The sequence below is a fragment of the Microcoleus sp. S13_B4 genome, from assembly GCF_036700885.1.
Taxonomy (GTDB): domain Bacteria; phylum Cyanobacteriota; class Cyanobacteriia; order Cyanobacteriales; family Microcoleaceae; genus Microcoleus.
This window is the reverse complement of record NZ_JAUBPU010000047.1, coordinates 1-46484: the sequence shown is the minus strand read 5'-3', so window position 1 is coordinate 46484 and position 46484 is coordinate 1. Positions and strand designations below refer to the sequence as shown.

Annotated in this window: 22 protein-coding genes and 2 pseudogenes; 14 read left to right on the top strand and 10 right to left on the bottom strand. The window is 45.2% G+C overall.

Features of this window, described 5'->3' with window-relative positions:
• Positions 1-170, bottom strand: a pseudogene (locus QT994_RS20625) (IS4 family transposase); the annotation flags it as partial.
• A 186-nt stretch (positions 171-356) separates the two neighbouring features.
• Positions 357-1062, bottom strand: a pseudogene (locus QT994_RS20620) (IS1 family transposase).
• A gap of 78 nt (positions 1063-1140) precedes the next feature.
• Between QT994_RS20620 and QT994_RS20615 the strand changes: the two are divergent.
• Complete coding sequence (locus QT994_RS20615; RefSeq protein ID WP_333177657.1) at positions 1141-2220, top strand: glycosyltransferase family 4 protein; 1080 nt, start codon at positions 1141-1143, stop codon at positions 2218-2220.
• 167 nt (positions 2221-2387) lie between these two features.
• On the opposite strand, the gene QT994_RS20610 is transcribed toward QT994_RS20615, so the two are convergent.
• From QT994_RS20610 to QT994_RS20600, 3 genes are all read right to left on the bottom strand, one after another.
• Positions 2388-2741, bottom strand: coding sequence for a DUF1257 domain-containing protein (locus QT994_RS20610; RefSeq protein ID WP_006635781.1), 354 nt, complete (start codon positions 2739-2741; stop codon positions 2388-2390).
• Positions 2742-2871: 130 nt separating this feature from the next.
• Positions 2872-4392, bottom strand: a complete 1521-nt coding sequence (gene ycf46, locus QT994_RS20605; protein WP_333177654.1) for a stress-responsive protein Ycf46 — start codon at positions 4390-4392, stop codon at positions 2872-2874.
• A gap of 107 nt (positions 4393-4499) precedes the next feature.
• Complete coding sequence (locus tag QT994_RS20600) at positions 4500-4850, bottom strand: hypothetical protein (protein WP_006635783.1); 351 nt, start codon at positions 4848-4850, stop codon at positions 4500-4502.
• A 977-nt stretch (positions 4851-5827) separates the two neighbouring features.
• Between QT994_RS20600 and QT994_RS20595 the strand changes: the two genes are divergently transcribed.
• Positions 5828-6292: a hypothetical protein gene (locus tag QT994_RS20595; RefSeq protein ID WP_333177651.1), complete on the top strand. Its 465-nt coding sequence runs from the start codon at positions 5828-5830 to the stop codon at positions 6290-6292.
• Between the two features lie 83 nt (positions 6293-6375).
• Here QT994_RS20595 and sds read toward each other — a convergent pair whose 3' ends face one another.
• Positions 6376-7347 carry a solanesyl diphosphate synthase gene (gene sds, locus QT994_RS20590; protein ID WP_333177649.1) on the bottom strand — a complete coding sequence of 324 codons (972 nt, stop codon included), beginning with the start codon at positions 7345-7347 and terminating at the stop codon, positions 6376-6378.
• A 1951-nt stretch (positions 7348-9298) separates the two neighbouring features.
• Between sds and QT994_RS20585 the strand changes: the two genes are divergently transcribed.
• The 8 genes from QT994_RS20585 (at position 9299) to QT994_RS20550 (ending at position 22325) form a co-directional block, all read left to right on the top strand.
• Positions 9299-11836, top strand: a complete 2538-nt coding sequence (locus QT994_RS20585; RefSeq protein ID WP_333177647.1) for a CBS domain-containing protein — start codon at positions 9299-9301, stop codon at positions 11834-11836.
• 68 nt (positions 11837-11904) lie between these two features.
• Positions 11905-12303 carry a response regulator gene (locus QT994_RS20580; RefSeq protein WP_333048485.1) on the top strand — a complete coding sequence of 133 codons (399 nt, stop codon included), beginning with the start codon at positions 11905-11907 and terminating at the stop codon, positions 12301-12303.
• On the top strand, positions 12300-15458 hold the full coding sequence (locus tag QT994_RS20575; RefSeq protein ID WP_333177645.1) for a PAS domain S-box protein: 3159 nt from the start codon (positions 12300-12302) through the stop codon (positions 15456-15458). The genes QT994_RS20580 and QT994_RS20575 overlap by 4 nt, the downstream gene beginning before the upstream one ends.
• Positions 15459-15744: 286 nt before the next feature.
• A complete protein-coding gene (locus QT994_RS20570; RefSeq protein ID WP_333177643.1) occupies positions 15745-17688 on the top strand; it encodes a response regulator in 1944 nt (647 codons plus the stop codon).
• Positions 17689-19596 carry a PAS domain S-box protein gene (locus QT994_RS20565; RefSeq protein WP_333177641.1) on the top strand — a complete coding sequence of 636 codons (1908 nt, stop codon included), beginning with the start codon at positions 17689-17691 and terminating at the stop codon, positions 19594-19596.
• A 319-nt stretch (positions 19597-19915) separates the two neighbouring features.
• The gene (locus tag QT994_RS20560) at positions 19916-20086 is read left to right on the top strand and encodes a hypothetical protein (RefSeq protein ID WP_333048489.1); all 171 of its coding nucleotides are present in this window, start codon (positions 19916-19918) and stop codon (positions 20084-20086) included.
• Complete coding sequence (locus QT994_RS20555; protein ID WP_333048490.1) at positions 20083-20535, top strand: response regulator; 453 nt, start codon at positions 20083-20085, stop codon at positions 20533-20535. The genes QT994_RS20560 and QT994_RS20555 overlap by 4 nt, the downstream gene beginning before the upstream one ends.
• Positions 20536-20573: 38 nt before the next feature.
• Positions 20574-22325, top strand: a complete 1752-nt coding sequence (locus QT994_RS20550; protein WP_333177638.1) for a diguanylate cyclase domain-containing protein — start codon at positions 20574-20576, stop codon at positions 22323-22325.
• A gap of 233 nt (positions 22326-22558) precedes the next feature.
• On the opposite strand, the gene QT994_RS20545 is transcribed toward QT994_RS20550, so the two are convergent.
• From QT994_RS20545 to QT994_RS20530, 4 genes are all read right to left on the bottom strand, one after another.
• Positions 22559-27580, bottom strand: coding sequence for a PAS domain S-box protein (locus tag QT994_RS20545; protein WP_333177635.1), 5022 nt, complete (start codon positions 27578-27580; stop codon positions 22559-22561).
• Between the two features lie 680 nt (positions 27581-28260).
• The gene (locus QT994_RS20540) at positions 28261-29466 is read right to left on the bottom strand and encodes a hybrid sensor histidine kinase/response regulator (protein ID WP_333048492.1); all 1206 of its coding nucleotides are present in this window, start codon (positions 29464-29466) and stop codon (positions 28261-28263) included.
• A gap of 266 nt (positions 29467-29732) precedes the next feature.
• A complete protein-coding gene (locus tag QT994_RS20535; protein WP_333177632.1) occupies positions 29733-36227 on the bottom strand; it encodes a PAS domain S-box protein in 6495 nt (2164 codons plus the stop codon).
• Between the two features lie 344 nt (positions 36228-36571).
• Positions 36572-36727, bottom strand: a complete 156-nt coding sequence (locus QT994_RS20530; protein ID WP_333177629.1) for a hypothetical protein — start codon at positions 36725-36727, stop codon at positions 36572-36574.
• Between the two features lie 269 nt (positions 36728-36996).
• Here QT994_RS20530 and ppsA point away from each other — a divergent pair, with 269 nt between their 5' ends.
• The 4 genes from ppsA to QT994_RS20510 form a co-directional block, all read left to right on the top strand.
• Entirely contained in the window at positions 36997-39474 is a 2478-nt protein-coding gene (gene ppsA, locus QT994_RS20525; protein ID WP_333177628.1) for a phosphoenolpyruvate synthase, read from the top strand.
• 450 nt (positions 39475-39924) lie between these two features.
• Entirely contained in the window at positions 39925-40245 is a 321-nt protein-coding gene (locus QT994_RS20520) for a DUF6464 family protein (RefSeq protein ID WP_333177625.1), read from the top strand.
• A gap of 1166 nt (positions 40246-41411) precedes the next feature.
• The gene (locus tag QT994_RS20515; RefSeq protein WP_333177622.1) at positions 41412-42572 is read left to right on the top strand and encodes a hypothetical protein; all 1161 of its coding nucleotides are present in this window, start codon (positions 41412-41414) and stop codon (positions 42570-42572) included.
• 638 nt (positions 42573-43210) lie between these two features.
• Positions 43211-46484: DUF4347 domain-containing protein (locus tag QT994_RS20510; protein WP_333177620.1), on the top strand; the 3274-nt coding region annotated here is incomplete at its 3' end.

The following is a 46484-nucleotide window of genomic DNA, read 5'->3' as shown; positions in this document are numbered from 1 at the left end:
TCTCGACTGTTTAAACGGGAAAATAGCGAACGCATAGTATCCAGACTTTGGTCAAAACTAAACCCTAGCCAGCAGGATACAAATGTGAAGCTATCTAAAACAGGATAATCATCTTTGGGGAAATGGGCGAGATACCGTCTGACAATTTTGGGGAAGTTAGAAAATAGCATTTCAGTTGATTATTAATAATTTATAACTCTGCAATTATACATTGCTCGCCAAATTTTAGCAATCTTTTCCTATCATTCAACACTTCTGCTAAATATCATCATATTATACTATGCAATATGCGTTTTAGATGCTGAACAGCTTAGCAGCAGTAGAAGTGTGGGGAATGGATGAGTGGCGTTGCTGAATCAAGGTATGAATGCCCCAGGAATGGGAATATCGTGAAATTTCAAGTAATGTATTAATAACTTAATAGAATGCTGGAGCATTTTTTCACACTTAGAATAACAAAGAGTCTTCCGATGTAGTCTGGCTATCCGGATGTCTTAGTCTTGTATTTTCTCCTTCTAAGGAGTGTCATATAAGTCTTACGGATAATCTGATCCTCATCAGGAATAAACATGGGATATACAGACCATCCATCAGTTACATAAAAGTAGCATTTCCATGCACTTACTTGGTTCCATAATGGTTCAAATATCTTAGCACGCTAGATCCCCTAATACCCACCCTAAAATTCCTGGTCGAAAGTGGTCAACCGCTCTCCACAACCAGATTTTATCTGTTTTTTTTTACATAAGTTTGTAATTCATCGAGTTCACCAACTTCTGGAATGACTTCAGGGTCATAAACCTCTGGTAACAGTTTTCCGACTTGTTTTACCCAATTTATTACTGTGGTATGATGAACTCCCTTAACTCGTTCTATCGCCCGTAAACCCATACCATTGACGTACATTTTTAGGGAATCACGTTTGATGCTCTCGCTATAACCTCGATGGGATTCATACTGATTAATGAATTGACGACCACATTGGGCACAAATGTGATTCTGTTTTCCTTTCTTCTTGCCGTTTTTACGGATATGGGTTGATTTACATTCTGGGCATTGCATAAATTATTCCTCCTATTCATACTCTAACTCAGCAACGCCGCAGAACTCACAGCACTGTTTCCAGAAGAGCGCGATCGAATGTACTTTGTACCCGACACTTGGCTGCACCGGCTGCTTTATAATTACGGGCGATTTATCCCTGCAAGAGTGAATGAATTTACTTTTGGACTGCTCAGTCACCTGTACACCCAAGTGTTACAGCGTCGCATTGTCCGGAGGCTCGTGAGCGAACACGAGATTGATATTGTACACGAACCGACACCAGTCTCGGCAACAGTTCCTTCGTTGATGTTCGGATTGGGAGTGCCTGTAGTTATAGGGCCAATGAACACGTCGGTTAAATTTCCTCTGGCTTTTCGCTCGCGCCAAAATCCTACCATTGATATTTTAATCGAGCTCGGTCACAAGTGCGTCGATTTCTTCAATCGCCTTTTTCCAGGTAAAATCAAAGCCGAGACGCTGTTAGTGGCCAACGATCGTACGAAGCAGGCACTTGCATCTGGGGTCCAGGGTAAAATTATTGAACTTGTGGAAAACGGCGTCGATTTCTCGGTGTGGCGATCGGACTGTAGCTTATCAAGAGCAGCGACCGGGCAGGTTCATTTTATTTTTTTAGGCCGGCTGATCGACTGGAAAGCTGTAGATTTGCTGCTGGAAGCCTTCGCGCCCGTCGCTGCTCAAACCGATGCAGTCTTGGAAATCATCGGTGATGGGCACATCCGAGGGGAACTTGAAGCTCAAACAGCTCGTTTAGGCATCGACAGCAGCGTTGTATTTAGTGGCTGGCTGTCTCAGGAGGAGTGCGCTATCAAACTGAAACAAGCTGATGCAATGGTTTTCCCCAGTTTGCGGGAATGCGGCGGGGCAGTGGTGATGGAGGCAATGGCAATGGGCTTGCCCGTCATAGCAACGAACTGGGGCGGTCCAGCGGATTATCTGAATTCCAGTTGCGGTATTTTAGTAGAACCAGCTTCTAAAGAAGGCTTTGTCAAGGGACTGACAGATGCGATACTCAAGCTAGCCCAGTCGCCTGAATTGCGGCAGAGTATGGGTTCTGCGGGGCGGGAGCGCGTTCGGGAGCATTTTGACTGGGAACGGAAAGTCGATCGAATACTTGAAATTTATCAACAAACGATCGACGATTGCCCGAAGCATTAGGTAGCCGACCATTAAAGCATAAAGCAGCTTTCAACCTGAAAGCTGTTGCTTGGGGGTGCTAAAAAAGTATGTGGCTGTCCAAAGACCCCCCTCTACATCCTAGCGATCGAAAAACGGGTTAACCCGTTTGTTTGGTTAACCCGCGAGCTTGGAAACCTGCAGATCAATTAGTTTTGCACTACCAGCTTAACGTTGGCATTTTGCAAACCGCGCTGCTTGACTGCGGCCAAGGTCTTGTTAACTGCGTACTTCTGGTTAATGGAATTGATTAACTCAGTTTGATTGTGTTTTTTGGCGACGCCCCAGAGGTCGGCAATCAGGTCAAAGGAACCATCGCTATTGCGAGACCAACCTAGGTCATATTCGCCTTCGAGAATCGCTACGATGTCGGAGCGAACGCGCTGACCGTTATAGCCACGAACATCAGCTTCTGACTTGACTGAAATGCCCAAGTCGCGCAGTGAAGCTTTCAGGATTTCGGCATCGGTGATTTTGGTACGCAGAGTGCTAAAGTGAGACATTGGATTTCCTCCTAATAAAACTGAGAGAGAAACAACAACGGTCTGGATTTAACGGTGCCGCTGGGCGGCTCTTCAATCGAACTGCTAGCTGTTGCTAGCCTTTGCTCCTGTTTGGACCAGGAGAAAGCTTTTAGAATTCCATTCGCTGGTATTCAGCGACGGAAGACGCAGCGGGCCGTGCACGCTGTCTCGCCCAATCTCGGAGGGCGGTGACCTGTTCGGTCATTGTTTTAGACAGTGGCATTGTGGATTTAATGGCCGCTATGATGTCGAGCTGCGTAAACTCTCGATCTTGAGCGAAGGCTTCGTACATTGCTGCTACTAGCGCTTGCTCAATCTCTGCACCTGAAAAGCCGTCGGAAACATTGGAAAGTTGCTCTAAATCGAAGCGAGTGATTTCCCGACGCCGCTTTGAGAGGTGAATCTTAAAAATATCTTGGCGTTCTTCTTTGGTAGGCAGATCAACAAAGAAGAGTTCGTCGAATCGGCCTTTCCTCAAGAATTCTCCCGGCAACCGCTCGATTCGGTTGGCTGTTGCCATTACGAAGACTGGGGAAGTCTTTTCTTGCATCCAAGTGAGGAATGAACCGAAAATCCGGCTGGAGGTGCCTCCGTCTGAGTCGGCCGAACCAGTGCCTCCTGCAAAGGCTTTGTCTAGTTCGTCGATAAAGAGGAGGGCTGGAGAGATGGATTCTGCGGTTTTGAGGGCATTGCGGAGGTTGGCTTCCGATCGACCCACCATCGAGCCGTCGTAGACTCTACCCATATCTAGCCTCAGCAGGGGCAGTCCCCAGAGGCGGGAGGTGGTCTTGGCAATCAGCGATTTTCCGCATCCTGGTACGCCGAGAATTAACATCCCTTTTGGTTGGGGCAGACCGTATTCTCTCGCTCTTTCTGTAAAGGCGTTGGAACGCTGTCTCAGCCACCGCTTCAGCTCTTCTAAACCGCCGACTGCATCCAGGGTTTCGTCTTCTTCAATGAACTCTAGAATGCCGTTGCGCCGAATTAATTGCTTTTTCTCCGAAAGAACTATGTCTACTTCTTCTTCTGTGAGGCGCCCAGTCGAAACTTGGGCTTTGCGATAAACTTTTTCAGCTTCGTCCTTGGTCAATCCCAAGGCTGCTTTTAAAAGTTTTTCTCGCGCTTCTGTGGTAATGCGTCGCGATTTCGTTTGCTCCAACTGACCAGACAATACTTGGTTTAGTTCCTTCATGTCCGGCAACGCGAAGTCTAATACCACTACTTCCTTTTCTAGCTCGATCGGAATTTGCTGCAAAGGAGACATCAGTATAATTGTCTTTTGCGTTCCTTTGAAGTGGGCGATCGCATCGCGCAACCACCTCGTTACCGGAGGAGAATCTATAAAAGGATGCAGATCTTTGAAAATGTAGATGCTAGCGTTACTGTTGGGTTCTCGCTGCCTGATCACCCATTCAATTGCTGCCTCTGGCGAGACGGTGTTGTGTTGGGTGGTGGTGCGGGGTTGACCATACTCCACAATGCCGTGAGTTACAGTCCAGATAAATACTCGTCGCTGTGGTTTTGCTTGAGCTATTGTCGAAATTGCTTGCTCACACCGCTCTTCCTCGGATGTCACGAGGTAGATCAGAGGATATTGAGCTTGGATTAGAATACTGATCTCTTCTTGCATAGTCCTCGACCCACTAGAGACGGTGCTATCTTTGCTGAATCTCAATGCTGCCCTTCGCCCTCTTACTGAAAATGTCAGTTTTAGCTTTTTGGGGAAGCAAGGCATTCTTAGCAGGGAACCAATTCTTCCTCTCCCGGTTTGGCTGTGCTGGCACTGACGCCCGACACCTGCTTTACTGGAAGATCCTGTTCAGCCAATACGCTCGGCTGACTTGTTACGGATGCCAGTTCTCCATCTCGCATTACTACTGAACCCGTGCATTCTGGACAGTTGTATACCCTATGGGTTTGTCCGTAGGAGGCTTCTACTTCGTCAACCAGTTCGGGATTTCCTAGGTAGAAGACAATTGCCCTTTCTGCAATTGATGACATCGGTTCAGTTTCGACTGCGGCTCGGATTTTGAGCTGGCGATGCAGTTCTGGTGGAAGATACAATGTAACTTTTTGCTTTTCTTGCATATGACAGTGAATTGACTTACCCGGGTATGTATATCAGATTAGCCGCTTACTTCTTTGCTGTCAAGCCTCTATGCTGCTTTAGCGTCATCTTGTAATATTTCGTTACATTGTAAGTGACTCTGGGGCAGTTAACAACGAAAAAGTTAGGGGTGTAGCTGATGAGTCTGAGGTGTACGGCAGGTATGGGTAGCGTCAAGGACGATCGACCAACTATAAATATGAACAATAGATATATAGGAGTAGGGCCAACAAATTCTTTGAGTCGCTATCTGGGGTAAGGTGCGCCATCAGCACCCAGCCCGCTCATGAGTGGTGAAGAAGTCCCCCAAACCCTTGAAATGTCATAGCGGGCGATCAATAAATCTTCTTCATAAGATAGACTACCGGCAAAAAATAATATCTATTGCCCATACCCAACGGCTACAATGACGCAAACACGTTGACTGCATTCATGAGGGGGCTGGGTGCTGATGGTCAGCCCGCTGTTGAGTGGCTCAAACGCTTGCGCTAAAAGTCCCTCAAACGTTTGAAATGTAGTTTGTAGGGGGCTAGGCGGCACAATGGTTGAGTTTGTAGAGTGGGCCGTAAGCACCGGTGGACTCAGTAAGCAACGAGGTTACTAACTTGGGGCGTTTTTATTTTGAAATCAAACTCCCCCAAACAGTTTTTATAGCTTTAAGTGTGCAAAATCCGAACGTGAAATAACCGTTTTTGGGTTTTCATCTGGCTCAGATTTCACACACTTGGACAGAGTTAGCGATAAGCACCCCACGGTGAGACTTTGGGGATGACATTGTGTAAGCTGTGACGCACTTAATTTTTTTGCCCAAATGCTCGCTACAAGGACTCTAGGCTGCAAAATATTAAATTTAGATGGGTGTCAGCTTATCTTTAATAGGGCAGTGCTGGGTAATATATACTTGGATGCGGACCTGCTAACCTGAAATTTTTAATTTTAGATATCCAAGAACTGACTGATGGATTTAGACCAACAGATTCAAGCATTGATCGAAAAAGCTCCGCCCGACGGTTCGACGCCACAAATCTTAAAGGCGATCGCCCCGGCCCTGGTGTTAATTGCCCAACAGCTACAGCACCTCGAATACTCGATCCTGCAAGCGGTAGACCAAAGTTGGGCGATCGTGGTTTTGAGCAATCTCAAGCAACCGGGACGGGAGAAGAGGGTGATTTATGCTTGGACGAGTATTAAAGATGCGTCGCAGGCTGCGGCTGCTGGCGGCGATCGCCTCAGACCAGTGCTTTTGCCTGTCACTCACATTTTATTTCAAATGATAGCTCTGGAAGGTCTTGACAGCATTGTTTTTTTTGAAAGTCCCGGAAATCAGGAAGTCGGGACGGAAATCCCTCGTGAGCAAGTACAGAGTTTAATTAATGTTTACTTGCAACAGTATCGATCGCCTCCACCGCCGGATATTGCCTAAACAACTCAATTTTCTCTTAATTGGTAACAGGGAATTGGTAATGGGGAATTACCCATTACCAATAAAATGTAACTTTTTAACCTCTAATAAAGTCTACTTAAAACGTATTCAGCCAAATCAATCAAAGCTTGACGGGACTCTGAATGGGGCAGCGCAGCTAAGTATTCGACGGCTTTTTGTGCGTGATTTGTGGCTAGTTCTCGCGATCGCTCTATGCCTCTAGAATCTTCTACAAGTGCCAGGGCCTGCTCTATATCTCCTTCTTGGGCAAATTCGCGTTCTATGAGAACTTCCAAGTAAGGCTTTTCTTCTAGGGCGAATAGTGCTGGTGCTGTCAGATTACCGCTTCTGAGATCCGAGCCTGCAGGTTTCCCCAAAGTTTCCGTTGAAGCGGTGAAATCTAATATATCATCTACTATTTGGAATGCCAAACCAATGTTCCGACCGTAGTTGTACAAATCGTCTGCTATTTCTGCTGAAACCTCGCTCAAACAGCCCGCTGCTTTGGAACTGTTGGCAATTAAAGACGCTGTTTTGTAATAACTTTTTTCGAGGTACGCTTCGATCGACAAGCTGGTGTCAAATCCATTGAGTCCCTGTTGAATTTCCCCCTCAGCTAAATCCATAATCACTTCTGAAAGCAGTTTGACTACTGGCAGGTTGTCGAGATTTGCCAAATGCCAGGAAGATTGAGCAAACAGAAAATCTCCCGCCAATACTGCGACTCGGTTGTTAAACCGACTGTGAACAGTCGGCACTCCCCGCCGCAGATCCGACTCGTCCACCACGTCGTCGTGGACTAGACTAGCTGTGTGGATCATTTCCGTGATTTCAGCGAGGCGGCGGTGTTTTTCCGTGATTTCCTGATCGGGCATAGTCGCCTTGGCCATCAACAGAACGATTGCGGGTCTCACTCGTTTTCCCTTTGTGCCGAATAAGTATTCTGCAGCCGCGTACAAGATGGGATGACGGGCACCCACTAACTGTTTTAAGTTTTCTGTCAACAGTCGCAGGTCTTCTTCAACCGAGGAAAATAGGAGAGTGCTAGAGATCATGGATACGCCGACTCAAGCCGTAAAGTAACAAAATTTTACAAATCATATCTTTATTTTAAGGTAATTCTCTGCAATAGAAAAGAAAAATCTAGGCGATCGGCAGCTATTTGTCATCGGCCGCCCGATGGGAGTCACCCGCCTGCCAGAGGCGAGTAGCCGGCTGCCAGAGGGGTTGCCCCTATTGTATCGAATTGTTAAGGGTACGGCCAAAAAATCTCTAAATCCCAGAAACCCTGTGTTATTATGGGTATTAAGGATTTAAACAATTCTATACATTAAGTACAGCCAGACTGGCAGGTAGCTTTTAGGTGCCTGTAAAAGTTTCGTAGAGCCAGCCTTGTTAGTCGATCGCAGCCCAAATTTCTGGGACAGATTTTTAGTTCCTCGCGGCTAAAAGTTTTCAGAAGTTAAGAGTAGCGCATCTTATGTGCACGGTAGCTCAAAGCAGCTAAAGTGGATGGTTTTAGGCTGTTTAAGCATCTGTAAAGCAGTAAATCATTATTGATGACCGGGAACGCCTAAATGTTCCCGCAGGCTTGATATGGAAAAACAGCCTTCAGAACCAAGGCATGGTCTTGCGTGCTGACTTAATGTAGTAGGTCTTGAACTTGTCCTGCTCCTCCTCGTCCTTGACTTTTGGTTCTAATTATGATTTATCGCGATATTCCTCTAATTATTCCCATTCTGGCCGCCGGCTATGTAATGACTATTTATGTACTGCTGATGTTGGCCCAACGCAGCGCTAAAATCACTCGATTGGGCGAGTAGTGCGCTGCTGGGCAGCCGAAGTCGGCAGCAGCGCCCTCGCTTCACAGTTGAGAATTCGGAATACTCAATAATAACCCTGCCTTGAATGCTTGCGCGCAAAGGCAGGGTTATTATTTACAATTGCCGGCACCGTGATTTTCTGGGCTGCTAGTTACTGCAACACATAGCTACAGTTATCGATGTTCAATGCCCACAGCCTCTGAGGCAGGATATTATATTTAGTAGCAGCTTGTATCGCTCACAGCAAGTTTCATGTCAGGGGAACCAGGCCAATGTTCCGAGAAAGCTATTAAAGTGTTCTCCAAAACGCTGAGTTTGAAGTTGTAGATAATTGTGCCAAAACTCTCAATATGCCTATTTGGTAGATCAAGAACTTACAGAAAAAAAACGTGAAATTTCTGAATCTAGCAACCTACTTGCTAAACTGAAGGAATCTATAAACTTGCACTGCAATCAAATATTTCATTAAAGGGTGCTTAATTTGCTGAGTCAGGAAAAGAGTCTCTGCCATTTATTCACAGCTTACCAAGAAGATATGTTGCTAGAGAGAGCGACACAAGTAAAATTTTTATTTCTAAAACTTTTTATAATGTAGGAAAAAAATAATTACCAATATTACTGACAATTAAAATTCTATTAATTTTTGATTAAAATAACTAAAACAAAGAGTAGAAGTGGTCAGAAATTCTCAAGCTCCACTGCCTAAATTGTTGTCCGAGCCAGACCAACTAAAACAATTTTTGATAAGTCTGATGCACAATGCTTTACAAGCGATAGACAATTGCCGAGTTTTAAAAGTAGAGGTGAGAGCCGACAATCAGAGCCTGCTCGTCAGTGGCAAGTGAATTACTCGGGAATTTGGCCACGAATATTTGATCCGTTCTTTACTACAAAACCCGAGGAAGGCAGGGGGTTGGATCGGGAGATTGTTAAAAAAAGTGTGGAAAAACATTTGGGTAAAATAGAAGTAACATCAGTTATCGGTCAAAGGACGTGTATTGTGTCAATTCCGATCGCCGTTTAGCGCGATCACACTAAAAATTATACCAATGCGCGACTAAAAATGCAACTCTAGACCGATGTCAAACCTGGATTGCGGTTAGCGGATTGCGACTGTAAAATCGGCAATCTAAAATGGTATTAAGTGCCGCTTCCGCCTGCATCTATCCCCCTTGATTTGCCCATGTCAACAACAGTTTCTAATACCCACAGCTTGCTAGAACAGGCGATCGACCCCAAACCGCCGGTGCTGCCTCCAGACACACCCTTGAAAGTCGCAATTGCTGCCATGAGTCAGGCGAGTGCCAGTTGCATTTTAATCGCGTTTGAGCAGCAATTGCTCGGAATTTTGACAGAGCGCGATGTTGTGAAAATAACTGCTAGCGAAATACCGCTAGCAGGGGTGGCAATTTCTGAGGTGATGACTGAAAACCCGATCGCCATTTCCCTCGATAAAGCGGGGAATATCTTCAAGGTATTGAGCATATTGCGATCGAAAACAATGCGTCATTTACCCCTCACAGACGAAGGTGGCAAGTTGCTAGGCGCTATCACCTGCGAAAGCATCCGTCAAATCCTCAAGCCGACCGACTTGCTGAAAACGTGGCGGGTTCAAGAAATTATGACTACACAAGTAATAGTTACCTCAAGCAGCGCCTCAGTTTTAGAAGTCGCAAAACAGATGAGAACCCAGCGGAAAAGCTGCATAGTCATTTGCAGTGAAAGTGACAACAAAAATCAAAAACCTGTGGGCATAATTACAGAACGCGACATTGTTAAATTCCAAGCTTCTGGGCTCGATTTCGCCAGCACTCCAGTCACCGCCGCGATGAGTTTTCCGCTGATAGCGTTGCAGGTAAAAGCCACCTTGTGGCAGGCTCACCAGTTAATGCAGCAGCACCGCATCCGCCGCTTGGTGGTGGTGGACGAGGAAGGATATTTAGCCGGAATTGTGACTGAAATTAGCCTGCTGCAAGCCTTAGATCCGGTAGAAATGCACGCAAATGTCGAGCTTTTGCAGGAAACAGTTGCCGACAAAATTCAGGAGTTGAACAAAATGAACGAAGAATTGCAAAAAGAAGCGTTGCGGAGAACAGAAGTAGAGGAAAAATTGCGAATTTTAAATGATAATTTGGAAGAACAAATCAAGCAGCGAACTTTACAATTAATTAATGCCAACAGTCAATTAAAAAAGGAAATACAAGACCGCAGCACCGCTGAAGCTGAAGTTCGCCGCCTCAACACCGAACTCGAACAGCGAGTTCTAGACCGCACAGTTCAACTAGCAGCCAGTAACGAAGAATTGCAGCAACAAATTAGCAGTAGAAAATTGCTCGAAGAAAAATTGCACTTTTCTGAAAGGAAAGTCCGCGCCGTTTTTGAAGCTATGACCGACATCGTTCTCGTGCTAGACCATCAGCGGAACATAGAAGTTTTGCCAACGAATGTGGCAGCGGCTTCTGAGCCTGATTGTGATATAGTCAGCTTGACCATAGAACATTTTTTTGACGAGGAAAACCCAGATGATTGGTGGGTGTTAGTTCAGCAAGTGTTAGAAACACAACAAACTCTCAATTTTGACTACAGCTTAACAGTTTGTGGTCGCGAAATTTGGTTTTCCGCCTGCATTTCTCTGTTCTCAAAAGATGCAGTCATTTGGGTTGCCCGCAACATCAACGCCCGCAAAATAGCCGAGTCAGCGCTGTGCCAAAAAAATGCAGAATTATCTCATACCTTAGAAGAACTGAAGCGGACTCAAAAAGAACTCATTCAATCAGAAAAAATGGCCGCCCTTGGACAGTTAATTGCCGGAGTTGCTCATGAAATCAATTCTCCTTTAGGGGCGATTCGCTCTTCTGTGCAGAACATCGCCGACTTCTGGACGGAACAATTGCAGCAGTTGCCGATATTTTTTCAACAACTATCCCCGGAACGGCGGCAGGATTTCTTTGCTTTGCTACACAAGTCCAGCCAAGAAACAGATACATTATCTAGTAAAGAAAAACGTCAGTTAAAAAAAATTTTGCAGGGGCAATTAGAATCAGAAAATATTGACGACGCCGCCAGTCTTGCCTGTACTTTATTAGATATCGGTATCGGCAATAATCTAGAAGGTTTTTTGCCTTTGTTGAAAGACAGCCAAAGTCGAAATATTGTTGTACAAACAGCCTACCAATTTGCTACGGTTCAAAAAAGCACTAAAAATATTGCTACTGCCACAGATAGGGCAGCCAAAATCGTTTTTGCTTTGAAAAGCTACTCTCGTTACGACCAGTCGGGTTCCAAAGTAATCGCTAATATTACCGACGGTATTGATACTGTTTTAACGCTTTACCACTACCAAATCAAACACGGTGTGGAAGTAGTCAGAAACTATGGTACTAATTTGCCCTCTGTGCTATGCTATCCTGATGAACTTAATCAAGTTTGGACAAATTTGGTTCACAATGCTTTACAAGCGATGGGCAACAAAGGAGTGTTAAAAATTGATGTCAAACACCAAGCGAACGCAATATCAGTCAGTATTACCGACAGTGGTCCAGGCATTGCCCCAGAGATTATGCCGAGAATTTTTGAGCCGTTTTTCACAACTAAACCTCCAGGGGAAGGCAGTGGTTTGGGATTAGATATAGTTCAAAAAATTCTGGAAAAACACCAAGGTGAACTGCAAGTAGAAAGCGTGCCTGGTCAAACAAAGTTCACTGTATCCTTGCCCATTTAAATCTCTGAGTGAAATTAAAAACCTTAGATAAAACGCCCCCATTTAAAAAATTAAATAGAGGAAATACTATGCCCAAACCAGTAATTTTGTGCGTTGACGATGAAGTTGTGGTATTAAATAGTTTAAAAATTCAACTAAAAAAAGAATTTGGCGATGCTTACCTCTATGAAGTAGCAGAAAATGCAGATGAAGCTCTGGAAATAATCGAAGAAATTCAAAAAGAAGATGAAAGTAATATTTTGGTCATAGTATCTGACTGCTTAATGCCTGGTATTAAAGGAGAGGAGTTTTTGATTGTAGTTCACCAAAAATATCCCAATATTGTGAAAATCATGCTGACCGGGCAAGCCGACGACTTAGCAATAGCACGGGTGAAAGAGCAAGCCAACTTGCACAGTTGTTTGTACAAGCCATGGGATCGAAAAGAATTAGTAGAAACTATAAAATCGGGTTTGGCAAAAATATGAATAATAAACCTGTGATTATTTGCGTGGATGACGAACCGATAATTCTTGAAAGTTTAAAAATAGAGTTAAAAAAAGCCCTGGGAGAAGAACACTTATTAGAAACCGCTGAAGGTGGCGAAGATGCTTTAGAGTTAATGGAGGAATTACTGGCGGAGGGCTGCGAAATTGTGGCAGTAATTTCTGACTATTTGATGCCCAATATCAAAGGGGACGAATTGCTGAAGCAGATTCACATAATCTCGCCAAAAACTATCAAAATTATGCTAACTGGGCAAGCAGACCTCGAAGCCGTGGCAAATACTATTAAATATGCTAAATTGTACCGATACATATCCAAGCCTTGGCAGTCCGAAGATTTGAAGTTGACGGTAAAAGAAGCGATCAACAGCTATTTTAGGGATAAGCAATTAGCGGAACAAAATGCTCAACTCCAAAAGCTGAATCAAGAATTGGAAAGTTTAGTCGAGGAGCGGACTGCACAACTGCGCTTGTCTGAGGAAAAGTTTGCTAAAGCTTTTCGTTCTTCTCCTAACCCAATTACTATTACCCGACTTAATGACGGTCGTTATTTAGAAGTTAATGAGGCTTTTTGCCAGACAATCGGTTATTCGGCAGCAGAAATTCTCGATTGCACGGCGCTGGAGTTGAATTTTTGGGAAAATATACAAGCCCGCGTCGAGTTGTTTAAAATTTTAGACGAAAAAAAAATTGTTCTCAACTACGAATTTGATTTTCGCACTAAAACTGGGGAGCTCAGAACTGGGCTACTGTCAGCAGAAATCATTGACATTCATGGCGAAACCTGCGTGATTTCTGTGATTCAAGATATTAGCGATCGCAAATTAGCTGAAGAAAAACTCCGAGCTGTAGCGGCTTCTTTAGCAGCAGCGCAAAGAATCGCCCGCGTCGGCAATTGGGAATACGATTTCTCGGCCAACACAACTACTTGGTCGGAAGAGTTATCTCGGATTTTTGGGTTCGATCCAACCCAGCCTGCGCCAACACTAACTGAGTTTTCGCAATACGTGCATCCCGGCGATCGACAAAAGTGGCAAACAACGATCGACGCTGCTATTGCTAGCGGGCAATCCTACAGTTTGGAATACCGCATCCTGCGGGCGGAACCGACAATTGGTGCCGATAATTGCCGGTCAAAAACAAGTGAAGGCGGCTTCATCCGCTACATCGAAGCCAGAGGAGAAGCAGTTGTCAACCAACAAGGGCAAGTGACAAAACTCTTCACAACTTTGATGGACATTACCCCTCGTAAACTTGCAGAAATAGCCCTAGCAGAGAGCGAAGAAAAATACCGGCATTTAGTTGAAACTTCTCAAGATATTATCTGGTCTTGCGATGCTGAAGGACACATTACTTTTGTGAACCAAGCAGTGAAACAAATCTACGGTTACGACCCTGAAGAAATGATTGGGTGTTCTTTTAGCGATTTTTTAGCGCCCGCACAAATAGACCGGAACAGGGAACTTCAGCAGCGCTTACTGACGCCAGATGCGGTGTTTCAGTACGAAAGTATAGTTTTAGGAAAAGACGGCAGACCAATTGATGTAAATACAAAGGTAATCGCGCGTTTGGACGCTGAAGGAAACATCATCGGCACAACAGGCACAGCTAGCGATATTACCGAGCGCAAACAAGCAGAAATAGCCCTGAAAAAAGCAAAAGAAGAAGCCGACAGAGCCAACAGGGCGAAAAGCGAATTCCTCTCGAATATGAGCCACGAATTGCGAACTCCCCTCAACGCAATTCTAGGTTTCAGCCAACTGCTGGCTCGCGACCCAGCCCTCGGTGCCGACCAACAGCAATACTTAGGAATTATTAGCCAGAGCGGGGAACATTTACTCGTCCTGATCAACAATATTCTACAAATGTCAAAAATTGAAGTCGGACTGCTGACGCTTAATAACAGCACCTTCGACTTGCACAAAATGCTAAAAAATATTGAAAATATGTTGAAGATCCAAGCCGAAAAAAAAGGGTTGCAGTTAATTTTTGATTTCCCCCCCGACCTACCTCAATATGTAGAAACAGACGAAAGCAAATTGCGCCAAGTGTTGCTCAATATAGTCGGAAATGCTATTAAATTTACTGGGGAAGGTGGTGTTAATTTGAGAATCAAACATGAGCTGTTAAAAAATCCACGTCACGCCGAGATGCCGCTAAGTGACAATGGCTGTTTGCTATTTGAAGTGGAAGACACGGGTTCGGGAATTTCTCCGGAAGAAATGGACAATTTATTTAAACCTTTTGCGCAAACAGAAAGCGGAAAAAAAGCTCAAGAAGGAACAGGTTTAGGCTTGCCAATTAGCAAACAATTTGTCCAGTTAATGGGAGGGAAGATGACGGTAACAAGCACCATCGGTCGCGGCAGTATTTTTAGATTTGATGTTAAAGTTTCGCTCCCTAATGCAGTGGAAATTCAGGTGGTTCAAACAGCTCGCCGCGTTGTGGGTCTCGAACCCGGACAGCCAGAATACCGGATTTTAGCTGTTGACGATCGCCTGGAAAGCCGATTGCTGTTGGTCAGAATGCTGAAATCCCTTGGCTTTGCGGTGCAGGAGGCTGAAAATGGCGTTCAAGCTGTGGAAATGTGGTCGAGTTGGGAACCTCATTTGATTTGGATGGATATGCGGATGCCGGTGATGGACGGTTACGAAGCTACTAAACAGATTAAAGCGCATTTGAAAGGTCAAGCAACGGTGATTATTGCTCTGACTGCAAGTGCTTTTGATGAGGAGCGATCGCTGATTTTGTCTGCTGGTTGCGATGATTTTGTAGCGAAGCCTTTTCGGGAGCAAGTGATTCTGGAAAAAATGGCTAAGTATTTGGGAGTCCACTATGTTTACGATCGAGAAGCTTCGCTAAGTTCTGATGCGGTGGCGTCCAGCGAGGTTCCCACGGCAAATGAAACGGCTGATTTGGCTTTTACGCTCAATGCTTCATTTTTTGAAGCTATGCCTGCTGAATGGATTAATGAATTGTATTTTGCGGCGGATGCAGTTGATAACGAGCGGATTTTTCGCCTGCTGTTGTCGATTCCTCCTATTAATGCTAGTTTCCGCAGCGCGATCGCCGATTTGGCGAATAACTTCCGGTGCGATCGGATTATCGATTTGATTGAGGAGTTTAGAAATTGTTGAAGGAAGAAGGAAGAACGGAGAGTAGCAAGTTTAGGATTATTGATGATTTAGCTTGAGCGCCTATTTGTAGAGTAGCCCGCAGGCGATCGGCTAATGTACTTGTAGCCAAGCTGCACACCCTGGTAATCATCAGTCATTCCCAATTCTTTAATCTCAAATTTTAAATCTCAACTAAGATAAGTTCTGTAAATATAAAAGGACTTGCTCCCGGAGGGAGTGCTATAATTAATATTTAAGCCGTTTTCCTAATTTCAACTATTCTTAAATTAACAAAAAATAGAGATAGATGACCAGCACTCAAACAAAACAGAATAAAGGCAACATATTAATTGTTGACGATACTCCAGAAAATTTGCAAGTTTTATCAGCAACGCTGTCAGATCGGGGCTACACAGTCCGAGGCGTAATTAACGGCAAAATGGCAATCAGAGCCGCGCGATCGGGTCCTCCAGATTTAATTTTGCTCGACATCAAAATGCCAGAAATGGACGGCTACGAAGTCTGTATGCAGCTCAAGGCAGATCCGCAAACATCAGAAATTCCCGTTATTTTTATTAGCGCTTTAGATGAAGTATTGGACAAACTAACCGCCTTTAAGGTGGGAGGAGTAGATTTTATTACAAAACCCTTTCATGTAGCAGAAGTTTTAGCGCGAATTGAACACCAACTGACTATCCAAAGACTGAAACAACAATTGATTGAGCGCAACAAAGAACTGCAAGAAGAAATAATAGAACGCAAAAAAGCCGAAGAACTAGCGGCTGCTGCATCCCTCGCAAAAAGTCAATTTGTTGCCAACATGAGCCACGAATTGCGGACTCCCCTGAACGCCATCCTCGGTTTTACCCAAGTCATGAGCCGCGACTCTTTACTCAACCAAGAAAATCTCGAAAATCTCCGCATTATTAACCGCAGCGGTCAACATTTGCTGGAACTAATTAACGATGTTTTAGACTTGTCGAAAATAGAAGCAGGGATAATTGGCTTAGATGAACGAAGCTTTGACCTTTATCAGCTCCTCGACACTCTCGAAGAAATGTTTCATGTCAAAGCTGAAACCAAAAAATTGCAACTGAAATTTTCCGTGGATGCGAATGTTCCCCAATATATAAAAACTGACGAAAAAAAGCTGCGCGTCTGCTTAATTAACCTGCTGGGAAATGCCATAAAGTTTACTCTCGACGGCGGCAGCATTTGGCTGCGCGCGAGCTTGGCAGACAAGCAACCACAGCCCGCCGCAGCATCGGAGATTTATCCTAACTCTACCTCGGCCCAGGAAAGTTTAATTTGGTTTGAAGTTGAAGATACGGGAGTTGGCATAGCAGCAGCAGAAATTGATACTTTATTTGATGCTTTCGTGCAGACACAAGCGGGGAGAAAAGCGGCTGAGGGTACGGGATTGGGTTTGACAATTACTAAAAAATACGTGCAGATAATGGGGGGAGATATTGGGGTAGTCAGTGTGTTAGGTGAGGGAACGAGTTTTAAATTTAATATCCGAGTATTTCCCGCTACTTCGTCTGAAATAACAGTCGCGACATTGCAGCGGGTGATCGGACTAGAAACAAACCAACCAGTTTATCGGATTTTAGCAGTTGATGACAATCAAGAAAATCGTCGGCTGCTGGTTAAAATGTTGCAACCAATTGGTTTTGAAGTCCGAGAAGCGGAAAATGGCTACCAAGCTGTTGAACTTTGGGAAAGTTGGCAGCCTCATTTAATTTGGCTGGATACGCGAATGCCAGTAATGGACGGTTTTGAAACTGTCAGACAAATTAGAACTAAAGAGAAACAAACTCAGCGACGAACTGTAATTATTGCTCTGACTGCTAGCACTTTTGAGGAAAGAAAAGGCGAAATTATCGCCGCAGGTTGCGACGATTTTGTGCGAAAACCTTTTCAAGAACAAATTCTCTTTGATAAGATGGCTTGCTACTTGAGAGTGCGCTATCTTTATCAAGAGTTGCCCCGGCTTCCTGTCGGGGCTTTACGGCGTTATTGTGTGAGCGAAAAACCCGATTCATTTTTCCGAGGGCTGCTGGCTCAGATGCCTCAAAGTTGGGTGCAGGAACTCTACGACGCGGCTAATGATGTTAATGAAGAGCTGGCGATTCAAATTGTCGATCGCATCTGGGAAAGTCATCCAACTTTAGCTGATGCTTTAAAAGATTTGCTTGCCGATTACCGACTCGACAAGATCATGGATTTAACTCAATCGAGTTTAAAATAAATGGATAATAGCGAAATTAAAGTATTGGTGGTTGATGACCAACCAAGCAATCTGCGGTTCTTATCCAAGCTGCTAATATCTCAGGGGTATCAAGTTTACCGAGCTATTTGCGGTCAACTGGCGTTGAATGTTGCGATCACCCATTGCCCGGATTTAATTTTGCTCGACATTAGAATGCCGGAAATGAACGGTTATGAAGTTTGTCGGAGACTGAAAGCGAAAGCTGAAACTGAACAAATTCCGGTGATATTTTTAAGCGTATTAGATGAAATGAGCGATAAATTACAAGCTTTTCGTGTTGGAGGTGCCGACTATATTACTAAACCATTTCAAGTAGAAGAAGTTTTAGCGCGCATCGACAAGCAAGTCGGTTTGCAAAAACTGCAACAGCAATTAAAAGAGCAAAATTATCAACTGCAACAGTCGCAGTCGCTGCTTGCTAGCATATTAAATAGTTCCTTAGACTGTGTGGTGGCTTATTCTGCCGTCCGCAACAGTGAGGGAAATATTGTAGATTTCGAGTGGCTGTTGATCAACCCAGCCGCCGAAAAATTTTATGGTCGGCGATTAAACGACATAGTTGGCAAGAATTTGTTGGCGGAAATTTCCCAAGTTAGCAATAACGGGTTATTTAATTTGTATGTTTCTGTAGTAGAAACAGGAGAAACTGTAGACCAAGAATTTTATTACGAACACGAGCCAGATACAAGAGCTTGGCTGCACCTTGTTGCGGTGAAATTAAACGACGGTCTGGCAGTCACCTTTCGCAACATTACCGAGCGCAAACGAGCCGAAATTGCCCTGCGAGAGAGCGAAGAACGCTTCCGCGCGATATTCGAGCAAGCGGCAGTCGGCATAGCTAAAACCGCGCTTGGCGGTCAATTTATGCGGGTAAATCCTGGCTTTTGCCAGATTGTCCGCTATGCAGAATCGGAATTGCTACAGCAAAATTGGGAGGCAATTACTCACCCAGATGATAGAGAAGCGGACAGAGAATACCTGCGATCGCTGTTATCCGGAAAGATTCAAACTTTTTCTGTGGAAAAGCGTTTGCTGTGCAAAGATGAGGCAGTGCGCTGGGCGAATGTTACTGTTTCGGCAATGCGTGATGTCAAGGGGACACTGCAATATTTGATTTGTGCGATCGAGGATATTTCTGAACGCAAGCTGGTACAAGAACTGCTGCAAGCTAGTTTAGACACTCAAACCCGCTACGCTCAAGAATTAACTCGTTCTAATGCCGAACTAGAACAGTTTGCCTACGTGGCTTCTCACGATTTGCAAGCGCCTTTGAGCACGATTTCCGGCTACGCTCAACTATTAGAAAAACGCTCTTCCAACCAACTTGATGCCCAAGGGAATAAATTTATCCGCAATATTGTTAATTCTTGCGAGCGGATGCAGGCGCTGATTGATGACTTGCTGGAGTATTCGCGGGTCGGTCGCAGTCAGAAACCTTTTGAGATCATAGATTGCAATCGGGTTTTTGAGGATGCTTGTGCTAATTTGCAGTTGGCCATCCGCGAGAATCAAGCTTCTGTTACTAGGGGCAATTTGCCAAGGGTAACAGGTGACTGTTTTCAACTGCTCCAACTGTTTCAAAATTTAATTGGTAACGCTATTAAGTACCGCAGCAGTGAGGCGCCGGTGGTGCAGGTGGGCGCTTCGCGTCAGGGGGATAGCTGGGTGTTTTCAGTGCAGGACAACGGTATTGGGATTGCCGAAGAGTACCATCCGAGAATTTTTCAGATTTTTCAGCGCTTGCACACCCAAAAACATTATTCGGGAACTGGTATCGGTTTAGCTATTTGTCAAAGAATTGTCGATCGACACGGCGGCAGCATTTGGGTAAAATCAGAACCGGATCGAGGCTCGACTTTTTATTTTTCTATTCCTCTACCAAAATGAAGTCAGCAGTCCGGCAGAAGCACTTACCTGCCCTTTACTTAAGCTTGAAATCTCTTTATCTTTTCTTTACAAAAATGCTTCTAAAGTGTAGCATATTCACTGATGACATCGAGCTAAAAATATATAAATATAAATATATTAGCTCGATCCTTATACAACTTAGAAATCAGCGGTGCGCGCAAGACTTGTGAGTTTTTTTCAACTTTATCCAGAGCATCTTGCTTTGGGATGCAGTAGTTTCCCTAGTAGTTCCCGAATCAAGATTTGTGATGTGTTTGCAGTTTGTAGGTTCTCGGACAGACTGCAAAGTGAAACAAGCATGATTCCCCAACCTTTGCAAATCAACGAAAACGGTAAATTGCTGCAACACAAATTCAGTGTTCTCAGCCAGATTTACCGGATGATCGCAACAGATGCTGTGCAGGTACTCAGACACGGCTCAAAGTCCAGCAACCTCACAAAAGCCGTTGGTAGTGAGGCAAAGCCGTGAATTATAAAAAGAAAAAATTTACTCTTTTAATAGCAAACGATGACGAGGATACGCGCTTTTTGATGGAGGAAGCACTGCGAGAAGTTCGATTAGCAATTACGAGCGAATTTGTGGAAAATGGAGAACAAGTGCTAGACTACTTGTACCGTCGTGGTCAATATTTTGCTAGCAGCAATTTGCCTCAGCCAGACTTGATACTTTTGGATCTGAATATGCCGAGACTGGACGGACGAGAAACACTAATTTCAATCAGATCTGACCCCCATTTGCAACAAATTCCGGTTGTAATGCTCACAACTTCGCACCGCAGAGGAGATATCTTGCTTTGCTACCGCTTGGGAGCCAATTCTTTCATATCCAAACCAGTCACTTTTGAAGGATTGTTAGAAGTAATGAAGACTTTATGTGAGTATTGGTTTGAAGTCGTTTCACTCCCGCCGGATATGTAAACTTTAATGGAGGGCTAAATCCATAGTTTGAGTGTATAGTGAATTTGATAAGCCGAAATATTTGCCGATCGCAAGTATCGCTCTCAAAACAAAAAAGTCGCCTTCGACCCGATCCCAACGCTATAGTTGTGTTAACACGTAAGCAATGTTTGAAAATTTTGTTGGTTGAGGATGACCTCGCAGCTCCGACAATGATCGAAGATCTTTTAGGGTCATTCACCGACTCTCTATTTCTCGTTCAAACTGTTAAGTCTCTGGAGATAGGAGCCGGATATCTGGAAGTAGAAAAGTTTGACGCCGTACTATTAGATTTGTCAGGGTCAGACAGCTTGAGAGGAAGCGAGGAGATCGCAGTTTTGAAAACGCGATGGCCCACATTGCCAATTGTGGTGCTGACAGATATCAACGATGAAAATAGGGCGCTGTCGATATTGCGCTGGGGCGCTCAAGATTGTTTGGTAAAGGGAAGATTTCACAGAACTCTGCTGGTGCGGGCAATCCATTACGCGATCGAACGCCAGCAAATCGAAGAACAATTGCGGCAGCAGGCTCTCCGACAGCGGCTGTTGGGCAAAATGATCGAAAATATTCGATCGTCAATAGATCCAGCAAGCATTCTCCAAAGTACCGTTGCAGAAGTGCGCCAATTTCTCCAAACAGACCGCGTTTTAATTTATCGCTGTCAGGAGTGGGTGTCTCAATTGGACGGGGAAGAGCAAAAAGGTGCGATCGTCGCAGGTGACGGTTTGCCAGAAGGTTATATTGAAAACCAAAATATTAGTGCTGCTTTGGCGGTGTCATGCTTTGTTTTAGTCGAATCACAGTCGGTACAAGCAATAGCAGATGTCAGCACTGCCCCCTTGGCTGGCAGTTGCAAAGAATTGCTGGCAGATTGTGAAATTGCAGCAGTTATCAGCGTGCCAATTTGGCAATCAGGCGATTGGGAAACGGCAAAAGAAACACAAGAAGCTACTGTTTGGGAAGTCGAGAAAAATCAAGAGGCAGCGGAAAATTATATCTGGAACCAGGCGAGTGGCAAACCGCAGGCGCACAGTAAAAATTTGCCGGATTCGATCGCAGAAAATGGCAATAGTTTGTGGGGAATGCTGACAGCATACAATTGCAGCGGTGTCAGGGAATGGCAGCAGTGGGAAATAGATTTTTTACAGCACTTGGCAAATCAAGTGGCGATCGCGATCGAACAATCTCAACTTTACCGCAAGCTAGCAATAGCGAATCAAAAATTGCAGCAACTGGCAACTACTGACGGACTGACTGGCATTGCCAATCGCCGCCAGTTTGATCGCGTTTTGAGCTTAGAGTGGCGCAGATTGGCCAGAGAAGAACTGCCGCTGTCTTTAATTATGTTTGACATCGATTTTTTTAAACTTTACAACGAGTTTTATGGGCATCTCGGCGGGGACGATTGTTTGCGCCAAGTTGCCGGGGCGATCGCCAGAGGAAGCAACCGGGCTGGGGATTTGACTGCCCGCTACGGTGGCGAAGAATTTGCCCTAGTGCTGCCCAACACTAGCGCCGAAGGGGCAAACGCTGTCGCCCGGAAAATTTGCGACGGCATAGCCAGCTTGAAACTGCCCCACGCGCGATCGTCGATCGGCCCCTACGTTACCCTCAGTTGTGGCATTGCGACAGCGATTCCTTCTGCCCAGGAATCTCCCAACACCCTAATTCGCAGCGCTGACAGCGCCCTTTATCAAGCCAAAACCGAAGGCAAAAATTGCATTTGTCACGCCCGCAGTAACTCGGAATCTTCCCCGATTTTTATGTAAAATTTGAAGGTAATTGGTAATTAGTAAGATGGTGTTTGATTTTTCACTCACAACTCATAACTCATATTGTTGACGTTAGCATCGGAATAATAATTTTTTGAGTGCAGTGTCAGCGGGATGCGATCGAGTGACCCGGAGCAAAGATAATGCTCGCTTGCAGGGTATAATTCCGATGTTACAGTATTTAATATTAGCCATTTCCGCTTCCTAATTTCCAATTACTAATTGCTAATTTATTGCCCCAAATTTGAATTCCTACCTGTTAAATTCGGTCGTACTGGAATTTCAATCAAAAACTCCGCTCCCTCACCTGGTGTCGAAGTACAACTCAATCTGCCGCCGTGGCGATCGACTATAATCGAGTGAGAAATCGACAATCCCAAACCCGTGCCCTTGCCCACAGGTTTAGTCGTGAAAAACGGGTCAAACAGCCTCGATCGCACCGACTCCGGTATCCCCCGCCCGTTATCCGCAATAGATACTGCTACGAAGCCCGCACCAGCCTGATAACTGCGAATAGCGATCGTGCTGGGATGTCGATCGCACTCCTCGATCGGACGCTGCTTGTCCCGTTCTTCCAAAGCATCGATCGCATTAATTAAAATATTCATAAATACCTGATTCAACTCGCCCGGAAAACATTCAATTTGTGGCAATATTTGGTAATCTTTAACTATCTGAATTTCTCCATGACTGCTGTGAGATTTTAACCGATTTTGCAAAATCATTAAAGTGCTATCAATTCCCTCGTGAATGTTGACAGACTTCCCAGCGGACTCGTCCAATCGCGAAAAGTTACGCAATGATTTCACGATCTCGACAATTCGCTCGGTTCCTACTTGCATCGAATTAAACAATCTGGGGAAATCCTCAGCAATATAATCCAAGTCTATTTCATTAATTTTATCCAAGACTGGGGCCGGAGGATTAGAACAGTAATGCTGGTACACTTTAATCAACTCCAGCAAATCTAAAGTGTAATTGCGAGCCGGAGTGAGATTGCAGTGAATAAAGCTAACAGGGTTATTAATTTCGTGAGCAACACCAGCAACTAACTGACCCAAACTCACCATTTTTTCATTTTGAACGAGCTGAGCTTGAGTAGTTCTGAGTTTGTTAATAGCTGCTTCTAACTCTAAGGCTTTTGAACGTTCTCGTGCTTCTGATTCCTGCAAAGCTGACTCGGCTTGTTTGCGATCGGCAATTTCAATTTGTGCTTGCTCAAACAGCATCGATTGCTGGATAGCGATCGCCAACTGCACGCTAATTTGTTTGAGACACTCGACCTCAATTTCCAGCCAGTGGCGGGGGCCCGCGCACTCGTGGGCAATCAATAGCCCCCACAACTTGTCGCTTTGCAAAATTGGCACTACCAAATTAGCTCGCACCTGAAATTGACTTAATAAATTAATGTAGCACTCGGAAAAATTAGCTTGGTAAATATCATCGACAGCTACAGCACGACCGTGTTCGTAAGCAGAAGCATAGCTGTCTTCAAAGCAGGAATCGTTAATAGTTATTCCCTGAATAGCCAGCCAATTTATCCCCACCGACTCGACATTTACAAAACCGCTCCAATCGGGATTAAACTGATAAATAACTGTCCGATCTGTTTGCAAAAATTGCCGTACTTCAGCAACAGTTTTTGTCAAGATTTCTTCTAAATTTAGAGAAGAGCGAATGCGTTCCAGCATCGCTACCACCAGGCGTTCCCGCTTTAATTGCTGGCGCAAGATAGCTTCGGCAAGTTGGCGAGTGCTAATATCTTCAATCACAGCAATTACATAGCTAGGTTCCCCAAACCCATCCCGCACTAATGATACAGTCATATTAGTCCAAACAAATGAACCTTCTTTGCGAATAAAGCGTTTTTCAAGGGAATAATTAAAAATTTCCCCAGCTAACAGTCTGTCGCGCGACTCGACATCGGCTGCTACATCTTCGGGGTGAGAAATATCTCCAACATTTCGCGCTTTCAGTTCCAATTCGGAGTATCCGACAATATTGCAAAAGCCTTGATTTGCATTCAAAAATTGACCGTCTGGCCACACTTTAACAATGCCGATCGCCGCTTGTTCAAATACAGCTCGAAATCGCTGTTCACTTTCTTGCAAAGCAGTTTCGGCTTTTTTGCGATGGGTAATGTCCATTGCCGTGCCAAACAGCCTCACCACCTGACCCAACTCATTTTTAACAGATTGTCCTTTAGCGTTAACGTGCCTGATTTCTCCTGATGGAACATAGATGCGGTGGTCGATGTCGTAAGCTGTCCCTTCAGTCACTGCCTTTTGCACAACTTGTGAAAACCTTTCTTTGTCATCGGGATGAATTTGCTCTAAAAGTTCTTCCATTGTGGGCGGCCGATTCAATTCTCGACCGTAAACTCGAAACAGTTCTTCCGACCAAGTAATAATTCCTGTCTCCCTATCGGATTCCCAATTGCCGATGCGGGCTATTTTTTGCGCTGCTTGCAACTGTTCGGCCAGTTGTTGCAGAGATGCGATCAACTGCGTTTTTTCGGCTTCTGCTGCAACGCGGGCGCTGATATCTTTATGAGTGCCTGTTATCCGCAACGGCGCACCCCATTCATCGTACTCGACTACCTTGCCCATCGCCAGAATCCACTGCCAATTGCCCGCTTTGTTGAGCATCCGAAATTCAACTTCATAGATATCAGTCTCACCTTCCAAATAGGAATTTAAACATTCCATTACCTTCACTCGGTCTTCTGGATGCAGCAACCTTTCCCAACCTTTGAGGTTATTTTCAATTTCGGTTTCTGCATAGCCTAGCATTGATTTCCAATAAAAGTCGAAATAAGTTTCGCCCGTAGCTATATTCCAATCCCACAGCCCCAAAGAGCTGCCTGAAACCGCCAACTGCAATCGCTCTTGACTGAGTTTTAATGCCGATTCGGTGCGTTTTATTTCTGTGAGGTCGGCAATTATGGCTATCATTCCTATCGGTTGAATAGCGCTATCTTTAATGCAGTTAGCTCGCAAAAAAGTTTCTCTAATGTCGCCATTTTTACTCTTAATTTCTATTTCACTTTCCCAGGAAAAACCTTTCCGCATCACCCTAAATAACTTTCTCAAATCTTGAGATTTTGGGTACATTACTGCTGGGCCACCGGCATTATTTAGTTCCTCAACTGTATAGCCGTAGCGCTGAATAAATGCTTGATTGTGATAAACGGAATAACCGTCCAAATCTGCGATCGCGATCGCATCACTAGCGCTGTCTACAGCTTGAGTTACCAGGCACAGAGTCAGTTCGGCTTGTTTGCGATCGGTAATATCAAAAATCGCTCTGTCGAGCCACAAAACTAGCCCTTCTAGATTGTAAGTTGGTCTACCTCTTTCCGACATCCACCGCACCGCGCCGTCAGCGCAAACAATCCGGTATTCTAGATTATACGGCTGTTTCGACTCTACTGCTGCCCTGATTTGTCGATCGACCATTTCGTGGTCTGCCTCATGGATAATGCTAGTAAAATTCCAGCGGTTTTTGCCAATAAAATCCTCGGCAGGATAACCACTAATTGCCTCAATTTCATCGCTAATAAATACCATCGTCCCATCAGCATCATACAAGCTGCGGCAGATAGCGCCGGGGATATTCTCAACGAGCGAGCGAAATCTGGCTTCACTCTCCCGTAAAGCTGCTTCGGTCTGTTTTAAATCAGTAATATCCAGCACCATGCCTTCCCAAACTATATCGCCTTCCTGCCCTATTTCTGTGGGATCATCAACTCGTTCCGGTCTCGAAACCCCTTGCAGCCACTTAATTTTTCCCGACGGCACAATCGCGCGCCATTCCTGCTGCCAGGGCTGCATATTCGCCGCAGAAACAGCAATAGATTCTTCAAATCTTTGGCGATCGTCTGGATGAATACAACTAAAAAATAGTTGGGGATTTTGCTGAATATTTTCAGGTTCCAATTCATATAAATCGCGGCTGCCCGAAGAAATGTAAGGAAAACTTTTTTGACCGTCGCTTGAGAGACGAAATTGATAAATTATTCCCGGCAAATTGGCAGCAAGTTGTCGCAGTCTAGCTTCGCTTTCTTGCTGCGCTAATTGTTTGCGCCTATCCTCAGTGATATCTCGAATTATTCCCACGAGAATTTTACTGCCCTCGGTATTTTCAAAGACAGCTTTTTTAGTAGACAGAATGTGCTTTGTACCGTGGGCGTCCGTAAATATTTCCTCACTCTCGTTTCCTTGCCCCGTCCTAAACACTTGTTGGTCAGTATGCCAAAAAATCTCAGCTTCTTGTTTTGGGAAAAAGTCATAATCCGATTTGCCTAGTAGTGCCTCGCGCTGCTTCCCGATCAGCTTGCAAAAAGCATCATTTAACAGTATCCAACGGTGCTGTTCATCCTTGACAAAAAGTGGGTCTGCAACTGCATCGATTGTATAATTCAAAAACTTTTTACTAGCTTCTAGTTCGGAAAGTGCTAAAACTTTATCTGTAATATCATTGATAGTTCCTGTCGTCCCCTGCGCCTCGCCGTTCCAGCCAAAAATAAAAAATTCTTGCACTTCCACCCAGCGAATTTCCCCATTTTTGGTAATATACCGACTTTCGTAACAACAGGATATTTCTTGATTTGGTCTCCGGCCTCTAAACAAATTTAAATATTGGTCTTGATCCTCAGAATGAATGTAACTCAAACAGGAAGTTCCTAAGCTTTCATCAACGGTAAATCCGGTAACTTCCGTCCAAGCCGGATTGAGAAAAGTCCAATTGCCAGCAGTATTTGTTTCAAAAACGACTTCTTTGATATTGCCAACAACCTGCTGGTATTTTTCTTGACTTTTTTGCCATTCTGCTTGCCGTTTCTGGCGGGCGATCGCGCACCTGAGCGTCCGCAACAGCAGCCGACTGTCTACTTGTCTTTTCACCAAATAATCTTGAGCGCCCGCAGCAATTAACTCGACGGCTAGTTCTTCGTCCTCGGCGGCTGTCAGAATGACGATCGGAATATTTATACCGCAATCTTGAAGTCGGAAAAAAGTATTAAATTTTAGGCTGTCAGGAAGTGAAAGATCTAATAAAATCACATCAAAAATTTTGTCGCTTAAAATTTCTATAGCTTCCCGGAGGCGAACTACATTGGTCAGATCAATTGATTTTCCTCGTTGGGGCTCAGACAGCAGTTCTTGAATGAGTTCTGCATCTTCTGCACAGTCTTCTACTAAAAGAATTTTCAAACAAGCAGGCGTTAAAGTTGACTCAAAAACAGATGTCATACCATTTTATATTTTATATTTTTGATTTGAGATTTGGAATGACTGATGACTATCGCCGTTTGGTTCTTGCGTACAGTGGCATTTTTTTTACTGCTATCCTTTTGCTATTTTTTAGTAATTATAAAATCTCAGCAGCGGATGCAGCTACCTAGCTCATGATTGGGGAACTTGAACCGCACGCTTGAGAGTGCGCTGTGTGCTTGCAGACCCCGCAGATTTATTTGTAGAATTGAGTTGTTCGCTGCAAGTTTTCCGCCTCGCCCCAAACCTAGTGGCCCAAAACTATCATACTCTTACCAATATTGCAACTCAACTCTGTTTTAATTTACAACCTTTGGCAGGGGAATAGCAAGAGGCAAGTCAAAAGAGCGGGGAGTAATCAAGATTGGCATTAGTGATAGCCTGTGAAATTTTAGATGATAAATTGCCGTTTAAAGCTTGCCTAAAGTGGCATTTTTTTTCAAAAGGGTATCACTACTAAACTACGAGAATTACCGTTTATTTACAAAATCCGCTCTGAGATTGTCTTCGGTTAATGACCCGGAATTAGCGCCTATTTGTATTGAGCAATGTAAGTCCTCTCTTGAGTGAGGAACCAAGACTTGCATTCCTTGCTACAAATTTAATTACAAACTTAAGTATGGTTGTCTACCCGACACAATTTAACTCAGTTGACTCGCTCAATTTTTCTGCGGTTTGGGCAGCACAACTGTAAACACGCTGCCTTGACCCACATTGCTGCTAATAGCAATCTCACCGTTAAAAGGTTTTAAAAGTTCAATACAAGTATAAAGTCCTAGACCTGTTCCTGTCGGTTCGCCTTCGGTTTTTTCCTCGCCTTTAGGGGGCTTGGAAGTGTAAAAAGGGTCAAAAATTTTTGACAAATCTTCAGATGATATGCCGCATCCCGTATCTGCAATATCCATGTATATGTTCGAGTCGTCTTGCCGAGTCACGATAGTTATTTCTCTACTTTTCTTTTCCCACATAGCATCCATTGCATTATTAATTAAATTATAAAATACTTGAGAAACATAGGAATAAATTAATGGAATACTGGCAATTTCTTCGTCATAAAAGTATTTTTTTCTAATCTTATTTTTAAAATACAGGTTCCCTTCCAATAGCTGAATTTCTCTCTGCACTAAATCATTGATATTCACCGGGTGCAAATCTTGCTTTTGCTCGTTTCGGCTTTTCATCATCAGAGTATCCATGATCTGATTGATTTTTGTGACAGCTTGAAAAATATACTTAGTATAATTAAACAGAGAGTCTTCTTGAATTTGTGTGGCTTTTGTTTCAATCAAATCGACGCTAGTCTGGATCACTTGCAGGGGACTTTTGAGGTTGTGAACCATTCCCTGGGTCAAACGTCCGATGATGGCTGTTTTTTCCTGGTTTATTAATTGCTTGGTTTTTTGTTCAACAAGTCTTTCCAGGTTTTGGTTGAGGTGGGCAAGTTCGAGGTTTTTTTCTTCGAGTTTTTTTTGCAAGCTGCGGATTGTCAAGTGGGTTTGAATCCGGCTCAAAACTTCTTCGTGCTGGAAAGGCTTAGTGATGTAGTCAACAGCTCCTGTCTGAAAGCCTTTTACTTTATCAGGCGTATCGGAAAGGGCGCTCATGAATATGATGGGAATATCTTGCGTTGAGGGGTCTGCTTTCAAACGGCGGCAAGTTTCAAAACCGTCAATTCCTGGCATCATGATATCCAAAAGAATCAAGTCTGGATGGATGTAGTCAATTTGCTCGATCGCACTTTCGCCGTCTAGAGCCACTAATACTTTAAACCCGTAATTCCTTAACAACTCGAAAAGCACGTCAAGATTTGTTTGGTTGTCATCGACAATTAGTATGATGCTTCTTTCGGAATTCTTATCGTTCATATTCAAGGAAAATATTCAAATTTTTGATTTTTGAGTTGTGGGTTGTGACGTTAAATCGGATTCAATGAATTTTCTGCGGCTCTAGAAACCCGGTTGCTTCCTAGATGCTTCTATTTGCAATAACCCTTTAAGGAGCCGGCTGCGAGCCCGGGTCGCCCAAGCAAATTAAGTTGTCGCTTCCCGGGAGGCCAGAACCCCTGATTGAGAATGGTGCTCTGGGCGCGAGATTTAACTGATTTTGAGTTGTCTGTTAGCTACCGTCAATTTTATGACAAATGTTGCTTCAAAAAATCTCGAATTTGCTTGAGCTGAAATCCTTTAGCAAGTTGGCGCAGGTGATGAACGAAAGGCACTAATGTCGGGTCAGAATCTTCGAGTTTAGCAGTTTCTTCCAGAATAGCTTCAATATCGCCCATTGCAGCCAATCTTAACAACGCCAAGACTGACTCTGAGGCAGGAGACACCATCGTTGAGTCAGCAGCAGCAATCTCAGAAGATGCTTTGGCAGTTTGATCTGTCCGCTTTTTGGTTTGTGATCTTTCTTCGTAAACCCATTCTAGTCTCAAATGCAGGCGCAATAATTCTAAAAGCTCGTTAGTTTGAATCGGCTTGGTGAGAAAATTATCGCAACCTGCAAGTATGCTCTCTTGCTTGGTAGTCTCGTAAACGTTAGCAGACAAAGCAAGGATAACAGTATCTTTTACTTCCGGCAACTCTCGCAGCCGCCTAGTAGCTTCCCAACCGTTCATTACGGGCATCAGCAAATCCATTAAAATTATATCCGGTAGAAATTCCTGTGCTTTGTGCAAGCAGTCTTCGCCGTCTGTAGCTTCTACAATTTCAAAGCCTAAATGAAAAAGCAGCCTGTGCAACATGGCGCGATTTACTTCGTGATCGTCCACTATTAGCACTTTCCGCTGGGGGCCAGTAAAACCTACAAGCTGCCTTTTTTCTTGCCGGGAGGCGAGTTCCGAAGACGGGGCAACTGCAGGCAAGTCTAGATCCACCCAAAATATGCTGCCTTTGCCGGGGGTACTTTGGACGCGAATTTGGCTGCCCATCATTTTGACTAATTTTTGGCTGATGGAAAGTCCCAGTCCGGTACCTTCGACGAAATTGTTATGATCGCCCACTTGATGAAAAGGCAAAAATATTTCTTCTAATTTATTCTGCCCGATGCCAATGCCGGTATCTTCGATTTGAAAGCGAATTTTAGGGGTAAGGGCATGATCGCTGGTATTTTCTGTTGTTATCACCTCGCGCGCTTCTGTTGTTCCCAGTGGCGGGAGCGACATTTGCTGCGCGTCTAAATTCGCGGTCAAATTGATCGTTTGACTGGCAATTTCCGCTGTCAAACTAGAATTTTCGCAGTTGGTTGGAGGATAGTTATCGGGGAAATTTTCTGCATAACCGACTTTGAATGTAACGCTGCCACTGTTCGTAAACTTAACGGCATTGCTGAGCAAATTAATCAAAACTTGACGCAACCTTTTTTCGTCTGCCAAAATTCCGTCTGGAAGCGCTGAAACCTGCTCGTAATTAAAGGCAATTCCTTTTTGAGCAGAGCGCATCTGGAACAAATCAATAATACTTTTCACAAAACTAGAAAAATGCACGTTTGTCACCGACAGATCCATTTTACTAGCTTCGATTTTTGAGAGGTCTAAAACATCATTAATCAGCATCAGCAGGTGGTTGCCGCACTGGTGAATGTTGTTAAGACTTTCCTGCTGATCTGCGGTAAAATTTTTATCGACTTTGAGCAGTTGAATGTATCCCAAAATTCCGTTCAAAGGCGTCCGCAATTCGTGGCTCATGTTAGCGAGAAAGTCGCTTTTAGCGCGGTTGGCGGATTCGGCGGCTTCTTTAGCTAATTGCAGGGCGGTTTCTGCAAGTTTGCGATCGGCAATTTCAGTTTGTGCTTGTTCAAATAGCATCGATTGCTGAATGCCGATCGCCAACTGCACCCCCAATTGTTTTAGGCACTCTCCCTCGAATTGCTGCCAAAGACGCGGGCCCGTGCAGTGGTGGGCAATTAACAGCCCCCACAAGTTTTCGCCTTGCAAAATCGGCACTACCAGATTCGCTCTCACATCGAGCCGAGTCAACAAAGCCAAGTGGCAGTCTGCCAGACCGGCATTGTAAACATCTTCTGTGGCTCTAATTCTGCCGTCTCGGTAAAGAGTAACGTAGGCTTCCCCAAAACAGGGGTCATAAATTTCCATTCCTACAATTGGTCGGGAATTTTCGGCAACCGACTCGACAGCGATAAACCCGCTCCAATCCGGCTTGAATTGGTAAATAATAGTGCGGTCTACTTGCAAAAACTGCCGCACTTCTTCGACACTTTTAGTAAGAATTTCTTCGAGATTGAGAGAAGATCTAATGCGTTCCAGCATGGCGACAACCAACTGTTCGCGCTTTAATTTTTGGCGCAAAATTACTTCTGATTCTTTGCGTTTGGTGATATCTGTAATTACTCCTATTAAGCCGATGGAATTACCATTAATATCTTGAATGCTATCGGCTCGCACCAGAGCAGTTACTGCTTCGCAGCTTTTAGTTCGCATGGCCACTTCGCCGCACCACGAGCGACCTTGGCGAAGGCTTTTATAAATTTGTTTGTAATTTTTATGCCGGACGTAAAGCGCGGCCATATCGCCAATATCGTTAAGTTCTTCCACGGTGTACCCGTAGCGCTGAATGAAGGCTTGATTGTGGTAAAGAGACCGCCCTTTCAAGTCGGCTATCACGATCGCGTCGCTGGTACTTTCGACGGCTTGAGTGACCTGCAGTAAAGCTAATTCTGCTGCTTTGCGATCGCTGATATCCGTCATCGAACCCACCATCCGCAGAGGGTTTCCGGCTTCGTCCCACACTGCTTGAGCGCGGGCGAGTACCCACTTATAGCTGCCGTCTTTGCACTGCAAGCGGTATTCCGTGGCGTAATTCGGGATTTGGCGATCGAGATAACCTTGGATCGCTGCTTGCACTCTTGAGCGATCTTCTGCATGGAGGCGATCGATCCATGCGCGGTTGGTGCTGTCTATTTCGCCCTCTGCGTAACCTATAATTTCGTGCCAGCGGGCCGATCGAAAAGCTTCATTTGTTTGAAGATTCAGATCCCAAATTCCGTCTTGATTGCCTTTGAGAACTAACTGCCAGCGTTCTTCACTTTTACGCAATTCTTCTTCGGCTTGTTTGCGCTGAATATGAGCGCCCAACTGAGTCGCTACCGCCTTGACCAACTCTACTATACGCGGTTCCATAATCGATCGGTCGCGCTTGCAGAATATTAAAACTGCCAGCACCTCTGATCGAGCGCGAATTGGCACTCCGAAACAACTTTTCAATCCGAGTGCTGCCGCCATTTGGGTTCTGGTAAAAAAATGATTATTGGCTATAGAAATATCTTCTATCCATTCTACCTTTCGGGTTGACCAAATCCGTCCCGGCACTCCTACTCCGGAGGCGAATCTAATTTTTTTACTTTCGTGGCCGAACCTATCTAAATCGCGATCGCTAGCGTACCAATTTTTGCTGTGTTCCAAAAAAGTACCGTTAGCAGCCGGTATCCAAGCTTCCGCAAAATTCCAGTCGATCGCATTGCACAGCAACCGCAGGATATCTGAGAGGGCACTGTGCAAATCTGCCGACTGACTAATGGCTTGAGTTGCTGCCAGCAACAGCTTTATTTCATCTTCTGCTTGCTTGCTTTCTGTAATATCAGTTCCCGTGCCCAGAATTTGTTTTAACTTACCGTCTGCTGTTTTCGCAAATACAGTATCTCGGCTAACCATCCAGCGCCAAGAACCATCCTTGTGCCTAATGCGGTATTCTATTTCAAAGATATCCCCTTCGCTGCCTGTTTCGACTTGCAGTAAATAATCCGGCATTTTGAGTGAATCTTCGGGGTGGATTAAAGTTGACATCATCCACGGCCCCATTGCCTGAATCTCTTCTACTGTATAGCCGAGAATGTGGTATATAGAAGCGTTAGCATAGATATTTTTTTTTTCAATTAAGTCACAAACATACAAAATATTAGGACTGGCCCCAGCAATTTGTTGACTGAATCGCTGGCTCTCTTGTAGTGCTGCTTCTGCTTGTTTTCTTTGGGAAATATCGCGAACAACGCAAATAGTTTCTCCGTCGGCCAGCATTGTCAGTGATACATCTATAGGGACTTTCGAGCCGTCGCGGCGGCATCCTACTGCTTCGGTCATGTACCAACCTTTCTTCACTAAATTGGGCATAACTTCTTGCTCAAACCTTTGCAGTTCTGCATCTTCGTAGAATACTTGCCAACTTTTGCCTAACACTTCTTCGATAGAGTCGTAACCGTAAATTTTTAGTTGGGCTGCGTTCCAATAAATAAACTCTCCGTTGGCATCGAGTATAGCGATACCTTCGGAAGCGGCAGCCATTGCCGCTGCTTGCCTGTGGAGTTTTGACTCGAAACGTTTGCGATTCGTGATGTCGCGGACTATCGCGATAATTTCGTCATCTGTGCAGAAAACAATTCTCGCTTCAAAATCGTAGAGTTCACCATTAACTGGCATTTGATATTCTACGACTTCAATCTCGTCGGTGTCGATCGGTTGTTGATTGCCAGACAAGATTTTGTCAGCAAAAGCAGTCGGCAATATGTCTTGTGCTTTTTGGCCGATTAGGCTTTTTTGCGGTAGGAAATTCTCGAAATATTTGGCAGGTTTGAAGTCTACAAAAGTGCCGTCTGCCCGACAGCGAAATATCATGTCTGGGATCGCATTTAAAAGAGCGCGGTTGGTGGCTTCGCTCTTGCGTAATTCAGCTTCAGCTTGCTTGCTCAATGTAACGTCCCGAGCAACGGCATAAATCAAACCTTCTTCTGCAAACGGCGATGCCGTCCACGACAGCCATTTATAAGTACCATCTTGGCAAATATAGCGATTTTCTAAGCTAATAACGGGGTTGCCTTTTTTAAGTTTTTCTAATTCAGCTAGAGTTATTGGTCGGTCTTCTGGATACACAAATTCAATCAAAGGTTGGGCTAGCATTTCCTCGCTGCTGTAACCGAATACATTTGACCAAGCGGGGTTTAAGCGTTTGAAATAGCCGTCAAAACCTGCAATGCAAAGTAAATCCAGCGAGAGATTAAAAAATCGATCGCGGTCTTGCTGGGTTTGTTTTAATTCGGTGACATCCATCACCAAACCGTCCCAAACTATATCGCCGTTGGCTTGTTTTTCCGGTCTCGACGCGCCTTGCAGCCACTTCACTTTGTCCGGCATAATTTGCCGCCACTGGTGCTGCCAAGCTTGCTGAGTCACCGCTGAAGTTGCGATCGACCGCTGCAAATCTGATATGTCGTCTGGGTGAACTGTTGCAAAAGCCAAAGCGGCATTTTCTTCTATTTCTTCTGGCTTTAAATTGTATATCTGCCAACTGCCCGAAGAAACGTAAGTAAAAGATGTTTTACCATCTACATAAAGCCGATACTGATAAATCATTCCCGGCACGTTGTCGGTCATTATTTGAAATCGAGCTTCGCTTTCCTGCAACGCTATTTGCTGGCGCTTGTAATCCGTCACATCTCGCATTGTCCCGACCAACATTTTAGTGCCGTCGGTTTTGGTGAACACAGTTTTTTTAGTAGATAGAATGCGTTCTTTGCCCACGCTATCTATAAAAGTTTCTTCGGTTTGCTCAGGAATGCTTCTTTGCAATACTTGCTCGTCTTGTTGCCAAAACAAATCGGCTTGTGCAGGGGGGAAAAACTCATATCCCGAGTTGCCTATGAGTTCCGATCGCCTTTTTCCTATCAAGTCGCAAAAAGCGTCGTTTAATACGACCCACCTGTGCTGCTCGTCTTTGACAAAAATTGGATCGGGAGTAGCATTAATCGTATGATTTAAAAACTCTTCTGACGCTTTTAATTGAGCTTCGTAATGGTAGCGATCGCTCACATCCAAGACTATTTTAATCATCCTGTCGATCGAGCCATCGCGACCGCGAATACAGCGCAGAGAAACTCTAGTGTAAACTGTTTCTCCGTCTTTTCGACGCCACCTTTTGTCTAAAACATAGCCTTCACTTTCCCCGGCTAAAACTTTTTTTAACGGCTGTAAGCTGGCCTGCAAGTCATCAGGAAAACCCCACTGATCCCAATTGTTGTGCAAAAACTCTTGGCGATCATACCCCAGCAAATCGCACAAAGCATCGTTAACTTCCAAGCACTTGCATTTTTCTGGTTCTGAGGGGGAAATTGGAGGAGCAATAATCGCAATTCCGACGAGAGAATTCTCGACTACCGAGCGATATTTTTCTTCGCTTTTTCGCAAAGCTTCTTGGTTGTGCTGGCGCTCGACTGCGTAGCGGAGCGATCGAATTAACACTTCGCTGTCGATGTTTCGCTTGACTAGATAATCCTGAGCTCCGGCTTGAATTGACTGCACGGCAAGCTCTTCATCGTTGCGGGCCGTCAGTACGACAATCGGAGTATTTAGGCTGTATTCTTGTATTTTGACAATTGTACTTAAGTCTTGGCTGTCGGGCAACGAAAGGTCTAGTAAAATCACATCAAAATGTTCACCGACCAAAAGTTGCTGCGCTTTGCTGAGACGGTCTGTACAGTTTACTGACAGCCTTTGAGGCTCGGCTCGGCTAACATTTGTTTCTAATAATAATTCTTCGATCAGATCGGCTTCGGCTTGATTGTCTTCGACTAGAAGAACTTTAAAGCCGTTTCGCTTTGCGGCTGAGCTCAAAACTGATATCATATACCTTGTTTTTTGTCATAAGGCAGTCGAGCTAACTATTATAGCATATAAATAATTGCCTCGCCCCAAATCCCGCCACTCCAAGTTAAAAACTCGGTGGTTCAACAACTACAATCCGCTCTATGCGACTGTTTTTTTGCTCTAAGTAGATCCACGCAATCAGAGGCAAAAATTTTATGGTTTTTAGGAGTTCGGTTTCCGGAGGAAACTAAGCTGCTTGGTGTTGTGTTGTTAGGGCTAGCGCCCCGGTCAGTCGATTTTAGATTTTAGATTTTAGATTTACTCCAGAGATTAATCGGGAAGGTCGAACCTTAGTCTCAAATTTTTGCCCACTCACGACTCCTTTAGGAAACTTGTATCCGTTTTTGGGCGGGTGCAGCCGATCGCGCGAGCAAACCCCACCCTTTGTTGTCCTTCAATTCCCCTAGCAACACCATCCAAGCCATATCCCCGCACCAATGAGCGCTCAACGCAAAAAAAGCGGTGCGAACTATCTTCACTATTCATATTTTTACCACTTCTTTTATAATACCTTACATAAACTCATTACTGCGAATCCTTTACTTTTTGCAATCAAATAAATTTTCTCCCGAGGTCTTGCTATTTAGCAAAAAAGTGATAGTCTTTAAATAGAGGCAATCGAAAACTCGGTTGATACAGCCTAGGAAAAAATCAGAGAATTTTGGTAACAAAAATACAATTCAAAATAAACCGTATTTTGTTTACTGTCCTTTGACCGAACTGAGATGAAGTTGAGAGGAAAAAAGCAATGATAGAAAAATTCGAGATAGCCCCAAAAACCGTTTTAATTACCAAAGAAAAAGCCTTAGTATTGTGGTTTGATGAAGTCGGCATCGCCGACATCCCCTTAGTAGGTGGAAAAAATGCTTCTTTAGGCGAAATGATTCAACAGTTAACCGCGCAAGGAGTCAGAGTTCCCAACGGATTTGCAACTACAGCACACGCTTACCGCTACTTCATCCAGTCAGCGGGTTTAGAAGCTAAATTGCGCGAAATTTTTGCCGATTTAGACGTAGAAGATTTGCAAAACCTGCGACAAAAAGGCAAGCAAGCGCGGGCACTGATTCTGGACACACCGTTTCCGCGAGAACTGCAAGCGGCGATCGCGGATGCTTACGAGAAATTGTGCGATCGCTACGGCGACAGTACAGACGTAGCAGTGCGTTCCTCCGCCACCGCCGAAGACTTACCAGACGCGAGTTTCGCGGGACAGCAAGAAACCTACCTCAACGTCCAAGCTTGCGCTGGTGTCCTCGAATGCTGTCACAAATGCTTTGCTTCCATATTCACCGATCGCGCGATTTCCTACCGCCAACAGCGAGGTTTCGACCACTTTGAAGTCGCCCTATCAGTCGGCGTCCAAAAAATGGTGCGATCGGACTTAGCATCCTCCGGCGTCATGTTCAGCATCGACACCGAAACCGGATTCAAAAACGCCGTATTAGTAACCGCAGCCTACGGATTAGGCGAAAACGTCGTCCAAGGCACCGTCAACCCCGACGAATACTTCGTCTTTAAACCAACCTTAAAACAAGGTTTTCTCCCGATTTTAGACAAACGCCTCGGCAGCAAAACACTCAAAATGGTGTACGATATCGGCGGTTCTAAATACACCAAAAACGTCTCCGTCATAGCAGCAGAAAAAAATAAATTTGCCATACAAGATGATGAAATTCTGCAACTAGCAAAATGGGCAGTAGTCATAGAAGAACACTACTCTAAAGTGCGTGGAACTTATACCCCGATGGACATTGAGTGGGCGAAAGACGGCAATACGGGTGAATTGTTTATCGTCCAAGCGCGACCCGAAACGGTACAATCTCAAAAGTCGGCTAAAATTTTGCGAAACTACAAATTGCAAGGTTCCAGTGCAATTTTGGCAAAAGGACGCGCCGTTGGCGAATCAATCGGACAAGGCAAAGCCCGCGTGATTTTAGATGTGCACAGAATCGCTGAATTTCAATCAGGAGAAGTTTTAGTTACCAACAAAACAGACCCGGATTGGGAACCGATTATGAAAAAAGCAAGTGCGATCGTCACCAATTCCGGTGGCCGCACTTGTCACGCCGCGATCATCGCCCGAGAAATGGGAATTCCCGCCATTGTCGGCACCGGCGACGCCACCCAAATCTTGAAAAACCATCAAGAAATCACTGTTTCTTGTTCGGAAGGAGACGAAGGCAAAGTTTATGCCGGTTTGCTTCCTTTTGAAATTCAAGAAACTGCGATCGCGAATTTACCCCGCACCCGCACTCAAATTTTAATGAATGTCGGGAATCCAGAAGAAGCCTTTGGTTTATCAGCAATTCCTTGCGACGGCGTAGGCTTAGCACGGCTGGAATTCATCATTGCCAATCACATTAAAGCACACCCGCTGGCACTAATTCACTTTGACGAATTGGTAGATGAATCAGTAAAAGAAGAGATTGCAGAACTGACAGCACTTTACCCACACAAACCAGATTTCTTCACCGACAAACTCGCCCACGGAATAGCTACAATTGCCGCCGCATTTTATCCCAATCCAGTTATCGTGCGGATGAGCGATTTCAAGAGCAACGAATATGCTAATCTTTTGGGAGGACGGCAGTTTGAACCCAAGGAAGAAAACCCGATGATCGGGTGGCGTGGGGCCTCTCGCTATTACGACCCAAATTACCGCGAAGCTTACGCTTTGGAATGCAAAGCATTAAAGCGAGTTCGGGATGAAATGGGCTTGACAAATGTAATTCCGATGATTCCATTTTGTCGCACCCCGGAGGAAGGGCGAAAAGTGTTAGCCGAGATGGCAAAACACGGTTTAGTTAAAGGCGAGAACGGCTTGCAAGTGTATGTGATGTGCGAATTGCCTAGCAATGTGATATTTGCTGACGAATTCGCGCAAGTTTTTGACGGATTCTCGATCGGCTCTAACGATTTAACTCAGTTAACATTAGGATTAGACCGGGATTCTGCTTTAGTCGCGCACCTTTTTGACGAACGGAATGAAGCTGTCAAGCGTATGGTAGCAATTGCCATTAAAGCCGCCAAGAAGTACGATCGCAAGATTGGGATTTGCGGTCAAGCGCCCAGCGATTATCCTGAGTTTGCTCGTTTCTTGGTTGAGTTGGGAATTGATTCGATTAGTTTGAATCCCGATTCGGTTTTGAAGACTTTGTTAGATGTTGCTAAGGTAGAAGGTGCGGGTTCGTTGATGGATTTAGCGGGGGAGGTTGCTAAAGTGTAACCGTTTTAGTTTTTGAGATAAACCGGGTTTTTTAAACAATAGCTGCGCCCTTTCCTGGCTTGGTTGTTTGTGAACTCGACCCGGTTTCTCATATCTAGTCATGTAAAATCACCGAGCTCGCGTTTGTAGTGATGAATCCAAGTTCTGTGATTTTTATGAGGGCTTGCATTCGTCACTACCAAACTATTTTATTGCGGGTAATTGACCTGGCATAATATCACACCATACCTTCGCTTCTGGCTTTGTTGGGCTCGGGAGATGCGCTTTACGAAGAAACTGGCGCCAAAAGCGATCGCCCTCCGAACCCGCCAGCTAACGGTTAACACATGGGCCGCCTAGTTTGAGACTTGCTCGGGAACTTTTCTCCTTTAAAACCGTCGTTTCTGAGATAATTTTCCGTTGCCGATCGCCTAAATCAAAAAACATATTCTCCACATAAGCTCTCACAAAGTGCTAACTGTTCTCCTAATTATTTTCATAGGTTTAGCTCCCTCGCTGCTGTCTTTGTGGGTGATGCGCTCTGCTCAGAGCCAAGCCCGCGATAGAATTGCAGCGGCTAGGCTTGCGGTAGCGAATAGAGCCATGCGAACTCAACTACCAACTGCCGATCGCACTTACATACAAAGCCTCGGTTATTCGATCGGCGATATCACTTGCGAGTATAACGCCCGCTCTAATTACATTCGCTGCGCGGTTAATCCTTCGGGGCCCTGTCAAGATTGTCCGTACTACCAAGCCAGAACTCTTGACGTTCGAGAGCAAAAGATATAGCTTGTATTGGTGCTTATATCTATGCCTATTTGCGGATGTAGTAATCAATGAGTTAATATGTACTTACGTGTAAGGATTATTGGTGAAGCTTGTTTTGGACGACCCACGCCAAAACTCAGCAATTAAAACCTAATCGAGCATTATTGCTTGGTTACACTTGCCATAACTGGCGGATTGCGATCGCTGTTTTTTTAGTTTAGGATTTACGCTCCGAAACCAAGTTTAGACCATAAATTTTGGTTGGGTGGCCAGAAAACTCCGAATAAATTGGGTTTCTCGTCTCTTGGGCCTAACTCCAGCAGTTAAAAAAATTAGCGAACCAAAATCGCAAGTAGCTGATGGGAAAATCTCCAAGCCAGTTTCTCCAAAACATCCTAAAAAATGCTGCACGAAAAATAGTCCCGAGCATTTACCTTAAACAGAAACCTGCTCGAAGACTCGCTTGTTGACAGTTTGAGACGTTAGTTGTGGGCGACACTAATCTGTTTTTGCGATCGCAGCAAAACAGTCTCAAACCAGGATTGCTGTCTTCAGACTGCAAGTCATGAATTTTTAAGACGCCTCGTCGATACAGGGTATGTATATTTTAATTTAAGGACACGCCTTCGGTACTGCTGGCCTAATTATGTCACGGCCAACACTCCCTAATTAAGGTGGGGTTACTATTGTTAACAGGGCTTGCCCACCAAAACCAAAGAAACCTAGTTTTTTACCGGGAGCGAGGGCTGTAACGAAGTCTTTTCGTCCATCAAACCCGGTTTCTGCGTCAATAAATGCTGAAATTTCTCTGCAAATAAAGTGCCTTAGACGATGACAGAAAACCTCATTAAGTAAATTTTTGAGAACTCGTGTTATTGTCTAGTGCCTGGTGTAAGAGATATGCGTGTCACCGATACACTCGCTAACACAACAGAAAGCTGAAGGCAAAAAATCACCCGATAGATGCTCGGGATTTAGACTCCCACTTGTCAGAGCTTCTGCAGGCGATATTTGCAATGCTATTAAATATCAAGATAGCACTGCTTTTTGCTGAGTAAAATTTGCTTCTTGGTCTTTCTATAAGTCAAGAATCAGAGCCTCTTACTCTGCTATTTCAGCTTCTCCATATGTGATAATTAGCATCTTGCAGTGGGTATATCATCTACAATCCGTGAAACAATTTGACCATGCAAAGCATCTGCCACAAACCAATTATAACTAAAAAAATAGGTGACTCCAGCGCAAGGATTGCGGGCGCAAACTCCCGAACAAGAGCAACTTATCATCAGAAAAAACAAATAAAACAAGTAAAAACAGAGGAGTATTTCCTGTCCCACAAACTCCGTGGCGGCGGGGGAATTGGGCATCCCCACAGAGAATTTTTGCTCTCCACCAAGTCGAGTGGCAGCCGGAGTGTAAAAAATGTACTATTCGTCGATTCGAGGGTAGACTACCTAGTGACCACGACTACCAGGGGGCAACACCCCGCGACCGACGTGACCATCACTGCCAGCATTGTTTGGGGTTTAACAAAAGTCACCGTATCGGACGGCGATACTTACGATCTTGTGGCTGGCCTTGTCACCTTCGGGCCCGTGGCAATCGCCAATGCGGAGACAGTCACCCGGACGATCGGCTTCACAGTACCGCCCACCCTAACTTCCATCCGCAACACGGCCAGAAGTATCTCCATCACTCCCAACTCGACTCCGGCCAACAACAACGGTACAAACCCCAACGCCACCGTCACCACCTTGATCGATGCTGTGGTCGATGTTGTCACCCAAAAAACGGCGGCAGCGAGCATCAACGCGGGCGCGATGCTCATTTATACAATTACTACTAGCAACAACGAGCCGAGTCCCGCTGCCAATGTAGTCATCACCGACAGCCTGATTCCCAGCTTAAGGGGAGTCACCCTGTCCGACGGCGGAACCTACAATCTAGCCACTGGAGCGATCGATTTCCCAGCGATCACGAATTTAGCGATCGGCACCAACCAGAGCCCCACCATCAGCTTTGTACCGTCGCCTACCCTGACGAGGATCACCAACATTGTATCGAGCCGATCGCACACTCCAGACCCCGACTTGACGAACCACAACTGCTCGACAGTCGCAGCGCCCGGTGAGGCGGAGGGTCGAGTCACTACCTTGCTCAATTGTGAAGTAGGAACTGATAAGTTTGTCCTCGCCGACGGACTAAGTTTTGAGGTCCTGCGAATTAACTCGACAGCGAATGGCACACTCTTGCAAGTTGCTGCCACTGGGGAGGTTTTTGCTCAGGTTTTTGAGCCGCATAATTCTCTGAATGCTCGGGATTTTCTGACTCTTGCTCCGTCAGGATAAAAGCGCATTTAATTCCATGGCTTTCACGATATTTTCTAAATTCGGTTAGTTTCCTAATCCTGATTCTTTTAAAGAAAGTTTAAAATCAACAAGCATCAAGCTAGTGACTTATTTTCTTTCGGAGCAATCGACTACCAAAAACTACGTTTTTATTAAGTAATTTACTTCTAATGATACCTCAATAAAAGGAGTTTATGTCTACATAAATAGAAGGTTATTTGGTCTCAATATATTAACAAATATTGGGCAGTTTTACTCCCCTAACAGTGGTTGTTGTTCAGGAATTTAGTCCTACTAAAAATCTGATTACTCAAGCCATTAACAGTACAAACTTTAAGTGTATTTCACAAAGAAAGCTGCCAATCCACGGCGTTTTTCCGTACATCGCGCCGCTTTTTTTCATTTTAAAATAATTCTGGCTACAGTCATACTTGGCTAAAAAAACGCCTAATTTTCAGGTAAATGGAGCTAACTGCTACTTTGGGAAGATGTCAATTAAAAAATAATCGCCGTAAATGGAACTGGTTAACTATTATGCGAAGCCGATCAATTAGAAATTATAAATTTCCTAGTAGCAATTAATAATAAGATCGGTCGCTGAAGGTTAACAATAAACACGTCAAGGAGCTATGTAACTCATGAAAAAAATAGGGTGCAACTACTCTCGCCAAATTCAAAAATTAAGTGGCGTTCCGCGCGACAAAGAATCCATAAAATTTCCTGTGATTGGGAGGTCATTAGCGGGCGATCGGGCAATCGATATTGACGGTTTAAAAAAAACGAGTTTTGGCGTCAAGAGCGAGCATAAAAAATATTTAGTTTGCATAGATCCGAGGGTAGATAATTATCAGCATCTTGCCAGCGGAGTCAAACCGGGAACAGAGATAATTGTCCTCGATAGAACGCGGGACGGAGTAGAACAAATTACCGAGATTCTAGCTAAACGCAGCTTTATTGCTAGCCTTCAGATAGTTGCTCACGGCGACGAAGCTTCGCTACAACTGGGGTCAACTGTACTGAAGGATGAAAACTTGCCAAAGTACGATCGGCATTTGCAGCAGTGGCGCAATGCCTTCAGCGAAAAAGCCGATATTTTATTACTAGCGTGCAGGGTTGGGGCTGGACAATCCGGGATTGCTTTCGTGCGGAAGCTAAGAGAATTAACAGGCGCAAATATAGCGGCTTCCAACAATCTAATTGGCAGTGCAAAATTAGGAGGAAACTGGCAATTAAATGTAACAGCAGGACGAGTAAAAACCGCCATAGCTTTTGAAACAAAAACGCAGGAAACTTACAGCGCTGTCCTCGTGACTTTAGTTGACGAAAGTTTTCAAGAGGTAAATCTAACAGGGCCTTGGATATCTGGGGTCAGCGGCACGTCAGACGCTCCAGCTTTAACATCAGGAACCGGATCGGAGAGTTTTCCGGGTTTGAACATCGACCCGCCCGGTAGCGGGGCTTTGAGATTAACTTCAAGAAGTTTTGACCAATCTACTTTTGCCATCTATAACAATCCGGTACCAGTCAGCAGCGGCCTTAAAATAGTCTTCGATATATTTGCCTACAACGGCACTGTACGTCCGAATTTACCCAGTAATTTGACAGGGGATGGCATAAGTTTCTTTTTAATTGACGGTACTGTGACGCCAACAGTAGCTGGAGGCTATGGAGGGTCTCTCGGCTACGCCCAAAATGCAGATACAAATCAGTCCGGTTTACGGGGAGGTTATTTAGGAATTGGATTGGATGAATTCGGAAATTTCTCAACTACAAGTTCTGGGCGAGTAGGCGGAATTTCGGGGGGAATTAGACCTGATTCGGTAACGCTTCGAGGTAGCGAAGCTACGCAATATCAGTTTTTAACTTCTAACTATTTGCCGGGGGGAGTAGATAATATTCCAAACCCCGTAAGTCCGCCGATCAACACCATTACTAGCACGCGGGAACCAGCCAGAAGAAGAGTTCAAGTTATTTTGGAACCTCCCAGTTCGGCAACGCCCAACCGTCTCACTGTTAACTTTGATCTCAACAATAATGGTTCGTTTACAGATGTGGGCGAGACAATTATCAAGATTGACAATTTAGCGACAATAAACGGGCCAATTCCGGAAACATTCAAATTTGGTTTTGCTGGCTCAACGGGAGACGCAACAAATATTCACGACGTTCGCACTTTGTCTATCCAAACTATAGAGGTGCCGCCTACTACAGCAGATGTTGCGACAACGAAAAAAGGCCCGCCCGCTGCGGCACCGGGCAGCAGCATTACTTACACAATTACGACAGTAAATAACGGCCCGAACGTGGCCGAAAACGTGCTGGTTGAAGACCAACTGCCCCGAGGGGCAGTGTTTGGCAGTGCCGACAACGGCGGCACTTTCAACCCGACAACGAGACTGGTCACCTGGCCAACTATTCCGAATTTACCTCTTGGGGCCAGCGTCACCCGCACCGTAACTGTTACGACCCCAACTACACTCGGCGCTATTACAAACAGTGTATTCAGCAGCAGCAACACGATCGATCCCGTACCCGCCAACAACAGCGGCAGCAGCCCCGAAGCACGAGTCACCACCACTATCACGAACGATATTGCCGATGTAGTGACGGTCAAAACCGGGCCCGCTACTGCGGCAGCAGGCTCGACTGTCACCTACACAATTACGGCAGCTAATAGTGGGCCGAGTGCGGCAACCAATGTGGCGATCGCCGACACCATCGTTCCGGGTTTAACAGGAGTCAGCGTCTCCGAGGGCGGAACTTACAACGCAACTACAGGTATTGTGACTTGGACAGCGATCGCATCCCTAGCCAGGGCAGCCAGCGCCAACAGAACAGTCAGTTTCGCAGTTCCCGCCACCATCGGCCCGATCGCCAACACTGCTAGCAGCACCTCAACGAGCCCAGACCCCAATCCTGCCAACAACAACGGCAGCAGCCCCCAAGCGCGAGTTACCACCACGATCACCGAGAGTGCCGATGTAGTGACGGTCAAAACCGGGCCCGCTACTGCGGCGGCAGGCTCGACAGTCACCTACACAATTACGGCAGCCAATAGTGGGCCGAGTGCGGCAACCAATGTGGCGATCGCCGACACCATCGTTCCGGGTTTAACAGGAGTCAGCGTGTCGGACGGCGGAACTTACAACGCAGCTACAGGTATTGTGACTTGGACAGCGATCGCATCCATAGCCAGCGCAGCCAGCGCCAACAGAACAGTCAGTTTCGCAGTTCCCGCCACCATCGGCCCGATCGCCAACACTGCTAGCAGCACCTCAACGAGCCCAGACCCCAATCCTGCCAACAACGACGGCAGCAGCCCCCAAGCGCGAGTCACCACCACGATCACCGATAGCGCCGATGTAGTTACGCTCAAAACCGGGCCCGCTACTGCGGCGGCAGGATCGACAGTCACCTACACAATTCTCACCGAAAACAGAGGGCCCACTACCGCCACCAACATCACCGTTACAGACACCATCGTTCCCGGTTTAACGGGTGTTACAGCATCCAACGGCGGTATTTACGACCCAGCCACAGGCATTGTCAGCTTTCCGCCCATTGCCACCTTAGCTGACGGCTTGACCGTCAGCCGGACTGTCAGATTCCCAGTCCCGGCGACTGGCACTGTCAGCAACACGGCAAGAAGTACCTCAAACACGAATGACCCGAATCCCCGCAACAATAACGGCATCGAGCCCGGCGCAACTGTTACAACCAGCATCGCCTCTGCCCCGACTCCGACTCCGACTCCCGCACCGACTCCGACTCCCGCCAATCAACCGCCGACAGCTAACAACGTCAACCTCGAAATCGCCCCCAGCAGCGCTGTGGCGATCGCAGGACTTGGAGGAACCGACCCCGACGGGTCGATCGCATCTTTCACGATCAACACCGTCCCAGCAGCCAATG

Excerpts from the sequence above, each read along its gene's own strand:
- QT994_RS20615 (WP_333177657.1), top strand. The coding sequence starts at position 1,141 with ATGTACTTTGTACCCGACACTTGGCTGCACCGGCTGCTTTATAATTAC.
- QT994_RS20610 (WP_006635781.1), bottom strand. The coding sequence starts at position 2,741 with ATGTCTCACTTTAGCACTCTGCGTACCAAAATCACCGATGCCGAAATC.
- ycf46 (WP_333177654.1), bottom strand. The coding sequence starts at position 4,392 with ATGCAAGAAGAGATCAGTATTCTAATCCAAGCTCAATATCCTCTGATC.
- QT994_RS20600 (WP_006635783.1), bottom strand. The coding sequence starts at position 4,850 with ATGCAAGAAAAGCAAAAAGTTACATTGTATCTTCCACCAGAACTGCAT.
- QT994_RS20595 (WP_333177651.1), top strand. The coding sequence starts at position 5,828 with ATGGATTTAGACCAACAGATTCAAGCATTGATCGAAAAAGCTCCGCCC.
- sds (WP_333177649.1), bottom strand. The coding sequence starts at position 7,347 with ATGATCTCTAGCACTCTCCTATTTTCCTCGGTTGAAGAAGACCTGCGA.
- QT994_RS20585 (WP_333177647.1), top strand. The coding sequence starts at position 9,299 with ATGTCAACAACAGTTTCTAATACCCACAGCTTGCTAGAACAGGCGATC.
- QT994_RS20580 (WP_333048485.1), top strand. The coding sequence starts at position 11,905 with ATGCCCAAACCAGTAATTTTGTGCGTTGACGATGAAGTTGTGGTATTA.
- QT994_RS20575 (WP_333177645.1), top strand. The coding sequence starts at position 12,300 with ATGAATAATAAACCTGTGATTATTTGCGTGGATGACGAACCGATAATT.
- QT994_RS20570 (WP_333177643.1), top strand. The coding sequence starts at position 15,745 with ATGACCAGCACTCAAACAAAACAGAATAAAGGCAACATATTAATTGTT.
- QT994_RS20565 (WP_333177641.1), top strand. The coding sequence starts at position 17,689 with ATGGATAATAGCGAAATTAAAGTATTGGTGGTTGATGACCAACCAAGC.
- QT994_RS20560 (WP_333048489.1), top strand. The coding sequence starts at position 19,916 with ATGATTCCCCAACCTTTGCAAATCAACGAAAACGGTAAATTGCTGCAA.
- QT994_RS20545 (WP_333177635.1), bottom strand. The coding sequence starts at position 27,580 with ATGACATCTGTTTTTGAGTCAACTTTAACGCCTGCTTGTTTGAAAATT.
- QT994_RS20540 (WP_333048492.1), bottom strand. The coding sequence starts at position 29,466 with ATGAACGATAAGAATTCCGAAAGAAGCATCATACTAATTGTCGATGAC.
- QT994_RS20535 (WP_333177632.1), bottom strand. The coding sequence starts at position 36,227 with ATGATATCAGTTTTGAGCTCAGCCGCAAAGCGAAACGGCTTTAAAGTT.
- ppsA (WP_333177628.1), top strand. The coding sequence starts at position 36,997 with ATGATAGAAAAATTCGAGATAGCCCCAAAAACCGTTTTAATTACCAAA.
- QT994_RS20515 (WP_333177622.1), top strand. The coding sequence starts at position 41,412 with ATGCAAAGCATCTGCCACAAACCAATTATAACTAAAAAAATAGGTGAC.